This window comes from Enterovibrio sp. FF113, from assembly GCF_041439165.1.
GTDB lineage: Bacteria > Pseudomonadota > Gammaproteobacteria > Enterobacterales > Vibrionaceae > Enterovibrio > Enterovibrio norvegicus_A.
In genome coordinates this window covers 173,015-230,685 of the sequence record NZ_JBGONO010000002.1, presented here as the reverse complement: position 1 = coordinate 230,685, position 57,671 = coordinate 173,015, and the positions used below count along the sequence as shown (strand labels likewise).

49 protein-coding genes and 1 pseudogene (2 of these 50 running past the window's edge) are annotated in these 57,671 nt (G+C 47.7%); 36 read left to right on the top strand and 14 right to left on the bottom strand.

The window, feature by feature from the left end:
• The 4 genes from ACED36_RS02760 to ACED36_RS02745 form a co-directional block, all read left to right on the top strand.
• Window positions 1–1,380 carry the 3' portion of a glutathione synthase gene (locus ACED36_RS02760; RefSeq protein ID WP_371732760.1) on the top strand. The gene continues 72 nt to the left of window position 1, outside the view, so only the last 1,380 of its 1,452 coding nucleotides appear in the window; the start codon falls outside the window, past its left edge; it ends in the stop codon at window positions 1,378–1,380.
• 60 nt (window positions 1,381–1,440) lie between these two features.
• A complete protein-coding gene (gene sigZ, locus ACED36_RS02755) occupies window positions 1,441–1,986 on the top strand; it encodes an RNA polymerase sigma factor SigZ (protein ID WP_371732741.1) in 546 nt (181 codons plus the stop codon).
• Between the two features lie 172 nt (window positions 1,987–2,158).
• The gene (locus ACED36_RS02750; RefSeq protein ID WP_198928362.1) at window positions 2,159–2,296 is read left to right on the top strand and encodes a hypothetical protein; all 138 of its coding nucleotides are present in this window, start codon (window positions 2,159–2,161) and stop codon (window positions 2,294–2,296) included.
• Between the two features lie 246 nt (window positions 2,297–2,542).
• Entirely contained in the window at window positions 2,543–3,079 is a 537-nt protein-coding gene (locus ACED36_RS02745; RefSeq protein ID WP_017003703.1) for a hypothetical protein, read from the top strand.
• Between the two features lie 260 nt (window positions 3,080–3,339).
• Here the strand turns inward: ACED36_RS02745 and ACED36_RS02740 are convergent, their stop codons facing one another.
• The gene (locus ACED36_RS02740; protein ID WP_026024341.1) at window positions 3,340–4,251 is read right to left on the bottom strand and encodes a hypothetical protein; all 912 of its coding nucleotides are present in this window, start codon (window positions 4,249–4,251) and stop codon (window positions 3,340–3,342) included.
• Between the two features lie 354 nt (window positions 4,252–4,605).
• Window positions 4,606–5,514 (bottom strand): LysR family transcriptional regulator, encoded by a 909-nt coding sequence (locus ACED36_RS02735; protein WP_016962497.1) that lies wholly within the window; start codon window positions 5,512–5,514, stop codon window positions 4,606–4,608.
• Window positions 5,515–5,712: 198 nt separating this feature from the next.
• Between ACED36_RS02735 and ACED36_RS02730 the strand changes: the two genes are divergently transcribed.
• Complete coding sequence (locus ACED36_RS02730) at window positions 5,713–6,528, top strand: SDR family NAD(P)-dependent oxidoreductase (RefSeq protein WP_017003700.1); 816 nt, start codon at window positions 5,713–5,715, stop codon at window positions 6,526–6,528.
• A gap of 124 nt (window positions 6,529–6,652) precedes the next feature.
• On the opposite strand, the gene ACED36_RS02725 is transcribed toward ACED36_RS02730, so the two are convergent.
• The 5 genes from ACED36_RS02725 to ACED36_RS02705 form a co-directional block, all read right to left on the bottom strand.
• The gene (locus ACED36_RS02725) at window positions 6,653–8,017 is read right to left on the bottom strand and encodes an amidohydrolase family protein (protein WP_371732740.1); all 1,365 of its coding nucleotides are present in this window, start codon (window positions 8,015–8,017) and stop codon (window positions 6,653–6,655) included.
• Window positions 8,014–9,318 (bottom strand): solute carrier family 23 protein, encoded by a 1,305-nt coding sequence (locus tag ACED36_RS02720; RefSeq protein ID WP_016962494.1) that lies wholly within the window; start codon window positions 9,316–9,318, stop codon window positions 8,014–8,016. The genes ACED36_RS02725 and ACED36_RS02720 overlap by 4 nt, the downstream gene beginning before the upstream one ends.
• A 362-nt stretch (window positions 9,319–9,680) precedes the next feature.
• On the bottom strand, window positions 9,681–10,457 hold the full coding sequence (ompV, locus tag ACED36_RS02715) for an outer membrane protein OmpV (protein WP_017003699.1): 777 nt from the start codon (window positions 10,455–10,457) through the stop codon (window positions 9,681–9,683).
• 93 nt (window positions 10,458–10,550) lie between these two features.
• Window positions 10,551–11,855: an ATP-binding protein gene (locus ACED36_RS02710; RefSeq protein ID WP_371732739.1), complete on the bottom strand. Its 1,305-nt coding sequence runs from the start codon at window positions 11,853–11,855 to the stop codon at window positions 10,551–10,553.
• A gap of 2 nt (window positions 11,856–11,857) precedes the next feature.
• Window positions 11,858–12,598, bottom strand: a complete 741-nt coding sequence (locus tag ACED36_RS02705; RefSeq protein ID WP_017003697.1) for a response regulator — start codon at window positions 12,596–12,598, stop codon at window positions 11,858–11,860.
• A 285-nt stretch (window positions 12,599–12,883) separates the two neighbouring features.
• Here ACED36_RS02705 and ACED36_RS02700 point away from each other — a divergent pair, with 285 nt between their 5' ends.
• Entirely contained in the window at window positions 12,884–13,309 is a 426-nt protein-coding gene (locus ACED36_RS02700; protein ID WP_017007320.1) for a MarR family winged helix-turn-helix transcriptional regulator, read from the top strand.
• A gap of 46 nt (window positions 13,310–13,355) precedes the next feature.
• Window positions 13,356–14,114 carry a trans-aconitate 2-methyltransferase gene (locus ACED36_RS02695; RefSeq protein WP_017003696.1) on the top strand — a complete coding sequence of 253 codons (759 nt, stop codon included), beginning with the start codon at window positions 13,356–13,358 and terminating at the stop codon, window positions 14,112–14,114.
• Window positions 14,115–14,290: 176 nt separating this feature from the next.
• Here the strand turns inward: ACED36_RS02695 and ACED36_RS02690 are convergent, their stop codons facing one another.
• Window positions 14,291–14,962 carry a type 1 glutamine amidotransferase domain-containing protein gene (locus tag ACED36_RS02690; protein WP_017007319.1) on the bottom strand — a complete coding sequence of 224 codons (672 nt, stop codon included), beginning with the start codon at window positions 14,960–14,962 and terminating at the stop codon, window positions 14,291–14,293.
• A gap of 131 nt (window positions 14,963–15,093) precedes the next feature.
• Between ACED36_RS02690 and ACED36_RS02685 the strand changes: the two genes are divergently transcribed.
• On the top strand, window positions 15,094–15,987 hold the full coding sequence (locus tag ACED36_RS02685) for a LysR family transcriptional regulator (protein WP_016958875.1): 894 nt from the start codon (window positions 15,094–15,096) through the stop codon (window positions 15,985–15,987).
• 110 nt (window positions 15,988–16,097) lie between these two features.
• On the opposite strand, the gene ACED36_RS02680 is transcribed toward ACED36_RS02685, so the two are convergent.
• Window positions 16,098–16,910 carry an enoyl-CoA hydratase/isomerase family protein gene (locus tag ACED36_RS02680; RefSeq protein ID WP_016958874.1) on the bottom strand — a complete coding sequence of 271 codons (813 nt, stop codon included), beginning with the start codon at window positions 16,908–16,910 and terminating at the stop codon, window positions 16,098–16,100.
• 148 nt (window positions 16,911–17,058) lie between these two features.
• Between ACED36_RS02680 and ACED36_RS02675 the strand changes: the two genes are divergently transcribed.
• Complete coding sequence (locus ACED36_RS02675; RefSeq protein WP_371732738.1) at window positions 17,059–18,009, top strand: LysR family transcriptional regulator; 951 nt, start codon at window positions 17,059–17,061, stop codon at window positions 18,007–18,009.
• A gap of 75 nt (window positions 18,010–18,084) precedes the next feature.
• On the opposite strand, the gene ACED36_RS02670 is transcribed toward ACED36_RS02675, so the two are convergent.
• On the bottom strand, window positions 18,085–18,990 hold the full coding sequence (locus tag ACED36_RS02670; protein ID WP_016958872.1) for a LysR family transcriptional regulator: 906 nt from the start codon (window positions 18,988–18,990) through the stop codon (window positions 18,085–18,087).
• 113 nt (window positions 18,991–19,103) lie between these two features.
• Here ACED36_RS02670 and ACED36_RS02665 point away from each other — a divergent pair.
• The 3 genes and pseudogenes from ACED36_RS02665 to ACED36_RS02655 all read left to right on the top strand — a co-directional run.
• Window positions 19,104–19,766, top strand: a pseudogene (locus ACED36_RS02665) (outer membrane protein); the annotation flags it as partial.
• Between the two features lie 87 nt (window positions 19,767–19,853).
• Window positions 19,854–20,408: a luciferase family protein gene (locus ACED36_RS02660; protein WP_371732737.1), complete on the top strand. Its 555-nt coding sequence runs from the start codon at window positions 19,854–19,856 to the stop codon at window positions 20,406–20,408.
• 80 nt (window positions 20,409–20,488) lie between these two features.
• Window positions 20,489–21,397, top strand: a complete 909-nt coding sequence (locus ACED36_RS02655; RefSeq protein ID WP_016958869.1) for a hypothetical protein — start codon at window positions 20,489–20,491, stop codon at window positions 21,395–21,397.
• A 116-nt stretch (window positions 21,398–21,513) separates the two neighbouring features.
• On the opposite strand, the gene katB is transcribed toward ACED36_RS02655, so the two are convergent.
• Window positions 21,514–22,974 (bottom strand): catalase KatB, encoded by a 1,461-nt coding sequence (gene katB, locus ACED36_RS02650; protein ID WP_016958868.1) that lies wholly within the window; start codon window positions 22,972–22,974, stop codon window positions 21,514–21,516.
• Window positions 22,975–23,322: 348 nt separating this feature from the next.
• Here katB and ACED36_RS02645 point away from each other — a divergent pair, with 348 nt between their 5' ends.
• The 8 genes from ACED36_RS02645 to ACED36_RS02610 all read left to right on the top strand — a co-directional run bounded on the left by ACED36_RS02645 (window position 23,323) and on the right by ACED36_RS02610 (window position 32,736).
• Complete coding sequence (locus ACED36_RS02645; protein WP_371732736.1) at window positions 23,323–23,691, top strand: winged helix-turn-helix transcriptional regulator; 369 nt, start codon at window positions 23,323–23,325, stop codon at window positions 23,689–23,691.
• 314 nt (window positions 23,692–24,005) lie between these two features.
• Window positions 24,006–24,671, top strand: a complete 666-nt coding sequence (locus tag ACED36_RS02640) for a response regulator transcription factor (protein WP_016958866.1) — start codon at window positions 24,006–24,008, stop codon at window positions 24,669–24,671.
• 2 nt (window positions 24,672–24,673) lie between these two features.
• Window positions 24,674–26,134: a sensor histidine kinase N-terminal domain-containing protein gene (locus ACED36_RS02635; protein WP_371732735.1), complete on the top strand. Its 1,461-nt coding sequence runs from the start codon at window positions 24,674–24,676 to the stop codon at window positions 26,132–26,134.
• Complete coding sequence (locus tag ACED36_RS02630; RefSeq protein WP_017003689.1) at window positions 26,131–27,201, top strand: ABC transporter substrate-binding protein; 1,071 nt, start codon at window positions 26,131–26,133, stop codon at window positions 27,199–27,201. Before ACED36_RS02635 ends, ACED36_RS02630 begins: the two co-directional genes overlap by 4 nt.
• Before the next feature lie 97 nt (window positions 27,202–27,298).
• Window positions 27,299–28,363 carry a 4-oxalomesaconate tautomerase gene (locus ACED36_RS02625; RefSeq protein ID WP_141709926.1) on the top strand — a complete coding sequence of 355 codons (1,065 nt, stop codon included), beginning with the start codon at window positions 27,299–27,301 and terminating at the stop codon, window positions 28,361–28,363.
• Between the two features lie 298 nt (window positions 28,364–28,661).
• Entirely contained in the window at window positions 28,662–29,789 is a 1,128-nt protein-coding gene (locus ACED36_RS02620; protein WP_371732734.1) for a Bug family tripartite tricarboxylate transporter substrate binding protein, read from the top strand.
• Between the two features lie 70 nt (window positions 29,790–29,859).
• On the top strand, window positions 29,860–31,866 hold the full coding sequence (locus tag ACED36_RS02615) for a tripartite tricarboxylate transporter permease (RefSeq protein WP_016958861.1): 2,007 nt from the start codon (window positions 29,860–29,862) through the stop codon (window positions 31,864–31,866).
• A gap of 12 nt (window positions 31,867–31,878) precedes the next feature.
• The gene (locus ACED36_RS02610; protein ID WP_017005333.1) at window positions 31,879–32,736 is read left to right on the top strand and encodes a universal stress protein; all 858 of its coding nucleotides are present in this window, start codon (window positions 31,879–31,881) and stop codon (window positions 32,734–32,736) included.
• Between the two features lie 151 nt (window positions 32,737–32,887).
• On the opposite strand, the gene ACED36_RS02605 is transcribed toward ACED36_RS02610, so the two are convergent.
• From ACED36_RS02605 to ACED36_RS02595, 3 genes are read right to left on the bottom strand one after another with little or no spacing between them, the layout of a single operon-like run.
• Complete coding sequence (locus ACED36_RS02605; RefSeq protein WP_371732733.1) at window positions 32,888–34,378, bottom strand: nucleoside hydrolase; 1,491 nt, start codon at window positions 34,376–34,378, stop codon at window positions 32,888–32,890.
• Window positions 34,347–35,834, bottom strand: a complete 1,488-nt coding sequence (locus tag ACED36_RS02600; RefSeq protein ID WP_371732732.1) for a GGDEF domain-containing protein — start codon at window positions 35,832–35,834, stop codon at window positions 34,347–34,349. The genes ACED36_RS02605 and ACED36_RS02600 overlap by 32 nt, the downstream gene beginning before the upstream one ends.
• 37 nt (window positions 35,835–35,871) lie before the next feature.
• Window positions 35,872–36,384, bottom strand: coding sequence for a hypothetical protein (locus ACED36_RS02595; RefSeq protein ID WP_371732731.1), 513 nt, complete (start codon window positions 36,382–36,384; stop codon window positions 35,872–35,874).
• Between the two features lie 336 nt (window positions 36,385–36,720).
• On the opposite strand from ACED36_RS02595, the gene ACED36_RS02590 reads away from it, so the two are divergent.
• From ACED36_RS02590 to tssM, 16 genes are all read left to right on the top strand, one after another.
• The gene (locus ACED36_RS02590; protein WP_371732730.1) at window positions 36,721–37,500 is read left to right on the top strand and encodes a phospholipase A; all 780 of its coding nucleotides are present in this window, start codon (window positions 36,721–36,723) and stop codon (window positions 37,498–37,500) included.
• 201 nt (window positions 37,501–37,701) lie between these two features.
• The gene (locus ACED36_RS02585; RefSeq protein ID WP_016958855.1) at window positions 37,702–37,986 is read left to right on the top strand and encodes a type VI secretion system PAAR protein; all 285 of its coding nucleotides are present in this window, start codon (window positions 37,702–37,704) and stop codon (window positions 37,984–37,986) included.
• A gap of 950 nt (window positions 37,987–38,936) precedes the next feature.
• Window positions 38,937–39,449 carry a type VI secretion system contractile sheath small subunit gene (tssB, locus tag ACED36_RS02580; protein ID WP_016958854.1) on the top strand — a complete coding sequence of 171 codons (513 nt, stop codon included), beginning with the start codon at window positions 38,937–38,939 and terminating at the stop codon, window positions 39,447–39,449.
• Between the two features lie 29 nt (window positions 39,450–39,478).
• Window positions 39,479–40,954, top strand: coding sequence for a type VI secretion system contractile sheath large subunit (tssC, locus tag ACED36_RS02575; protein ID WP_016958853.1), 1,476 nt, complete (start codon window positions 39,479–39,481; stop codon window positions 40,952–40,954).
• A gap of 3 nt (window positions 40,955–40,957) precedes the next feature.
• The gene (gene tssE / locus ACED36_RS02570; RefSeq protein WP_016958852.1) at window positions 40,958–41,395 is read left to right on the top strand and encodes a type VI secretion system baseplate subunit TssE; all 438 of its coding nucleotides are present in this window, start codon (window positions 40,958–40,960) and stop codon (window positions 41,393–41,395) included.
• Window positions 41,396–43,162 carry a type VI secretion system baseplate subunit TssF gene (gene tssF / locus ACED36_RS02565; protein ID WP_026023904.1) on the top strand — a complete coding sequence of 589 codons (1,767 nt, stop codon included), beginning with the start codon at window positions 41,396–41,398 and terminating at the stop codon, window positions 43,160–43,162. It begins immediately after the preceding gene.
• On the top strand, window positions 43,126–44,169 hold the full coding sequence (gene tssG / locus ACED36_RS02560; protein ID WP_016958850.1) for a type VI secretion system baseplate subunit TssG: 1,044 nt from the start codon (window positions 43,126–43,128) through the stop codon (window positions 44,167–44,169). The genes tssF and tssG overlap by 37 nt, the downstream gene beginning before the upstream one ends.
• Before the next feature lie 8 nt (window positions 44,170–44,177).
• On the top strand, window positions 44,178–45,638 hold the full coding sequence (gene tagH / locus ACED36_RS02555; protein ID WP_016958849.1) for a type VI secretion system-associated FHA domain protein TagH: 1,461 nt from the start codon (window positions 44,178–44,180) through the stop codon (window positions 45,636–45,638).
• A 4-nt stretch (window positions 45,639–45,642) separates the two neighbouring features.
• Window positions 45,643–46,110, top strand: coding sequence for a type VI secretion system lipoprotein TssJ (tssJ, locus tag ACED36_RS02550; RefSeq protein WP_017003677.1), 468 nt, complete (start codon window positions 45,643–45,645; stop codon window positions 46,108–46,110).
• Window positions 46,111–46,112: 2 nt separating this feature from the next.
• Window positions 46,113–47,447 (top strand): type VI secretion system baseplate subunit TssK, encoded by a 1,335-nt coding sequence (tssK, locus tag ACED36_RS02545; protein ID WP_371732729.1) that lies wholly within the window; start codon window positions 46,113–46,115, stop codon window positions 47,445–47,447.
• 18 nt (window positions 47,448–47,465) lie between these two features.
• Entirely contained in the window at window positions 47,466–48,242 is a 777-nt protein-coding gene (gene icmH / locus ACED36_RS02540) for a type IVB secretion system protein IcmH/DotU (protein ID WP_371732759.1), read from the top strand.
• An 11-nt stretch (window positions 48,243–48,253) separates the two neighbouring features.
• Window positions 48,254–50,902: a type VI secretion system ATPase TssH gene (gene tssH, locus ACED36_RS02535; RefSeq protein WP_371732728.1), complete on the top strand. Its 2,649-nt coding sequence runs from the start codon at window positions 48,254–48,256 to the stop codon at window positions 50,900–50,902.
• 3 nt (window positions 50,903–50,905) lie between these two features.
• Window positions 50,906–52,456 carry a sigma-54 interaction domain-containing protein gene (locus ACED36_RS02530; RefSeq protein WP_371732727.1) on the top strand — a complete coding sequence of 517 codons (1,551 nt, stop codon included), beginning with the start codon at window positions 50,906–50,908 and terminating at the stop codon, window positions 52,454–52,456.
• Window positions 52,432–53,160 carry a type VI secretion system-associated protein VasI gene (vasI, locus tag ACED36_RS02525; protein WP_371732726.1) on the top strand — a complete coding sequence of 243 codons (729 nt, stop codon included), beginning with the start codon at window positions 52,432–52,434 and terminating at the stop codon, window positions 53,158–53,160. The genes ACED36_RS02530 and vasI overlap by 25 nt, the downstream gene beginning before the upstream one ends.
• A gap of 9 nt (window positions 53,161–53,169) precedes the next feature.
• The gene (gene tssA, locus ACED36_RS02520) at window positions 53,170–54,585 is read left to right on the top strand and encodes a type VI secretion system protein TssA (RefSeq protein WP_016958842.1); all 1,416 of its coding nucleotides are present in this window, start codon (window positions 53,170–53,172) and stop codon (window positions 54,583–54,585) included.
• A 19-nt stretch (window positions 54,586–54,604) separates the two neighbouring features.
• Window positions 54,605–57,671, top strand: the 5' portion of a protein-coding gene (tssM, locus tag ACED36_RS02515; protein ID WP_017003671.1) for a type VI secretion system membrane subunit TssM. It continues 479 nt past the right edge of the window; only the first 3,067 of its 3,546 coding nucleotides appear in the window; the start codon lies at window positions 54,605–54,607; its stop codon lies beyond the right edge, outside the window.

Sequence of the window (57,671 nt, the reverse complement as noted above, 5' to 3'; positions counted from 1 at the left end):
ATAAAAAATGCGGATGGAACCGCGAGACATTGTCCGTATAGCCTTGCCCCGATGACCATGAAACGTCATGTGTTCGACCACATAATGAATGTGACGCCGATGCTGACCAAATTGATCAGCCAAGTGTCAGAAGACCACGCTTTTCTGCAGTCATCACTTCGCAGCATGGCGAATGCGGATCCGTTCTTTGGCCGTTTGCTGAAAATGCATGCGCAAATTCACGGGACGGAACACGCGCCGTTAATGGCAGAACGCAAGCCGCTCCTTTTGATGCGAACCGATTACATGGATGACCGTGAACAAGGTGCGAAAGTGATCGAATTCAACGGCATTGCAGCGGGAATGGGGCCTTTTGGCCAGCGTGCCAATGAACTGCATGACTACATGCGCCGCCAATGGCCGGATACCTATAACACATGGGTAGAATCGCCAACTGCTGTCCCTGCAGACAATGCCTGTTTAGACCAATTGGCGCACGGTATTGCGATTGCTGCGCAAGAGATTCGATCGCATTTTGGTGGTGAAGGGCAGCGCACATTCTTGATGGTGGTGCAAAAGAACGAAGACAATGTTTATGACCAGCATCTATTGGAAGTGGCATTGCAACAACGTGGTGTTCGCACGGTGCGCCGAACGTTTGACCAATTATCGACGCAATTATCGACTGGCGAAAACCAACGCTTGATCTTGAAAGACATTGGGGCGATTGATGTGGTATATCTCCGCGCCGGTTACCAATACTCAGACTATTTTGCGCCTGAATTGTGCGAAGACGAGTGTTGCGAAACGCTGAGCCAAACCCGCGTGTTTATTGAACAGCACCATGTGGCAGTGAACGCGACCGTAGGGCAACAATTGGCAACCAGCAAAACCATGCAGATGCTCCTCACCATGATGACGGCGCGAGATTTAACCCGCTGGGCATTGAGCGAAGAAGAAGCGTTGTTGGTGAAAAGCGTATTGGCAGACATGCTGCCGATCAGCGCGCAATCCATCGCGTGGTTTAAAGCGGATGCTGATAAACATGCTTGGGTGCTGAAAAACCAAGGCGAAGGCGGTGGTCACTGTGTATTCGGTGACGATATTGTAAATAAGCTCGCCAGCTTAAAGCCGGAAGATTATGATGCGTGGGCACTGATGCAGCGGCTATATCCGCACGAACGAGAGCGCCCGACCATTGCCGTGCGCGATGGGAAGCAAACGCTTGTGGATGATCTTGTCAGTGAAATAGGTCTGTTTACAGCCTACTTCAACGGCGTGCCTGTCACAGAGTACAATGGCTACGCTGGCTACTTAGTGCGAAGTAAACCAGCAAAAGAAAACGAAGGCGGCATTCATAGCGGTAAGGGGATATTAGATTCCATCACGCTTATCGAATAGATTCGGTCGACAATGAAAATCGATAGCCGCGAGTGATCGCGGCGCTTAAAGAGTGAAACGATGACAATTGAAACAGTGTGGGGTGAGTACCAATCGAGTGTGAAAGCTTTTCTTCATTCGAAAGTATCCAGCTCTGATGATGTCGAAGACTTGTTGCAAGACATCTTGCTGAAAACCTATCTTCACCTTAATGAAGTGAAAGACAGGACGAAAGTGAAGTCTTGGCTGTTTCAGGTGGCGAACAATGCCATTATCGATTTTTATCGTCAAAAGGGTCGCTTAAATCAAATTGGTGAAGAAGACCTTTGGTTTGAGAAAGAAAAGGAACAAGTGCGTGCAGATCTTCTCACTTGCCTGCTGCCTTTCATTCAAGCGCTGCCGGAAGAAGACGCAGAAATGCTCACGTCCATTGAGCTTCATGGACAGTCCCAAAAGGCGTATGCCGAAGAAATGGGAATCAACTACTCGACGCTGAAATCACGCCTTAAAAAAAGCCGAGAAAAGATCAATTCGCTATTTCACGAGTGCTGCGAGTTGTCCCTCGATAAGAATGGCAGTGTGATTGATTACGAAGCGCGTCAGAAAGGCGATGTGCGATGCCAATAACGGTTCTAAAAATCCGAGGATTAAAACCGTCTTAGAAAGGCGGTTTTTTGTCCTTATGTCATTGAATTGTCACTAAGCGTGAAGCTAGGTAAATCTCCTTCTTTTTGCAGCGAAAACAACGATACTTGCTGCGTTGTTTGGGTATAAGCAAAAAATAATAAGGATTTACTCAATGAAAAAACTCGCAATTGCTGCACTTGTGCTTTTCGGTCTAACGGGCACTGCGTATGCGTTAGACACGCATTTGACACACGACTGGTCAATGCCAAGCCTCTCATTTTTTGATTGCCACAATGGTGGTCATCACTAACGGCTTTTTGAGCCATTTAATCGCTTTGCCGTAGAGCCACATATTGTGGCTCTTTTTGTGTCCGCTTAATGAAAGCCGCTTTGATTTCTCTTTGCAAAAACAACCATGCCAGTGAGCAAACAGTGACATATGTGAACGCCGATTCCTTGGTTGCAGTTGAACTCTATTTTGAGACATCTCACGTGCTTTCAGTGGTGTTAATGTTCTCTCGGCATTGGATGTAAATAAGAATAAAAAGGAAAGAGTATGAAGAAATTAGCGTTGGCGATAGTGGTAACCGCAACTTTGTCTGGTTGTGCGGATAAAGATTTAGGGCAAGTGGTTAATGATGGTGTTAACGGTGCCATAAATGGGGTTTTAGGCTCTGTAGGGGGCATTGGCAATGGCACCGTGGTGAAAAATGACAAAGGCTTTAGCGTAGAGAAAGAGACGATTTCGATTTTCGACGCAGAAAGGTCAAGTCGAGATTATGGTTCGATAACAGTGACCAAAACAGTAAAAAACCCCAATTCCAGAACGGAAATATTTGTCGAAAGTTGCTCTCAGCCGAGAACGGGTTCTTTGGAATGCAATGGGAATCTCTTTGACGTGTCGCCGGAAGGCTGGCTCGCGGATGATAGTATTTTCATTGCAAGCGAGGGGACTTATCAAACGATTACCGTTGCGGCGGGCAAGTACTATTTTAAAGTGCAATCTAAAGAGACAGGCACAAAGTATTATGCGACCGGCGAGGCCACTATCGCGCCGTACAAAACGAATTATATCTCTATTGTTCTTGAATGATGAGCGAGCGATGAGAGCGCAGTAACAAAACCTCCCATACACACGTAGGGGAGGTTGAATGATGGTTAGAAATTATCGAACTTGCTTGCCTTGTGCCCAGACTTTGTCGATGTCGCAGCGTTGACCCAATGACACGATTTTCTCCAAAATATCGCCAGGGTGTCCATGTCCTGCCAGATTCGTAGGTGACCCAAGGCATATTAAATGTGCCTGTCCACAGATAGCTCCCACTCCTCAGATAGTTCCTATTCATTGACACACTAGAACGGCGCAAATTTGTCTGCTTCATCCGCGGGTATAGTCCACCGCAGCTTGGCATCGACTTGCTCAATGCGTTGGCCAGCTACCGGGATTTGCATTCGGTCACCGTATAGCCAAAGCACCATGTTGCTTCGCGTGCCGCTGGTAATAGGATGAGCCGCATGAGGTATGTTACCTCTGTGGATCATCGCAGTACCCGGTTTGAACGTGATGCGTTTCACCTCGCCCGAGACTCTGTCATAGAAATCAACTTCTGACCCTGCGAACGATTCATCTGGCAGGTTCATATTGATATTCAACGTCGCTGCACTGGCATCAGTATGTGGTTGCAGTGATGTGTCTATTCCTACCTGATACTGAATCGAAAAGCCAAAAGTCTGGCTGTCATAACCCATCACGCCGGGGAACAAAAGCCTTGCGATAGGGCGCATGTAGCGGTCCATGACGTCACGATAAAACGCTTGAAATGCTGGCGCAGCTAAATAGCCCTCAGAACGTGGGTCCAGCATGGCACCGCGGCGATTTAGCGCGATTCCGTAAGGTGGACGCGTGGGAATACCGGCATCAGCCACTGCTTCAAGATATTCACGCAGATCGGCTAGGCGCTCTGGGTGAAAGAACTGCGCCTGGTAGACGCCGGCAGATACTTCTTCCCAGAGATCTTGGACAGCGGCTTCCTTCGTAGGGTCAAGCCATGCTTGCTCAACGGCTTCTCTGAGTTTTGGGTCGAGCAGTGACGTGTCAGGCTTGAAATTAGGTGATTCTTCACTCGCTTCCCATGCGCGCCAAGCCTCGGTGAGCAAAGGGGTATTGGTGTCCCAGAAACGTTTGACCGATGGTGCACGCTGCAACATGGATTCGCGAGAAGGCAATGCTAGCGCGCGAGCCTCAGTGAGGGGATCATAAGTCACGTTGTCGTTGTGAGTGGCCGTGTTTTTCATCTCGCTTCTCCTTTTGCTAAACAGTCGCCGATTGTCGGCTAACAATTGTTGATGGGAGAAGTGTAATTCGCTTCAAAAAGTGAATAAATAAGCCAAATGAGGAATCATTATTTTGATTTGGCAGATAATAAGAAGGCACGATAATAAAAAGGCGATGATAGAGAAAGAGTAGATAGAAGAAGTGGTGGTAGCGTTAGATGTGAGCGTGCATCTGTTCAGCATGCTTGTGTTCAAGTAGATAGCCGTCGAAGTAACTAGCAGGAAGACTAGGGCGGGGCATCGCTGAGTAACTTGAACCGCCCTATTGTTCGCCGTTTACCGGATTTATTGTTCCCACACTGGCGGTTTACCAATTTTCTCAACGAGATAATCAATAAAGACACGAACTTTGGCCGTCAGCACATTGGATTTAGGGTAAACCAGCCACACGGAACTTTGGTCATCAACATGATATTCAGGCAGAACCCTCACCAGAGTACCGTCTTTCAGATCGTTGCGGATATTCCAGATCGAACTCATGCAGATACCGACGCCCGCTTTGGCAGCGATGCGTATGCTGGCACCATCATCACAAACAACTCTTGGTTTGGCACTAGCTGGGGGAAATGTGCATTCTCGCTTGCCGTTGCTGGCGATCAGTTTTCTGGATTTGGCTTTCATAAATACCAGTAGTTGATGCTCAATGAGATCTTCTGGTGCTTGCGGAGTGCCTTTGGCCGCTAAATACTCGGGCGATGCGCAAAGGACTCGGGTATCGCTGGCAAGGCGTCGGCCAATCAGGCTGCTGTCTTCGGCAGCAAGGTTGCGCAATGCCAAATCATAACCCCCTTCAATGAGTTTGACCTGAGTGTCCGAGAGCATCAGTTCCACGTTGATTTTAGGGTAGCGTGCTAGAAATTCTGCAAGGATGGGAACGACATAGTGTTGTGCGAATGTGCTGGAAGCGGCAAATCGCAACGTGCCACTGACATCGGGATTACCGCGACCTAATGCGGCAAAAGCGGCTTCCTGCTGCGCCAAGATTTCTTTGGCGTAAGGGAGAAACTCGGTGCCTTCAATAGATAGGGTTACTTTGCGTGTGGTTCGGTGAAAAAGATCTGCACCGACTTCCATTTCCAGTTTGGACAGCCAAGCACTTGCGACAGAAGGGGCAAGCCCAAGCTGCTGACCTGCAGCGCTGATGTTCAGCGTTTCTGCGGCGAGAACAAATAACTTGATGCTATTGGTGTTCATCCATTATCTCCAAAATCCGAATTCTGATTTTATTTTTCTATCATTTATACACTTTATACAAAGTATTAGGCTCGTTCCATTGATTCGTTGAACACCTGATGTACGAGCGCTTGGGGGATAGAGTGCGAATCCACGTCTGATTGATATACTCGATCAGGAAAAGGCCGCGTACCAAACAATGATTAAAGGAAGAGCATGATGAAAAAGACCCTATTATTGACAGGCGCCACAGATGGCATCGGCTTTGAAACGGCGAAGAAACTGGCAGCCGACGGCCACACGCTGTTGTTGCATGGTCGTAATAGTGCCAAATTGGAGCAGGCCAAGAATGCACTGGCTGATGCTTACCCGAATGCAAAGTTTGATACATATTTGGCTGACCTGTCGGATTTGTCTCAAGTGGTCACGATGGCTGAACAAATTAAAGCGAAGTACTCAAGTATCGATGTGCTGATCAATAATGCTGGCGTATTTAAAGTGCCGACGGCAGTGACCAAAGAGGGTTACGACGTGCGCTTTATGGTTAATACATTGGCACCTTATGTGCTGACCAAAGCGCTGTTGCCATCGATGGACGCAGACAGTCGCGTGGTGAACTTGTCTTCGGCGGCTCAAGCACCTGTGAACTTGGAGGCGCTGAGAGGCAGACAAGAATTGTCTGATAGCGCTGCTTATTCACAGAGCAAATTAGCTATCACCATGTGGAGTTTCTTGTTGGCTCAGACCTTGGGGTCGGATGCACCCGTTCTAATTGCTGTCAATCCGGCGTCATTTCTGGGGAGCAAAATGGTCAAAGAGGCTTACGGCTCAGAAGGTAAAGACTTAAGCATTGGTGCTGATGTGTTAGTTGATGCAGCCCTGAGTGATAAGTTTGCTGAAGCTTCTGGTCGTTACTTTGATAATGACATTGGTGCATTTACACAGCCGCATTCTGATGCGCTAGATTCAAGCAAGAACGAAGCCTTGGTGATGGCAATGGACGAGATGCTTGGCAAACTTGGCATTCACTCTTAAACCACCAAATGTTAAACCACCAAAGGTCAACAGACCCTAGCCATTCAGCTAAATAAAAACCTCCCGATGCGCAAGCAGGGGAGGTTTTAATTTTGGTATCAATACGGTTACTTGGGTATAGACGCTATCGAACTTGTTTGCCTTGTACCCAGACTTTGTCGATATCGCAGCGTTGGCCCAACGACACGATTTTCTCCAAAATATCGCGAGGGGTGTCCATATCTTGCCAAATTCGCAGGTTACCTAAGGCACTCGGTTTGATCACGAGCGCATCAAAATGGAAATCCTTTTCGAACACACCGACTTTTTCATTCAACACACGTCCACCGCCAGCGGTTGCCATCCAGAATGCTTCAACAAAGCTAACACGCGAACCCGTAACGCCACGCTCGGCAGCGACCAAACGTGAATCTACACCGTCTTCGCGAACGCGAGAATGGGTAACTGCGTCAAAACTGGCGCGGAATATCGAAGGCGATGGTGCGCCAGCAATATCACTGCCGAGGCCAATACTCACACCGCTGTCTAGTAACTCGCGTGTATGCATGGCGGCATTGGCAAAGTACATATTCGACAACGGGCAATGGCCAATCCCCGCATCAAATTCTTTCATCACAGCAACGTCGTTGTCGGTCAGAAAAATAGAGTGTGCCAGCACGGTTTTGTTATTCAACAACCCCGCGTCTGCATAAATCTCAATGTCTGACTTGCCATAGTGCTGCAGTGCGTAATCACGTGCCCAGTCGCTTTCAGAGCAATGGGTTTGCATGTGAACGTCGTGGTGCTGAACCAATTTTCCCAATTCACGCAGCAATGTTTCGGTGCAACTTGGCACGAAGCGAGGGGTGATCACTGGCTTCACTAAGCCGTGTTCATTGCCTTTCAGGCCACGCACGTTGTGAATGAATGCTTCCGTGTCAGCGAGTGATTGTTCAACGGATGACTCGCGATAAAACGCAGGGCATTGTTCTGCGTTATCCATGTTGATTCTGCCCACGAACGCACGTTGGCCTTGCTCAAGGCTAATGCTCGCCAACAGTTCTGAGGCTTCACGATGGATAGACGCAAAGTACACCGCGCTGGTGGTTCCGCTCGCCAAAAGTGTGCGGGTCACGTCTTGGTATACCGTGTCAGCAAATGCTAAATCGCTGTAACGGTTTTCCAATGGGAAGGTATAGTTTTGTAGCCAATCGTAAAGCGGCAGGTCTAAGCCTTTGCCAGCTTGTGGCCACTGCGGAGCGTGACAGTGCAAGTCAACCAAACCTGGCATCAGGTACTGGCCTTTCTCAACGGTGATCAGCGTCAGTGACTCGCATAATGCGTTCAGATGAACGCCGTAATCCACATCGTCAGAATGGAAGGTAGCAACAATGTCGCCACGCAAATCAACAAGGATCAAGAAGTCTGGAATAAACGCCAGCTCACCTTTTACAGGGGCATGGAAAGTGTCCGCCAAAATACCAAATTGAATACGGGCCATGTCAATCATGCTTCAGCCTCCAGCGGCGCTTCGTTAGGGAGAACAAAATTCAAGATAACAGCGGCAAGCGCACCAATCGCAATGCCTGAGTTCGCCAAATAGCCCACTAATTCTGGCAGCGCATAAATGATTTCACGAGGCATTAAGACTGCGCCAAGCGCCAGCATGATCGGCAACCCAATCACTAACATATTGCGTTCGGTCAGGTGTATGTTTTGGACGACGCGGAAGCCGTTCATCGCAATCACCACACAAATCACGGCAAAGATGCCAGCAATGACAGCATGTGGCACAGAAGCAATCAGGCTGGTCAGCTTCGGCACAAGGCCAAGAACGAGAAGAATAAAACCGCCAGCGATAATCGCGCGACGAGATGCCACGCCGGTTACCGCAATGATCCCCGCATTGGTCGAATAACCCGTCACAGGGCTTCCGCCCAGTAGAGAACAGATAAATTGACCTGCTGCTTCACCCGTTGCGCCGCGGTTCAAACGGTTGTCATCCAACTCCGTGCCCGTTACCGCAGTGACCGCGCACCAAGTGCCCGTGGTTTCAACCAGCACAATCATGGTGACGAACAGCAGTGTCAGGATGGCGATCGGATCGAATACCAGTTCGCCAAACGGCAACAAGCTTGGAAGCTCTATCCATGCGGCGTGGGATACCGCAGAGAAGTCCGCCATGCCCATTGATGCTGCGACTAGAGTGCCGACGACAATAGCGCCTAATACGGAAGCCAAACGCAGCCAATGAAGTTGCTTGATAAAGCAGCCAAGTAAAATGAACGCGCTTAGGGAGAACATACTCGCCATGGCGATAAGAATATTCTCTGCAGGGTGGTCAGCGGTGTAAATACCATTGAATGCCACCGGCAACAAAGAAATGCCCACCACGATGATCACTGTGCCACCGACGATTGGCGGCACGAAGGTTTTAACCAAACGGCTGAACAGATTCAGAGGGCGACCGAGTAGCGCGACACAAATCGCGACGGGGATCATCGCACCATACACCGCGCCCATGCCCATGGATTTACCAATTGCGGCAATGGCGCCGATAGGAATGTAAGAGGGGCCTTGCATGACGGGTAATTTGAGTAAGAAGCCAGATTGAATGATGGTACACAGACCCGCAACGATAAACGTCATTTGGATGAGAGAAGATGTATCACCAACAGAAAGAGACAGTAAACCCGCAAGGATAATTGGGACGATATAGAGGTCCATCGCCAGCACATGTTGTGCGCCAAGAGACAAAGATTTCGGCAAAGAGATCTTTTCATCGATATTCAAAGGAACAGCAGTTTTCATAGGTTTTAGTACCAAAGTGAGTCTTGAAATCGGCAGGCATACACTTGGCCCTTTGGTGAGCAACCAACGTCAGTAACGCCTTGAAATTGGCGCGCATCTTACTCGCTTTTTGAAGGAAGGCAATCGTTTGCGTATGGGTTTTTATCGATCTCTCCCGATTGCGCGTTTGAGTGGTGGTTTTGTGGGCATTTTAGGAAATTGGACGATAAAGCAGTGGTAGGCACGTTAAGAAAATCCTCGTGGTTGTCGTTCGTCTCTCAACGGCTCAACACCCATAGTGCTATCGGTAAAACAGGTAAGGTGTTCATTGCGTCAGTTTGCGGAAAAATAAGCCTGATGTTGTCGTCAGGCTTTTTCGCGTTTTAGAAGTGATAGGCGATGGTTGCTCCCACCATCCATTGGTTAGCGCTGTCAACAATGGGAGAGTCAGCAACGTCGCTGCCTAAACGTGTGTATTGCGTTGACTGTGTCAGGTTCCAGCTTTCACTGAGAGGATAAATCAGCTTGTATCCCAACTCATAAGCCACACTGCTGTCACCGGTGTAGGCTGGGCGATTGGCTCGCGCTTCGTTTTGATTGACGCCAAAATAGTAGTCGACAAAGTCTTTACTTTGCAGCATCACGCCGGCGAAAGAGACAAAATCAGCATCACCGATGGTGGCAATGTCGAAGTATCTTGCACCAGCTATATATCCTTTGTAGGCACCCGATACATCGTGTTGGAAGTAGGTCGAAATCACGCCTGTCCCGAGTCTAAAATCTACGTTCAAGCCGAGGTCGACACTCAAGTCACGGTCATCCATACCTTTTAGAAAATCTGAGGTGTCATCGTCATACGCTAGCCCAGCGCTGGTCAGGATAACCCCGATGTTTACCTGATCACTGTCTGTACCGTAGACGCGATAGTTCGCGCCATTCAAATCGACATTGAAGTCATCACCGTGGTAGCCAAAATTCAACACAGGAACGACTGAATCATCCTGTTCCTTATAGAGATCGCTGATGCCAGCAACGCCCGCCTCCGCTATCCATGTGTTTTGTTTGGTGTAGATACTACCGTTTAAAATATATGTGTCCCCCGCGGCATGCACGGCAGAGGCTGCGGCAAGCGTTGAGAATAAAACGACAATGTTTTTCATGATTCTGTCCTTAGCTGTACGTGTTGTGAACACCGTACAAAATCAATCAGACTGACAAAAGGATCAGTTTGTCATTAGTTGGTGACTACTTTGTCACTGATTGTCAGAGTCAGGGTTTGGAATGGTAAGAACGAGTTTGGCACCGCCCGTGGAGCCTTCTTCGAAGGTCGCCTGACCGTCATGTTTCTCAACGATTAACTTAACGATGGATAACCCCAACCCGTGCCCCATATTTGCTTTGTTCCTTGACGGGTCAACGCTAAAAAAGGGTTCGAAAACGCGCTCGCGAAACGGCTCTGGGATACCGGGGCCATCATCTTCAACGATGATTTTAATGGTTTGCGCATGTTGAGAACAATGCACTGTCACCCTTGATACTGAGTACCTCATGGCATTGACTAACACGTTTTCTATCGCGCGCTTTAGTAACGTTTTGTCAGCCATAAACACGATGTCAGGGTCAATCATTGCGTCTATTTGACGGTATTGGGCATTCGGGAGGCGCGCTATCAAATGCGTGATAAAGGGGCGGGCCGCAATTTCCTCTTTGTTGAGCGGTGCGTCTTGACGGCCTACCTTAGCGAAATAAAGCAGTGAATCGACTAACTGCTCCATTTCCTCCGTGTCTTCGATAATACTCGCGATTTTTTTCTTTAGCGCAGGTGAGTGGGTCTCTTCATGAATAATTTCGGCTTGCCATTGAATGCGAAAAATCGGTGTCCGAAGGTCATGGGCGACGGCTTGGGTGAGAGAGCGGTTGCTGGTAATGAGTTGGGATATTTTGTCCGCCATTTCATTAAAGCTTTCGTTCATTTTTCCCACTTTGCTGCCGCTGTTAGTCGGTGCTCGCACGTTTAAGTTACCCTTGGCGAATTCCGCTGTCACGTGCTGTAGGGCGCGTGTTCTACGACCGATAAACCAGATCAACCAGCTTGAATAAATTAAGAAACCGGCCGCAATGAAAACGAAAAACAGTGAGTCGCTAAAGTCAATTTTCTGCCTGACCGTTGCTGTCTCATCAGGGGCAATTTGATAGAAAGTGTTTGAGTCAGGAAAGATGAGCCAAAGTGCTCGATCGTTATCATGAAAGGAATAAGGGTGGGGCGGCGAATGTTGTGCGAAATAGTCTCTCACCTCTTTAGGTGCAACATCCACTGGCACCATGTTCAAGGTACTGGCTGTGGATTCGGCATAGTTGGCTAGCAATTGCGCCGTAAACTCGCTGCCTTGTGGCTCAGACAAGGTACTGAGGACACGGTGAACGGCTGCGGCCTGCATGTCCTCCAGTACATTGTCATAATCCGGATTGAGTTGGTAGACCACGTAGTCGAAGGCAAACAGACTGACAATAAAGAGAAAAAACAGTCCGATAAATGATTCGATATAAATGCGCCACATAGTCACACGTTATGTTGAGAGTCTTGCCAGGCATCAGGCACAAAAAGGTAGCCCTTTCCCCTGACGGTAATGATGCGACAGGGTGAGGCAGGGTTGTCTCCTAGTTTTTTACGCAAACTGACCACTTTGTTGTCAACGGTACGATCCAACCCATCATATTCAATGCCTCTTACTGCACGGGTGAGTGTGTCTCTGGATAACACCTTATCCGCTGATTCTGCGAGCAACCATAAAAGATCAAATTCACTGTCTGATAAGGGAATATGCTTCTCTGCCAATGCACACCGTTTACGAGATTTATTGAGTGTTAAACGGCCATAAGCCAAGGTGTTGAATGCGATTGATGGCGAGTGTTCCGTTGTCTTGGGTTGACTGTCAGCCCGACGGATCAACGCGCGCAACCGAGCCAGTAATACTCTCGGCTTTATCGGTTTGGTAACAAAGTCATCCGCGCCGATTTCCAGCGCAGCCACGTGGTCGAAATCATCATCACTGGCTGTCAGCATGAGTACTTTGCCAGAAAATTGCGCACGTATCTGTCGGCAAATTGTCAGGCCGTCGATGTCAGGTAGCATGAGGTCCAACATCACGATGTCGGGTTGCTCCGATAAAATAGCGGCAACTGCAGCCTCTCCTCGATCAAACGCCTTAACGTTGAAGTCTTGTTCCCTGAAATAAGAGGACAGGAGGTGACGAAGCTTATCATCATCCTCAACAATAAAAAGACGGGGAGTAGCTGCCATCTGACGTCCTCAATATTCATGTAAACAATATGATCCACAAACTGTTTTAGCACAGTCTCAGCGATTAAGTGGTTATGAATTTTGAATGAGTAAACCGAAAGTGTAGGCAGGCCTGCGGGCGCTTTGGGCGCGTTCATTGCATTGCTGAATCGATTTGTGGGCGTTTGATTGCGGGTGAGGTAGAAAGCTGGCTAGGTTGTGCCCCATTGTGAGTTAGAGTAAAACTTTGGCATTGCTTACATTAAATTAGTTAGTTAGACTAACTAATTTAATATCGGAGATACTATGGATGCGATTAAGAGCCTGGAACTACTTGAGTTCGAATTATGGCGCCGTTGGCGCTCTAAAATTAGTGACCAAGCAAGCAACGAACTGACAAACAATGAATTAGATTACCTCTACGCACTTAATGGGTTAATAGAAGATGTATCACTTAGTTCTTTAGCTTGCCAGATGAATGTTAGCAACGCCTCTGCTAGCAGTATGGTGAGCAAGTTAGAGTCCAAGGGATACCTTGCAAAAATTAAAAATCACGCCGATGGCAGAGGAGTGAGATTGGTCGCAACAGAAAAAGCGAATGCTCTACGTGAATTAGAGATAAACATATATCAACAAGTTGATAGTGAATTTCGGCATGATTTTTCTGACACGGAATATGAGCAGTTTAATTCGCTATTATCCAAGGCTGTCGATATATTATTGAAAAAATAAAAATAAAAATAAAAATAAAAATAAAAATAAAAATAATGGAAATATAATGAAATTCAACCACCACAATATCTCAACCAACCGTCTTTACGGTGATTTGTCAAAATACTATGACTACGTGATTAGTCGAGATGATTACCAAGGAGAGGCTCATTTTTGGCAGCAACTTATTGAAAAAAAATGCGCTAAAACTTTGCCAATGTTACTGGAATTAGCTTCAGGTCCTGGGCACCTCCTCTCGCACATCGGTTCTCATGTTGAAGCATTTGCCATTGATTTATCCTCAGATATGCTGACAAAGTGTAAGCAGCTTAACCCTAATGTAAACACCATTCAGGGAGATATCAGGGAGTTTTGTCTACAGCAGAAATTTGATTTTATTTTGCTACATGACAGTATCGGTCACCTGTTCCATGCTGATGATATTAGGGCTACGTTTGCAAACGCTTACCAGCACTTAAATTACGGAGGTGTTTTTGCTTTATCTCCTGAATTTGACGGAGATAGTATTAATAAACCTATTGTTAATCATCGCACAACATCACTTCCTGAAACAGACTTGACGGTTATCGACTATATCGAGCGTCATCCTACGGATAAAAATCGACTGAATGTACTGACTTCATACTATGAACAAAAACAAGGAGTAACACACATAGAGTTTGACCGTATGGAATTGGGTTTATTTGGTATTGAGTATTATATGCAACTTATGGAAGAGGTAGGATTTAGTGTTGAACTTTATACGAAACCTGAATCATCGAGCACGGAATGTCGAACAGCAATTATAGGCACTCGATTGTCTTAAGCTAACAAGGTTTTGTCCAAAAACGAGCCAGCGCAGCCTAAAGCTGCGCTGGTGGCATAATCAGTCGTTAAAGCCGCGCACTTCCAAAAGCCAAAAGGAAAACGTCAGTGTTGAGCAAAGCAGTGGTTCGCTCGTCACCGACGTTTAAATCTGTTCTTTTTTGCGTGCGTGTAGCGCTATTTAAGCAGCGCGACCATTGCTTCACCTACACCATGTGCACTGGCAGGGTTTTGGCCTGTCACAAGGCGATCGTCAGTAATCACATGCACACCCCAAGGCTGAATTTTGCTAAATTTCGCCGCTTTGCGCGTCAGCGACTCTTCCAGCAAGAAAGGAATGTCGTTGATGGTGCCAAAATCCACTTCTTCTTCACGGGTAAAGCCTGTCACGGTTTTATCTGCGATCAACGGTTGTCCATTGCTCAGCGTGATAGGAAGCAGAGCAGCAGGGCCGTGGCACACAGAACCAATCACGCCGCCTTTTTCGTAGAGCGTTGCCGCTAGGCTTGCCGTGAGAACATGTTCTGCCAAATCAGAAAGCAGACCGAAGCCACCCGGATAGAAAATGGCATCGTAATCATCGATGTTGATTTGATTCACGGGAATGGTGTTGTTCACGCGAGATTGGAATTCTGCGTCGTTGAAAATGCGCGTGTTCACGTCATCGCCTTCCATGTTTTCACCATAGAAAGGCACAGCGCCACCATTGATAGAGGCGACGTCGTAGCTGAAACCAGCTTGCAGAAAAGCATCCAACGCGTGGGTCATCTCAGGGGCGTAAGTGCCGTTAGCCTGATCCGTTGTGCCAAGCGTGGCGTGATTCGTAGTGATGATAAGAATCTTTTTCATAACGTAGTCCTTTTAATGCGAGTCGACTTGGATGAAGGTAAGCCGTTCGATGCCAGCCATTCTATGCTTTCGCTATATAGGTGATAATCCGCTAAAATAGAAAACCGTCTTTGCTATATGGCAATAATGTAATGAACCTTCACTCACTCAGCTTTGATGGCATTGTCGAATTCGTCACAGTGGCCGATGCTAAAGGATTCAGCGAGGCAGCGCGTCGCTTGAACTGTTCGGTCAGCCATGTTTCTCGTCAAGTGTCTCGATTAGAACAGCGACTAGGAACGGCGCTGTTTGCGCGATCGACACGCTCGGTAAAGCTGACGGAAACGGGGCAGCAATATTATCTGCAATGCCAAGAGCTTGTTAGCGGGCTTGATCAAGCCAATGAGAGGGTGACGGGTACGCAGTTTGATTTGCAAGGTACGCTGCGTATCAGCATGGCGGGATCTTTTGCTGAGCAATTTGTCGCCCCTTCGCTGGTAACATTCGCCAAACAGCACCCTAAGTTGACGGTCGAAGTGGATTTCAGCAGTCGACATGTGAATTTTGTGGAAGACGGAATCGACTTCGCCATCCGTTATGGTCGATTGCAAGATTCAGGGCTGGTGGCGAGAAAGCTCGCTGATCGCAGTCTAATGGCGGTGGCCTCGCCAGATTACCTGTTGAAACACGGCGAACCCAACCACCCCAAAGCGTTGGCAAAGCATTCGTGCTTAATCACCAACAACGACACTTGGCTGTTTGAACACGATGGCAAAGAGATGCCTGTGAAGGTGTCTGGGCGTTTTCGATGCAACAACGCCAATGCCTTGGTGGAGGCGTGTAAAGGTGGATTGGGGATTGGTTACATGCCAAAAAGCAGTTTCCAGCAGGCAATGAATGAGGGCGAACTGGTTCCTGTTCTCGCGCCTTTTTGGACACGAAAAATCACCTCTTGGGTGGTGTATCAAAACCGTAAGTTCTTGCCACTCAAAGCGCGTCTCGCTATCGACCATTTGTTGACGCACTTTGAAGGGTGGCAGGAATAACAGGTTCGACGTTAAGGGGAGCGTTCAATAACCCCTGTTGACCTAGTGATCTTGAATACAGAAACGGCCAACAATAATGCTGACCGTTTCGGCTTGGTGCGATTTATTCGTTATTTCGACAGTTCTTTGGCCGTGTCAACAAAGATGCCTTGAATGTCTTTCGCTTCGCGCTCTGTTTGGCCGCCATGCTTGATGAACGCATCAATGATTGCCTGTGTTTTATTCTCTTTCGCACGCTCCAAGAAATATCGTAACTCCATTTCCGCACCCGCATTTTCATCAATGATGGAAGCGTGAATGATCTCTTTGTACATCACGATATCGCGTACTTCTAATGTGCTGACCACACTCAGTATCATCGCCAAGAAACTATCTAATTCCGCTTTAGGTACATACTGCGTAATGATGTTTAATGCTTCGGCTTGTTGCGCCGAGAAATCATTCCCGAGTAACAATGCTTGCAGGGCTTTGTTTTTGCCCATGCGTCGTGCATATTGCACCGCTCCTTGCCCGCCGGTTGGAATGTTCACATGAATTTCTGGCTGCGCAAACGCTGCGTTTTCAGTGGCGTACGCTAAATCACATGCCATCACAAATTCGTCGCCGCCCCCACGCGCTACACCATCAACCACTGCAATCGAAAGCTGTTTCATCTTTTTGATGTTGGTAATCATGTGGTTGAATTCAATCGACGCTGCTTGACCGCCTTGCGTACCGTTGATGACATGCAGATCCAAATGCGCCAAAAAGAAGGTCTCATGAAGCGATTTAAATACCACGATCTTCGTTTCGCGGTCGTCTTCAAGTGAGAGCACAAACGCGTTGATTTCATTGATTAAGTCAATCGTCAAAACGTTCACTGGCGGATTGTTAATGGTGACTGTCGCTACGCCGTTTTCATGAGTTATCGCAATCGTGTTCATGGGTCTTCCTCATTCGGATAATCGCGCCTTGTCAGCGCTTTGAATAATGTGAATCTCTCAATGTGGAGCCACTATAGATTCGTTTGAGATGACAAAAAATACGCAAATTGGCATATAATTGATGCCAAAAATGCACCAAAGGATTCAAATGGATTTCTCAAGTCGATTATTGTTACTGCTTGAAGTCGTAGAGCTCGGCTCTTTTACCAAGGTCTCCGACCAAAGAAACGTCGACAGATCAGTGATCTCAAAACACATTACCCGATTGGAACGGGAGCTTGGTGTCAGGTTGTTGAACCGAACAACACGCTCGCTTTCCTTAACTGCGGCGGGCAATGAAATGATGAACCAAGCAAAGGCATTACGAGCGTTATTAAATGAGACACATCGGCTTGCGCAAAATTATCACGCTGAACCGAAGGGGCTCTTGCGAGTCAGCAGCACGACATTGTTTGGTCGCCAATTCGTGCAACAAGCCGTGGTGGCTTTTCAGAAACGCTACCCAGAGGTAGATATTGAATTGCGTTTAGATGATCGCGTGGTAGATATCGTCGGTGAAGGGTTCGATATTGGTATTCGTGTCGGCAAGCCGAAAAACTCTCGCCTAGTCATCAGAAAGATAGCTCGCGATAGACTTTTGATTGTCGCTTCTCCGGCGTTTATTGAAACACACGGAACGATCAATACCGTCGAGCAGCTGGAAGCGCTTCCTGCCGCTGTTTACGCCGCCCCTGGTTTGTTACTCGACACATTCGGTTACCGCGATAGCCAACAAGAACACCAGCATTTGAAACTGAATGTCGCGTACAGAGTGAACGATGTGGAGCTAATAAAGAAAGCCGCCGTTGCGGGAAACATGCTCGCCGTTGTTACTGCTCAGATGATTGAAAATGAGGTGCTAGATGGCCGATTAGTTCCCATCATGACGACGCTTCACCTTGATGATTTCGGCAGCTTTTTTGCGGTCTACCCCCATCGTGATGCTCCGATCAAAACCACGTTGTTCATCGATACGTTAAAAACTATCGTGGGCCAAGAAGTGCCTACGTGGGAACGCAATATTCCTAACTTTAGTGCGCTATATGGTGGGTCGAAATAACGCGAACATCTTGCGTATAGAGTGAGCCGACACGGAATTCCCCGTGTAGGCAAAGAGCTGTCTCGACGGGCTAACCTAACACTTCGATGCGACAGCATACGCCTGCTCTTTTTCCGCCAAAAACCGAGCCAGTAATAGCGTCAAATTGGCTCTGCGTGACTTGTCCGGCCAAACGGCGTAACAACCTACAGGGCTGAGTGTCCAATCAGGTAAGAGCTGGACAAGTTCACCCGACACCAAGCCTGATTTGGCGAGGTGAAGCGGTAAAACACTAATCCCGACGTTTTGACGCACAAAGTGGAACAGAGCGTCGATGCTGTCTACCTGCAGGCGAGAGTGGTTAAAAGACATCACTGATTTTTTGTCTGCTGATGAAAACTCAATGTTTTCATTGCGCTGTTTGTAGCTGATCCACTCCCAATCGCTGAGGTCTTCAGGCTTGGTTGGTTTAGGGCGAGACGCCGCATACTTAGCCCCCGCAACAAGAACCCGTTCAAACTCTCCTAACTTGCGTGCAACCATTGAACTGTCATCTAGCCAGCCAATACGGATATTGAGATCAAACCCGCTTTCGACTAACCCCACGAGATGATCGGTGTAAGAAACCGACAAGCTAACACGTGGATATTCACGAATAAAATCAGCAAGAAAAGTGGATATGTGGGAAGAGGACATGTAGGCAGGGAGAGATACATTCAATGCGCCGACTGGTTCTACCGATAAGGCATTAAGCTCATTCAGGCCCATTTCCGCATTGCGCAGCATGTCCACCACTCGCGGATAAAACATACGCCCTTCATTCGTTAGCGAGATTTTTCGCGTGGTGCGATAAAGCAATGTGATCCCCAGATGGTCTTCGAGGTCAGACACGGTTTGGCTGACTCTTGACGGGGCGAGATTGAGATCCCTCGCTGCAGCGCGAAAAGAGCCTTCGTCTACCACCCGCGCAAAAATCGCCATGTGTTTAAGATAATGAATCATTGTTCTGCTCAGCGGAATTATGTCTTCTTATAATGCAGGATAACAGAATCAATGGGATTGCTGTAGATTTCTCCTAAGCCGAAATGGCGTGACTTAACGTAAAGGGAGAGACCATGAGATCGACGCGTACACCGGTACTATTTGCTGCATTCGCCACCACACTTTTTTCCGGCATTGCCAGTGCAGAAGGCCTTTATGCCACAGGATTGCTGGGGAAGAGCTATCAAGCAACAGACTCAGAACCTTATGGGAATAACATCGCACAAGATGCCGATTTTCCGGGTAAGTTCGATGCGGGTGACGGCACGGTCACGACTCTCGGGCTTGGGTACATCATTAACGAGCAATTTCGCGTAGAAACTCGCCTTGGCTATCGTGAAGGCAAGTTTAATAGCCAACGCGTCGGCACTGGCTCACGAGTAGGTGAAGAATATGCGCTTAACGGAAAACTCAAAAGCACCACGCTGACCCTTGAAGGCTTTTATGACGTGAACACAGGCACGGCATTTACGCCATACCTGAAAGCGGGTGTTGGTGTGGCGCGCAACGAATATTCGGCAAAGCTGGGTGGCGCTGGTGTTCAAGGCTTTTTCGATCAACTCGATGGTACGTCAGACGGCTTCTATGACGACTATGCAGATGAAACCTCCACGGAATTCACTTGGAATGTAGGTATCGGTACGAGTTACGCCATTACCGAGAAAATGAGCCTGATTGGCGAATATCAATTTGTCTCATTGGGTGATGCCAGTACGGGCCAAGATGATTTCACGGATGGCTTTCGCATCGACAATGCAACAGCACATGAAGTGCAGCTAGGTTTGCGTTACCGGTTCTAAGTAAATCGTCATCGGAGGCATGTCATGTGTACCAAAAAAAAAATCAGCGCGTTGTTTGCATTGTTCTTGAGCGCTTTGTTCATTGGGACAGCCTTCGCCGCGGAACTTGAACGTCTGCCAGCGCGAACCAGCCCAGTACCAGCTACCACCAATAGCGTGCCACACGTGCAATTGGGCGGGGAATCAAATCCTGCTTTTTTGGCAGAACTCATGACGCGTGTTTCACGGGTTCAAGGTATTGAAATTCGAGACACGATGATTTCCATGCCCGGCGCGAGCGGGTTTTGGGTTTCGGAGCATCTCGAATTGGCCAACCCTCAGGCGATAGTTGGCGGGCGCGAATTCGCGCACATGCACCCCGATGGTAGTTTGCATGCGTCGCTTTCTCCCACAAAAGCCAGCGAAGCAGTGAACGCGGGTTGGGCGACTTATCACCCTTGGGCAAAGAAACGAAAGGGCTGGGAAGGATTTGTCATGATTTACACCCCAACGACCGATGCAGAAGTCAATGTCGTCTATCAACTGGTGCTGGCTTCCTTTGATTACGTGACAGGACAAAAACTCTCGTCCCTCAAATAGAGGGGCTCACCTATCTATTTGTCATTTGTGCAGATTGTCACTTCCACTGATGAATACTGCCTTTTTTCTGGAGCAACCCCATGACAGCGAAAAAAACCACATTCAACATGCCTTTGACTCTAGCCGCGACGCTATGCTTGGGTTTAACAGCCTGCAACAGCACGAGTATCGCGTTGACAGATTCCGACGTCGATTTTTCTAACTGCCGAGAGATTGCAGGAGGTATTGTCGTTTCAAAGGCTGACTTACAAGCGCAGGTGCCAGCGGGGGTCACCGTCAATAGCCTCACCGACATGGGTTTTGTGTTCGAAGGCTCGGACGACAGAGGCATGCTGATTGTGCGTTCGCTTGCGTGCGAAGCCATTCAAGTCACCGATACGAACGGCAACATCCGCACCGACGAAAACGTTGCGTTTGCACATGTCGGTACACCCATCAATGTTGCCAATTTCCCAGCGACTACGTATTCAAACGACAGCGTTAACGGTGCGGATTTCAATATTTATGCGCTGAGTTATCAGACGTCTTCCACTGCGTATTTTGGCGCAATGAAGCGAGCAGGCTTACAAAACATCGCGTTGAACGAAGCCATCGTCAATAATCTGGAAGACACAGACCCTAACGTGTGCAACACGGCTAATTTAATGGTGAACGTACCCGGAAACAGCGAGTATGCGTTTGGTATTTCGGGAGAGGTTGTCGAAGCCACGGCAGATTGCCACGTCGGTGGTACGGATTTCATTGCTAACTGGTGGTCTGTGGATGGCAGCAATCAGGTGACAGCATTGAGTAATACCGTTATGGACCAAACCTTTACCGACACTGCGGGACCCAATGTCATCGTGGTTACCAATGAAGGCACCACAATGAATGCTCTTATTGGCGCAAATAGCAGCGCATTTACCGGCTTTTCGGGCAGTGGATACATTCCGTCTGAAGGCCTTGGCAACACAGACATGGTCGCTGAAGCGTTAGGTGAATTAGACTAACTGATATTTTCGAGTGGGTACAAAATTTACCTCTCACGTACGCGTCAAAGAAAAAGGGACAACGTTTTCGTTGTCCCTTTTTTGTGTTGCTTAGAAAATCTAAAACACGTCGCGTTCTACAAACCCAACGTGTTCGCGATGCGTTGACCGTAGTCTGCATCGGCGTTGCTGAAGTGCTCGGTCATTTTGCGTTGAACATCTTCAGAAGCTTGAGACAGCGAACCGCAGATGGTTTCAATCAGACGCGCTTTTTCATCTTCGCTGAACAAGCGGTATAGGTTACCTGCTTGTGCAAAGTCGTCTTGGTTGTAGCGGCTGTAACGGTCTGCTTCGCCGTCTAAACGCATTGGTGGTTCTTTAAATTCAGTGGCTTCAACCAAATCATCTTGTTGGTTAGGGCCAAAGTTTGGTGACGCATTTTGACCTGTCTGATGACCAGAGTAAGGGCATTGCGTGCCTGCCATCGCGCCAGCACGTTGGTAATGATTTGCCTGTGTGGCATGCGGGCAGTTTACGGGTAGGTGGTTGTAGTTTGCACCTAAACGGTAACGCTGAGCATCCGCGTACGCGAACAGACGCGCTTGCAGCATCTTGTCTGGAGACGCACCAACACCTGGAACCAAGTTGCTTGGCGCTAACGCCACTTGCTCAACTTCAGCGAAGTAGTTCTCTGGTAAACGGTTAAGTTCTAACTCACCGATTTCAATCAATGGGTAGTCGCTGTGCGGCCATACCTTTGTCAGATCGAACGGGTTGATGTGATAGGTGTTCGCATCCGCTTCCGGCATGATTTGAACGTTCACGCTCCAACGCGGGAAGTGACCGTCTTGAATAGCCAAAACCAAATCACGCTGGCTTGAATCTGGGTCAATACCGCGCAGAATCGCTGCTTGATCATTGGTCAAGTTCACTACGCCTTGTTGGCTCTTGAAGTGGAACTTCACCCAAAAGCGCTCACCTTTGTTGTTCCAAAGAGAGTAGGTGTGTGAACCATAGCCGTGCATTTGACGATAGTTCGCAGGAATGCCGCGATCAGACATTAGCACCGTCACTTGGTGCATACATTCTGGGTTTAACGACCAGAATTCCCACATGGCCTGAGCATCTTTCAGGTTGGTATGAGGGTTACGTTTTTGAGTGTGGATGAAATCTGGGAATTTAATACCGTCACGCAGGAAAAACGTTGGCGTGTTGTTGCCGACGATATCGTGGTTACCACGTTGGGTGTAAAAACGAAGGCCAAAACCGCGTGGGTCTCGCTCTGCGTCCGCCGAGCCCATTTCGCCACCCACCGTTGAAAAGCGAACGAACGTTTCTGTTTGTTTGCCTTCGCCGTTGAAATGATCAGCCAGTGTGAATTCAGCCAGATCACGGGTCAGCGTGAATGTACCGTATGCACCAGTGCCTTTGGCGTGAACAATACGCTCTGGAATTCGCTCGCGGTTAAAATGCGCTAGCTTCTCGATAAGATGCCAATCTTGCAACAATACTGGGCCGCGCTCTCCGGCGGTCAGTGAGTTTTGATCATCGGCAACAGGTGCGCCATTCTGGCTGGTGAGGTAACGTGTATTTTCCATTTCTTTCCCTAAACATGTTCATGCTCGATGCACAAACAAGAATCAATATCATTCCAGTATGGAGGGTTATAAACGAATATTGGTTTTTAATATTGATTTAAATCATATTAATAGTGATAGATGTTATCTGGGTGAGTTTTGATTGGGGGATATGTTGGATCTGCGTACAGGTGTTGTATGGGGTTTTAGCGTATGAGCGGACAGGAAAACCTAACAGAGTATTCAAGCTGACGCGATGAAACCTTGGTAACGCTTCCATGTTTCAACCTGGTTCATTATGGTAACCTTGGGTCAGGTGCTAACCTGTGTACTTTAAGTGACCTGTATGTCTGACAAGAGAATTGAATCGTGAACAGCGAAGTGAAAATCGACGTTAAAGGCCGTAAAAGTGTGGTCAACACGTGTACTGAACCCTGTGCCATCGAAAAGGGCATGCGTCTAATTGGTGGAAAATGGAAGGGGACGCTGATTTACCACCTGAAAGACGGACCCGTACGATTTAATGATTTGGCCCGTTTGCTCGGCGGGGCGAGTAAAAAAATGATCGACCAGCGCTTGAAAGAGCTGGAAGCAGAAGACATGGTCGAGCGTAAAGTGATCAGTGATCGCCCCATTGCGGTCAGCTATGAATTGACCGAATTTGGTCGTAGTGCTTTGAAAATACTTGATGATTTGAGAGTGTGGTCCGAGCAGCATCGAATTCAACTTCGAAAATAAAACCTGTTGTCGTCGGTTTGACATGCAGGAACATCACCATCTTTCTATTCTTCTAACGTGTCCCTTTCTGAACAGTTTCTTTCTGAGGTGACGCTGTCGGCGCCTCAATAGCGTATTTTTTCGCTCTTGCCTGTGCGTTCACTGGTATGCGTCTTATTGCATTGTAGTCGCAATGAGATGCATATCCTTTGAGTGGGAACTCACTTTTATTGCTTTTCAAAACCTAAGAACCGTGCACTAGACACGCTTCAATATATTGAAATTAACCGTTCGGCAACCAATACTTAACACTCATTCACTTGGATGGTTGTAGTGTGAGAATTCTCATTGTCGAAGATGACAAGTTGATCAGCGAAGCTATTGAACAGCGGTTTATCAAACAAGGTCATGGTGTAGATTGCGCGTACGATGGCAACATGGCGTATGCCATGGTCAGCCAAACTGAGTTCGATTTGGTGATCCTCGATCTGAATTTGCCCCATCGTTCTGGTGAGCAAATCGCTAAGAAAATTCGCCATGTTTCTGACACGCCTATCTTGGTGTTAACCGCGCGTACTGAAGTACATGATCGCATTCACCTTCTTGATCTTGGTGCTGATGATTACATCACTAAACCGTTTGATTTTGGCGAGCTTGAAGCCCGTTGTCGTGCTGTGGTTCGTCGTCGGCATGGCACGGGAAAGAGTACGCTTCAAGTTGGTGATATTGAATTCGATCAGGCAAGTTGTCGCGTGTTTGTTAAGGGCGAAGAAATCGCGCTGAAGCAACGAGAGTTGCGGTTGCTCGAGATATTTCTCAGCCATACAAACCGGGTGATGAGCAAAGAGGAAATCATCGATCATCTGTATGGTTTTGATGACACGCCGAACCTGAATGCTATTGAAACCTACGTCGCTCGCCTTCGAAAAGCGCTCATAAGCAGCGATGTCGAGATTAAAACCCTTCGTGGGCTCGGTTACATTATCGACATGCAGAGCTAGTCGTGACGACAATAAAACGCCGCATTCCGTTTTTACCGTTTCGACGTTTTCACTGGTCGAGCAAAAGCCTTCGTTTCCAGCTTCTCTCGACGTCATTTGCTTTGCTTCTTGCTGTCAGTATTCTCACCCTTTGGGCGGCAAGTCGATACGCTCATCATACGGCGCAGTTGTCTTATGACCGTTCGCTGTCCAGTTCCGCGGTCCAAATCCTTGATAATGTTCGCTACGTGAATTTGAATTGGAGTGTGGATATTCCAATATCGGCATTCAAAGTGTTGGCGCAATCCCCGCAAGATCGTGTCTTTTATCTGGTTGTCGCCGAGAGTTTTGATGTGGTGACAGGGTATGATGATTTGGCAGAGCACTCTGTTATTCGCCAGAAAATTTTAAGCTATCAAAGCCAGTTAGAGCCTAAAGCTGACTACTTTGATGTGTTGTACAAGGGGGATGATTTTAGATTTTCTTTGGTGAGTAATTCCATTAACACACCGAGTGGTTTGCGAGAAGTTTATGTTCTTGTCGGGCAGACCCTGAATTCCCGCTTATTGCTTGAAAAAGAAATCACGTTTCAGGCACAAAAACTTGTGGCCATGGTGATTATCAGTGCCTTGCTTCTCATCCTTCTTTCTACGTGGAAAATTATTCGCCCTATACGGGATATCAACCGGAAGATAGCCAAGCGTTCGACGGTTGACCTGACCCCAATCGGGCATCAAGGCCCTCAAGAAATTGATCATTTGATCACCACCATTAATCGGTTTATGGGGCAATTAGATACGACACTGGGTAACTTAAAAAACTTTACCAGTGAAGCCGCCCATCAGCTCAAAACGCCTCTGGCGGGTTTGAAGGCACACGCTGAACTTGCTTTGAACAGCAGCAATGATCCTGAGACAAAACAACACCTTGTCACGGTCTTGACGGCGTGTAATCTGCTTGATCGAACCATTAGCCAACTCTTGAATCAGGCGACGATTACTCATCGGCATCGCAGCATGGCGCCGGGCATTATTCATTTCAACGATACGGTCAAAAACATCTGTCGTGATTTGGCGATAAATGCGCTATCGCGTGATATCGAGTTGAGCTATCAAGACTCGGTTGATGTGGTCATTTATGGTGATGATTTCGCACTTGCCCAAATGCTCATTAATCTGATTGAAAATGCGGTCAAATATAGCCCTGATCACAGCAAGATCGACATTCTCATTAATCAGGATGTGGGAAATATCGTTCTGGCTATTGAAGATCATGGACAGGGTATTGCGGCCCAAGATAAACCCCATGTGTTCGAGCGTTTCTATAGAAGCTCCAATAACATCAGCCAAGGTACGGGTTTAGGCATGGCGATCGCTCTCGAAGTAGCGCGAAATTTTAATGCTGAACTCTCGCTGGAAGACACGCAACCTTCGGGTCTTACAGTGAAAGTCGTGTTCCCGTATGGACATTGGAGGAAGCGATGATACGACGATATGTTGTTGGCTTGATAGGGATTGCGTTTTTCACGCTCGGCGCTGTGTCGGCGCAAGAAGGGGATGGCTTTACCCGAAAAGCGATTAGCATTTATGCTGCTGCCTATTTGTCAGAAATGCAGCCACTGTTAGATGATTTTCAACGGCGTCATCCGTCTATTCTAATTGAATACCAAGCCATCAGTAGCAATGATCTTGATAGGCACATACGCGAACATATTGAGCCCAAACCAGACATCACTATTAGTTCTGTTATGGACTTGCAGTTTAGGTTAGTTAACGATGGTTTTGCGCTTCCTCACTCGCCCCCCACCAGCCATATTCCGAATCAGACCAACCATTTACCGACATGGGCGGTATGGCGTGATGAGCTTTATGGATTTAGTTACGAACCTGCGGTGATCGTGCTTAACAAAGCCTTCATGCGAGACAAAGTTGTACCAAAGAATCGTGTCGAGTTATTGAGCTTTATTCGTCGCTACGGCAATGAACTGAATGGAAAAATGGGAACGTTTGATATTCGTCGGGTGGGTATCGGCTATTTGCTTTGGTCATTTGAGCGTATTCAGGCGACTAATTATGGTCAGATTCTGGAGCTGTTCAAAATTCATAATGTACGCACCTTTCCAAGCTCCGCATCCATGTTGACAGCCCTACACGAAAACGAAATCCTTCTCGCTTATAACATCATGGGCTCTTACGCCAAATCGTGGGCAGAAAAGTATGATGACGTCATTATTGTTGCTGCTGAAGATTATACGCCCGTTGTGATTCGCTCGGCGTTTATCAATAAAACGACTGAGAACCCAAATGATGCAAAACTGTTCATGAATTATTTGGTTTCGCTGGCTGGACAACGACTGATGGCAGAGCAAACCAATATGCCGCCAATTCGAACTGATATCGACAGCCCAAAATCGGCCAATGCGATGCGTGAGGTGTTGATTGATCAACTAAAACCCATCCCCTTGGATGTCACCTTGCTGGTGAGCTCTGACCCTAACAAGCGTGAAATCGTGATCACGGAATGGGAAAACGCACTCAAAGAGCTTGAGTAGGCTCATTTCATCGCGACATACGGTGACAGCGTACTGACAGTTTCACCTCATACCCTTTAGCCACATAAATGGAGAAACGTGGCTAAGGAGTTGAATAGTGGAAAGATCAACAAGCATTCCTTGTATGCTGATCAGGGGTGGCACGTCAAAAGGAGCATATTTTCTGGCAAGTGATTTACCAGAAAATGAGCAACAGCGTGACGATGTGTTGATCCACGTGATGGGCTCTGGCGACCCGCAACAAATTAACGGTATTGGTGGCGGTACATCGTTGACTAGCAAAGTGGCCATCGTTTCAAAAAGCGCTTTCGATAATGTCGATCTCGATTATTTGTTTGCACAAGTAGGAGTAGAAGATCGTGTTGTGGATACCAAGCCGTCATGTGGAAATATCCTATCGGGCATTCTGATCTTTGGTGATGAAAAGGGTCTGATTACATTGCAAGACCCGGAAACCACCATCCGAGTCCGTAACATTAATACCAATACGATTATTGAAGTTACCGCTGAAACACCCAATGGAAAAGTGAAGCTGGAAGGCAACATAAAAATTGATGGCGTGCCTGAAACGGGGTCGCCAATTCTACTCAATTTTCTGAATGTCGGAGGTGCCAAAACGGGAAAACTGTTCCCGACTGGGCGTTTTAAAGATGATATTCAAGGCGTCACTGTGAGCTGTATTGATGCGTCTGTGCCCATGGTTCATATTCCCGCGAAGGGGATGGGAAAAACCGGTTATGAAACTAAAACTGAGCTTGATGCCGACGCCGAATTTCTGCAAAAACTGGAATCCATTCGCCGAGAAGCCGGCGAGAGAATGGGGCTAGGGGATGTCAGTAACAGCGTCATTCCCAAAGTATCCCTTGTCGCGCCGCCCGCTAATGGCGGAAACATTACATCGCGTTATTTTGTTCCCCATAATTGTCACGCCAGCCATGCAGTGACAGGTGCTATTTGTGTGGCGGTCTCGACCATGCTACCGGGCACTGTCGCTTATGAAGCCGCACGAAACCTAAAGTCGAACCAGATAGAAATCGAACATCCGGCAGGAAAAATCGCGGTGAGTGTGGTGATTGAAGCTAACGACGAAGAGCCACAGATCAGGCAAGCCGCACTTGTACGAACAGCAAGACCATTGTTTAAAGGCGATGCCTACTACTGATCTTGTGCCTTATCGAATTTTCCCCTTGTTTTCGATATTTCGTCATCACACTGATTCGTCTTGTGAGCGACGTTTAATCACCTTCTGAGGTGGTTTTTTTTGGCCTCAAGCTTCACTTGTCTTGAGCATGAACCATTGAATACGGCCTACTGAATACGCCTAATGTAACGTTTTTGTTATCAATATGTGGTATGTCAGCGTGGTGACAGTTTCACCCAATAGCGTAACCAATGAAACCAACACTAATGAATGATTTTTAGCCGTTATGAAAATGGCATTGGACGCAAACGAAGGTGGAATGATGTTTATTCATAAGCAACCAAACTCAAAAATGGCAACGGTACGTCGCTCGTTCAACGCGGCGATTTTAGGGATGAGCGCATTGGTGGCAATGCCCTCCACGGCGATTGCAGAGGACGTGTCTTTCAAAGGTAAACGTGTTGAATTCACGGTGCCTTATAAAGAGGGAGGCGGCACGGACACATGGGCACGCTTTTATGCGCCGTTGCTCACTGCCGCATTGCCGGGTAATCCGGTTGTTGTCGTCAAGAACATTCCGGGTGGCGGCTCGACAAAAGGTGCTAATCGTTTTGCACAAAAAGCGCGCGCTAACGGACTGAATATTTTCGCGAGTTCTGCGTCTACTCAGTACCCATATCTGCTCAATGACAGTCGTGTGAAGTATGAGTACAACGACTGGAGCATCGTATTGGCCTCTCCGACTGGCGGTGTTATGTATGTTTCACCATCCACTGGGATTAAAAACGTTCAGGATTTACTGGCCAAGAAAGATCAAGTGTCGTTTAAGTATGCAAGCCAAGGCGCTACGTCGATTGATTTGGTCCCCCTTCTTGCTATGAACTTATTGAACTTGGACGTCAAGGCTATCTTTGGCATGAAAGGTCGCGGCGCTGGTCGTTTAGCGTTTGAACGCGGTGAAGTGAATATTGATTCCCAAACCACCTCTTCTTTCATCAAAAAGGTGACACCACTTGTCGATGAAGGGACTGCGATTCCGCTATTCAGCTTTGGCGTATTAGGCGCTGACGGAAAATTACAGCGGGATCCTAACTTCCCAGACCTTCCACACTTCGCGGAAGTTTATGCAATGGCAAACCCTGATGCTGCGACTAACCAAGGTTTTGAGGTTTGGAAAGCATTTTTCGCCGCTGGCTTCGCTGCGCAGAAAATGATCTTTCTTCCAAAAGACGTGTCTGCAGGCATTCTCTCCACATGGCGTAACTCCGCAACGGCGATGGTCAATCAGCCTGATTTTAAACAGAAGTCTGACAACGTGCTGGGTGATTACCCACAGCTCACCGGTGAAAGTGCACAAGCGGCATTGAAAACGGCTTTGTCTCTTAGTGAAGCAGACCGCGAATGGGTTCGCGCTTGGCTAACTGAAAAATATAACACCAAGTTCTAACGCATTTTTTGAAGCTTAGTGCAGGCGAATGCTTGCACTGAACTTCATTTCCTTCCTAAAGGCATTGTCTATGTTCAGCGAATTACTCGATTCCTTGCAGACGATACTCAGTCTGCAACACATCACTTATATGCTTGGCGGCGTCATTTTGGGGCTGGGCATTGGTATATTTCCCGGCTTAGGCGGCATCGCAGGTTTGTCTCTTCTCCTTCCGTTTTTGTATGGGATGGAGCCCGTTTCAGCGCTCGCAATGCTGATTGGATTGGTGGCCGTGATCCCGACTTCTGACACATTTACCTCTGTACTGATGGGGATTCCCGGTTCAAGTGGGTCTCAGGCGACAGTGTTAGACGGGTTCCCGATGGCAAAGCGTGGACAGGCTGCGCGTGCTTTATCGGCGGCGTTCACTTCGTCTCTATTCGGGGGCTTGTTCGGGGCATTGATCTTAACGGTATTTGTTTTGATCGCGCGCCCTGTGATTTTGGCGTTTGGCTCCGCTGAATTGTTTATGCTCACTATTCTTGGCCTCAGTATGGTAGGCGCATTGGCGGGTAAAAGTTTCGTTAAGGGCCTGTCTGCTTGTGGCTTTGGCGTCGTGTTAGGTAGCCTTGGCAGTGCACCTGCTACGGGTGAATATCGCATGGCTTTTGATAATTTCTACCTGATGGATGGTATTCCGCTCGTGGTGGTGGGTTTAGGCATATTTGCCTTGCCAGAAATCATCGACTTACTGCGCCAAAACAAGCCAATCGCCAATGCCAGCAATCTTGGTAGTGGTTGGTCAGAGGGTATTCGGGACTTTGTGAACAACAAATGGCTTGCGCTTCGTTGCAGCGTGATTGGTTGTATCATTGGTGCGTTGCCAGGACTGGGTGGCAGCGTTGTAGACTGGATTGCCTACGGTCATGCAGTACAAACAACAAAGGACAATCCGCAATTTGGCCATGGTGATGTTCGGGGTGTGATTGCACCTGAGTCAGCCAATAATGCCAAAGAAGGGGGCGGGCTAGTACCGACATTGCTGTTTGGTATTCCAGGATCGGGCAGTATGGCGGTTTTTCTTGGCGGCATGGTGCTAGTGGGTCTGGAGCCGGGCCCTGCCATGGTGAGCACCGATCTCGATATCACCTATACCATCGTTTGGTCTCTGGCATTGGCAAATGTATTTGGGGCTGGTGCCTGTATGCTGATTTCGCCAACTGTCGCTCGCCTTACCACTATTCGCTATAGCTTGCTTGCACCGTTCATGGTGATGGTGATTTGCTTTGCTGCGTTTCAAGCAACCCGAGATCTTGGTGATCTGGTTACTTTATTGGCTATCGGCTTCCTTGGTGTATTGATGAAGCGCTTTGACTGGCCGCGTCCTGCTTTTTTGATTGGATTTGTCCTCGCAGGCGGCATGGAAACGTATCTCTATCAAGCGGTTCAATTTGATGGCGCTGGGTTCTTGCTAAGACCGGGCGTTATCATCATTGGCATCATCACGCTCTTATCGTTGTTTTTTATGTATCGAAAACAGAATGCGGTTAAGCAAGATGACTCGTCTTCAGCGTCTTCAACAGAAGCTGAAACCACCCCAGCAAAAGCATGCAATCGCACACCACAGGTCATTTTTGCTGGTGTTGTGAATCTCATCTTTTTGTATGCCATTTATGATGGTTTACAGCAGAGCTTCCTTGGCGGAGTGTTCACCATTATGGTCGGCAGTTTGATGTGGGTGCTCTCCGCTATCGTGCTTTATCAACTTCTCACTAAACCTACCAACGACCCCATTTATTTCGATATGGAGTACGAACAAGGTTACGTATTTGATAAAAGCTCCACCAGCATGATGCATTACCTCTACTGGTTGTTTGTGTTGGTTGCCGGGTGTTATCTGGTGGGTTATGTCATCTCGATCAGTGTATTTTTTGTTTCTTTTTTGGTGGTAAAAGCAAGTGTTAGCCTTTGGCGCGCGTTAGCGTTGACAGCGATAGCCGTGGGATTCTTACTCTTTCTTACGAATGCAATGGTACTGGAACTTCCCGTGGGGCTGCTTCAGGAATATATCGAGCTACCTTGGCCGCTCGGCTACTAACAGGAGGTGAACATGACTATTCGAACGATCATTATGCCCCTAGCATCTAATGAGAATGCGAAAGAGAGGCTGGAAGGAGCGCTCAATGTAGCGAGTTTCTTTCGCGCACATCTTGATGTGCTTCATGCCCACATTGATCCAAAGCAGCTGCTACCGAATGAAATGCAGCTCATTTCAAATGAATTTCACAAACGTATTGACCAAATTGTGGCCGACTATGTCAGTGAAGATCTGGACATGATGCGGGAGTTGTTTGAAGACACTTGCCGAAGTTTGTCTATTTCTCAGGTAAACCGTTATCCAATGAGTCATATCACCTCGGCAAAATGGCATGAAGTGATGGGGTTTCGTGGCGAAGTGGTTGCAGAAAAAGGCAAATTGTCTGATTTAACAATCATTCCTCAGCCAAAGCGAGGTAAGTCCAGCGTAAGTTTTGAGGCGGCGGTTCTGCATAGCGGTAAGCCTGTATTGATCATGCCGAGAACCCAAACGCATTTTTCGCCAAAGCACGTGATGATTGCTTGGAACGGAGATACTCAAGCAACGCGAGCCGTGGCATCTGCAATGCATCTTCTTAGAAGTGCTGAGAAGGTGAGCATCGTCACCAGTGAACGCTCGATAGACATAAGGCCGACTCAAATAGATTTGCAGGAGTATCTGGCCATGCATGAGATAGCATGTGACTGTGAAGTGTTTAAGTCAGGCCGTATGCGAACGCCGACGGCGATTTTATCGACCGCGATCAGGCTCAATGCGGATGCGATAGTTTGTGGTGCGTATGCTCATCAGCGTATTCATCAACAAATGTTTGGTGATGTCACTAAGAGTCTGCTTAAAAAATCCCAAGTCCCTTTGTGGATGATTGGTTAACGTTCTCGTCGCTAAACTAAAAATCCGCTGAATAATCAGCGGATTTTTTTCGAATGGACATGTCTATGGCAAACCAAAGTGAGATCAAAGGCTACTGAGTATCTCAGTGGCTGTTTGTCTATGTATGCTTATCACAGATATACCTTAGAGGTTATACAATGCCTAGCATCTTACCCATTCGACGTCCTTCTTCCATTTCCCACTGAACGCCATAAAGATCAATCCAGTAAAAAAACGTGATCGGAAAACCATCTAACTCAACAGGCTTATAATCTGAAGCTGTATTAATCATGGTGACGCCGTCTTGTTCTTTCAGGAAGTGAAAGACATCATTACAGTTAGCAACTTCCAATGCGATATGTCTCGGGCCTCCCAAATCATATGTTTTAGGCTGAATGGGCAGCTGTGTTTTACCCGTTGGTTGATGGTATCGCATCAGTTCTAAATAGATACCTGCTTGTGGGTGGCGTACAAACTGAACGTCGATTGTGACGGGTTGTTCCTCTAACCCAGCGTCTAGTGCAAAGCTTTTCATAGAGATACCGCGATATGACATGGCTTCTCCGGTTTCGTCGAACGCGCGCTCAAAGCCCAATACTCGCTGATAATAATCAGCAGCAACGTCAACATCTTCTACAATAATGTTGACGTGAGAGAGCCCTAAAACCTGTTGTGCGATGGTCTGCTTGGCCAATCTCGTCAGGACATCGCTTTTCGCTTTTTCGTTAATGTCCACACAATAGGAAACAGGGTAAGCGTTTGCGGGAGAATCAGTGCAAATTAGATAAGGTTTTTGCGTTCCTTTTTCCGTGTCGCTTGGCGCAATCTCAGTGCGTGCAAATAAGGGTTTAGTGGTGAACCATTGCGGATTGACAACGTAAGCAGCGGCGACTAAATCAAATGGATTGAACCCTTTGTGGGAACCGAACACAATTTCCCATTCAGTCCACCAACCTAGAGCATGCCGAGCAAGGAAGTTACCCATGGGTCCCTGTTTTCGTAAACGAGCAAGGTCGTCAAAATCAACCCACATTTTCTTGCATACTTCAAAGGGTACCAATACGACAGAGACGCCACTTTTTAGCACGTAGTTGAACGCGTCAGTATCGAACTCAAAATTGAGGTCACGAAAGGGCTTGAGCTGAAATGTTCCCGAAATGAAATGTTCATCAGTCGATTGCCTTCCTGCCACCGATATGATGCTATCGATTTTTGAAACCAAGTCAGGGCGGGTTTTGATAAGGTCGGCAATATTGGTGAGCGCACCAATAGCGAGGATCGTTAAATTGCCTTGCTCTAGGTTTTCAATAAGAGCGGTTACCGCATCAGATTGCTTATTTTCTTTTTCTGTATTGTTGTCACTGGTATTGTCAGAAGCGACAAAATTGGACGTCGCACCTTTATATACTTTGTAGCTATTGGCGCCAAAGCTGGACACAAAGTGTTGCGCCGTTTGAGTGGACTCCTCGATGTTATCGGTATTTCCACGTGTTGAGCTAATACCGAGTATTTCAACTTCTGGACTATGCATGAGACAGCCCAATGCATAGCCATCATCGACATCTTTATATTGTAAGAATCCATCGCGAAGGCCAATGGTAATGTCGGTATCAATCCATAATCTCAGTTGTTTTTCTATCACTACTTTCTTTCCTTGGAGGTGGTTTTTGGTCTTGCAGGGTGCCAATGGCAATTTGGTTTCGGCCGCTGCGCTTAGCGCGATAAAGCAGTGAATCAGCTTCATCGAAAGCATCTGAAAACGACATTGCAGATGCCGAAGGCGTGATGAGTAATGCGCCAATAGAAAGCGTGACCACTGCACTTTCGGCGGCATGAGGAATAGCGAGATCTTCAACGCTACAGCGCATTCGTTCTGCAACCGTTTCAAGCGCACTAGCATTTTCAATTTGAAGCAGAGCGACAAACTCTTCGCCGCCAATTCTGAAACACAAGTCGTCTTTGCGTAATGCGCTTAAAATGGCGTTTGCGGTGGACTTAATCACGACATCACCGCGTCCATGTCCGAAGGTGTCATTAAATGCTTTGAAATGGTCAATATCACAAACAACAATGCCAAAAAGCTTATTTTCGGCACGCGTTGCTTGGAAAAAAGCGTCGGCATGTTCCGTATAGCTGTGGCGTCCTGCTAGCCCAGTGAGCGCATCAGTATCCGATTGATGCCGCAATATTTTCATTTGTGTTTGGGCTTTGAGGGTTAGCGTGTGAAGACCACGAGCCAGCACGCCAATCTCATCATTGCGGCGAAGTTCCTCGAGATCCGAGATATCGAGGTGTTCGATGTCGTGGTCTATTCGTTTAGCTAGCCTACTTAATGGTGCAACCAACCAATGTGTGACGCCGATAATCAGCAATAGAGAAACACACAATGCCACAAAGGCTTCAATGGCTAAGGTGATAAATATCTGCTGCTTAAGAGTGAACAGATTAGCAGCATCAAACACCGCCCAAACATGACCGCCATTTTTGTTGATCAGTGGCAATTGTACGATCAGAACCTCATCCTCTTGGTGAAGCTGAAACGCTTTTTCAGAATGGCTAGAAGGAGGCCAGCGTGGCGTAAACGATGATGATAGACGCGTACTTTTTTGCAGAGCGTTTAGGTCATCAACTGTTTTGTTGAGTACGAAATTCAGTTTTCTATTTCTCACCTTGTGTTGATTTTCGGGATTATCAAGCGCTGCCATCAGCGTGTTTTTTCGTGCTGAGACGTCGTTGATCTCATCTTGCGTGACATCCGTTCGCCACACTGTCATGTGCTCTCGTGAATAGCGCACACTGACGGAGTTTTCGCTGTAATCTGATTTCCCCTGGATGTCGAGAAACAACAACTCTCCAATATTAAAGAGTGCTTCATTTTGAGAGGGCATCATTAGGTTTGCATAATTTCGGCCTGCGACTGCGGCGGAAAAGTCACGGACCAGAGGCGTCAGCGTACGCTCGGCCCGTTCGTTGGCATAGTTAACTCGGCTTTCCCATTCACTTTGATAGCGCGAGGCGCTCATACCAGCGATAAGCACTAGCACCAACATCAGATGAGAAACAAAGAGAAGCTGATTTATCGTAAATCTTTTTAGCACTCTAAAATCCAAATCAAAGGGGAACGGTTAACTGAAATTACTCATAAAGAGAAGAGACAGGCTCCGTGCAGGTGCCGTTTATACATATGTCTTTGTAAGTATCATGACAACTTTGACAAAAGGCAGGCTCTAAGGAGGAGTGCATGCTGCTGATGTCTTCACCTTTTCGGTTGTAGCTACCATAAAGGGCTAATCCGCCAAAGTGCTCTGTTACCCAGATAATTCCCTGTGCTTCAGACACGGCAATCACTGTCGGCCCGTCGCTATAAGGGCCATGGGTTTTGTATTCTTCAAGTTTCTTGGGATTCACGCGGATAGTGAGAGGCGAGCCTTGACCATCATTGATCCATGAATATGCTCTTACGGATTCTTGCATAAACAAAGAGGCGTCGGGGGGGAGAACGGTATCCGCTGGGAGATTCATGGATTCTTTAACAACGGGCCAGTCTTCCCAGCCGCTTGGGTAACTAGCAATTGAATCTGCGAATACTGAGCTGCTAAACAACAGCGTGAATAAAAAAGTAAAATATCGGCGAGCCGAAAACAACATAAGTAAATTCCATTTTAGTAACAACATTTGGCGTCTTGGGTGACCAAGTCTCATTGATGATAATTGTTACGATGGGGGTGTAACAATAAAATCCTTCAATAATGCGGCGTTGCAACAGGTCTAAGCAAGAATTGCAGACATGACGACAACAGATTTTCAGTCCCCAGCGCCTCTTTGTCACTTCGCGACATCTCCGGCTGACTCATTGTTGATTCAGCAGGTTAATCTCGACATTTAACGGATAATGGCCATCTATACTCTCGTTGATTTCATTGCTCTGTTTTTTCGTGATTGGTTGCGGAGAAAACATTGAATGTCGATTTTCAGGGAGGTTTGATGAACACACTGATTTACCCGCTTGTTATGTCGGCGCTCATCGCGCCCATGATCTTGATATCTCCAACAGCACAAGCATCTGAAAATGTGTTTTCAGCGCACAGAGATAACTACTTGTTGCCGTACTACAAAGAATCCAACGTTAATCAAGCGCGATTTGCTCCGTTGAACCCTAACGATAGCGAAGCAAAGGATACTTTTGTGCAATTTCAGTTCAGTGTGAAGTATCGGATTTTGAGGTTTGAAGATGATGGGCTGTATATGGCTTATACCCAGCGCTCAAACTGGGAGGCTTATGATAGCTCAGCCTATTTTCGCGACAGTAATTACAACCCAGAACTCTTCTATCAAATGAACATCGATCCGTGGCAATTTTCGCTGGGGGCTGAACATGAGTCGAACGGAGCAGGGGGTGACAATGAAGTGAGTTGGAATCGAGCTTATGTTGATATCAAGCGCAACTTTGATTGGGGCTATATCCGATTCAAACCATGGTTTAGGTTTGGCAGCGTGAGCTATAACCCGAATATCACAGATTATCTTGGCTATGGCGAAACAGAACTAGGATGGCGTCCCACTGAGAATCAAGAAGTAAAGGTACTTTTTGGCAACTTATTTGCTAAAGACTTAGATCGCGGATACTACCGGCTGAGTTGGAATGTCCCAATCTATCAAGGGTTGCGCGGATACATGAAAGTCGAAACGGGCTACGGGCTAACCATATCCAATTACAACTTCAAAGAGAGTGCTTATGGCATGGGTGTGGCGTTTAACTTTTAAACGTTAGATCGAGCAAGAAATTGCTCTCTGGGCAAGAATTGGCTCAATGCTGAGCAATTATTTGCTCGAATTAAGTGATCCGATGACGATAAGATTCTGAAAGTAAAACAATTAAAAGATGGATCACTTTTTGCATTATCTAGTTTGCTAATCAACGGTATTTGTTTTCAACACACAGTGTCACTATAAGGATTAATCGTCATGGGAAATGCAGTCGTTTTAGGTAACATCGGCACCGATCATGACGGGTTTCATCCATCACCTGTTACCTCTGCATCGCCAGATGTGAAGGTCGATGGCATCCCTCTTGCTCGACAAGGTGATGCACTTGCACCACACGATAAGCCGAAAAACCCGCCCCATGGAAGAAGTATTGCAGCGGGATCTCCTACCGTATTTGCAAACGGAAAGCCTGTTGCAAGAACAGGTGACGCTGTGGGTTGTGGAGGTGTCGTTATTGGTGGTGGTACGGTAAATATTGGTTAGAGCTATGTCCCCGAAAATGCCCACTGGACAAGCACATTGAAAGTGCTTACATATTTGATAATCACAACATGTTAAGTTTTTGCATGTAAATAGCGGGTCATTGAACAGTACTCGTTTCACATTAGTAAAACGCCTTATATGATTTACTCCTCACTTCAAACTATTCACACCACTCATGATAATCTAATCTTTCATTATTAATGGATGATAAAAGCATTATTAATTAGGTTGTTCTAATTTATTTAAAATTCAAAGTTGTCAGTATATTAATGTGTGATATGTCAGTTTATAAATATTGATTTTATCAAAAATGACACTCCTGTATTGTCTGTGTAAAATATCGACGGGGATCGTGTTTGAATATTTTTCTGTGCAAATTTTTGCTAAATACCTTGTGGTGGGTCGTGAACATGTCTCATGATGTCTCTCAAGGACGAATAAAGAAGTTAATATTACGCTTAGTGTTCTTAATGAATGCTTTATGAAACAAATAAAACTATAAAAATGCTGTCTCCCCTGGCCGTTTCGAACGTTACCATTGAGATTGATAGCGATAAAAATTAAAACGTTGGTTAGCAAAGTTCTACGGTGGTACTAGTAAATACTGATGATGGCGATTTATTTCGATAACCTTGATGTTTTTGTCTTGCATTGATCGTGTGATTCAAGGTTTTTGATTGATTTGTCTCATCTTTTTCCTCCCTCCCCCCTGATGTTCTCTGCTTTAAATGACAATTTTTCCTTAATTTCACGTCTCAAATAACTTGCGTTTGAGTGATGTTTTTCTGGTTCTAATAATTTTCTTAGTTGCATATTTTTATTTTTGAAACAAATGACACATGTTGTGAATGACTTTGATTTTGCTGATTTTCATTAATGAATGTTAGCGCATCGAAATACAGCAACGTCTGAGTTGCATACATCTCTACAATGTAAAGGAGAGTAATAAGATGGCGAAAGAGGGAAGTGTTGCACCTAAAGAACGTATTAATATTAAATACGTTCCTGCAACGGGTGATGCTCAATCGGAGATCGAACTTCCGTTGAAAATGGTCGTTTTAGGAGACTTTAAAGGTCACCCGGAAGACACTTCAATTGAAGAGAGAGAGGCGGTTTCTGTTGATAAAAATAATTTCACAGCGGTTATGCGAGAGAGCGATCTTTCTTTAACCACGTCTGTACCAAATGTCATGACAGAGGAAGAAGGACAAGAACTTCCTGTTGAATTGTCATTCAAGTCTTTGGCCGATTTCTCGCCAGACGCAATTGCCAATCAAGTACCCGAACTTAAAAAGCTTGTTGAGCTTCGTGAAGCGTTGGTCGCATTGAAAGGCCCTCTTGGAAATATTCCTGCTTTTCGTGGTCGCCTTCAGGAGCTTTTGGCCTCTGAAGATTCGCGCGAAAAGCTCCTCGCTGAATTGGATCTGGTAAGCGCTGAAGAACAACCAGCTTCCGATGCTTAACTAACGCAGAAGAGAAAAGGATTTTGTTAATGTCCGTACAAGAGAAAACGCTGGAGAGTTCTGTCAAAGAAAGTGGCAGTCTACTCGACGAAATCATGGCGCAAACCCGACTAGCACCTAGCGAAGAAGGCTATGATATTGCTAAAAAAGGTGTTGCTGCGTTTGTTGAGAATCTGATCGGTTCTGATAAAGAGCAAGAGCCTGTAAACAAAGCGCTCGTCGACCAAATGCTGGTTGAACTAGACAAGAAAATCAGTGCGCAAATGGACGTCGTTCTACACAGCCAGCCTGTGCAGGAAATGGAGTCTGCTTGGCGTGGTTTGAAGCTGCTGGTAGATCGCACAGATTTCCGTGAAAACATCAAAATTGAAGTGCTGCATGCGACTAAGCAAGAGCTGTTAGATGACTTCGAATTTGCACCTGAAACAACCCAGTCTGGCCTTTACAAGCACGTATATTCCGCCGGTTATGGCCAATTTGGTGGTGAGCCAGTGGCAGCATTGGTGGGTAACTATGCGTTTACACCATCAACGCCAGACATGAAATTGCTGCAATACGTTGGTTCAGTTGGCGCCATGGCGCACGCGCCATTCCTGTCTTCCGTTTCTCCAGAGTTTTTCGGCATTGATTCATTCGAAGAACTGCCAAACCTGAAAGACGTAGCCGCTACTTTTGAAAGCCCTCGTTACACCAAGTGGCGTGCGTTGCGTGAATCAGAAGATGCTCGCTATATCGGTCTAACTGCTCCACGTTTCCTGCTTCGTGTTCCTTACGATCCAGTCGAAAACCCAATCACATCATTCAACTATCGTGAAAACGTTAGCGAATCACATGAAAGCTACCTTTGGGGTAACACCGCGTTTGCATTGGCATCTCGTTTGACTGAGAGCTTTGCAAAATACCGTTGGTGTCCGAACATTATTGGTCCTCAAAGTGGCGGTGCAGTGGAAGATTTGCCAGTACACCTGTTTGAATCTTTGGGCGCTCTGCAAGCGAAGATCCCAACAGAAGTGCTAGTGACTGACCGCAAAGAGTATGAATTGGCCGAAGAAGGCTTCATTTCACTCACTATGCGTAAAGGCAGTGATAACGCAGCATTCTTCTCTGCTAACTCGATTCAAAAACCGAAAGTGTTCCCGAACACGAAAGAAGGCAAAGAAGCAGAAACCAACTACAAGTTGGGTACGCAGCTGCCTTACATGATGATCATCAACCGTTTGGCGCACTACATCAAAGTGCTTCAACGTGAGCAGATCGGTTCGTGGAAAGAGCGTCAAGACCTTGAGCGTGAGCTTAACACTTGGGTTCGTCAGTACGTGGCAGATCAGGAAAACCCACCGGCAGAAGTTCGCAGCCGTCGTCCACTTCGCGCAGCGAAAGTAGAAGTGATGGATGTCGAGGGTAATCCAGGTTGGTACCAAGTGTCTTTGTCAGTGCGTCCGCACTTTAAATACATGGGTGCAAACTTCGAGTTGTCATTGGTAGGTCGTTTGGATCAGGCGTAATCGATGGCCATCCCAGATGCAGATGACATCGCGTACGGCGTCAGCTTCTTCCAACGGCTAGAAGCTGATGCGCCGCAACGCTCTGTTACACAAGGCCCTGAAGCTGCCGACGTGCTCGAGTCGTTGAAACACAATGTTTCGAATCTGCTAAACGCGCGCATTGGGGAATCCCTCAGTGCGCCCGATTTAGGCCTGATTGATTTTAATGATGCATCGCTGAGTTCACACGATCTTGCGTTGCAAATACGGCGAGCGATTCGCCGGTGTATCGAAACGTATGAACCCCGTATCCAGAGCATGGACATCAATGTTCTACCAGATAACGGTTCACCGCTTAACTTGCGGTTTCAGATTAATGCGTCGGTCAATTTAGGTGCTATGCACCGTAATGTACAAATTGACCTGCTTTTGGATAGTAATCGAAAATACAGGGTAGTGTAGGTGTCAAGGAATCGATATTTCAGGGATGAGCTTGCTTTCCTCAGAGAGCAGGGACTCGAGTTTACCGAAGTGTATCCGCAGCTCGCCCGTTTTCTCAATAGTCGTAATACCGATCCCGATGTCGAGCGTTTGCTTGAGGGTTTTGCCTTCCTGACGGGAAGACTTCGCCAAAAGGTCGAAGACGAATTTCCGGAACTGACGCACTCCATTATCAATATGCTGTGGCCTAACTATTTGCGTCCGGTACCCAGCATTAGCATTGTTCAATTTTCTCCAGACGAAAAAGCCTTAACGTACGGCCAAACCATTGCGAAGGGAACGCAGTTAGATGCCAACCCTGTTTTTGGCACCGTTTGTCATTTTCGCACCTGTCGTGACGTGAGCATTTATCCACTTCGACGTAACAAAGTCAGCACTGTTCACACGCGTGAAGCGTCTTTGATCGACGTTGATATGAAAATTCTGGGCGATCAGAAGGCAGGACAAATAGGCCTGCAGTCTCTTCGTTTCTTTTTGGGCGGCGAAACTTACAGCGCTGAAATGCTGTACCTGTGGCTCAGTCACTATCTCGAAAAAGTGGAAGTGGTTGCCGGTGACAAAGTGGTTACCTTACCCAAAAGTGCGTTTAGGGCGGTTGGGTTTGATGGTGACGATGCCATTCTTCCGTACCCTAAAAATGTGTATGAAGGGTATCGAATTCTGCAGGAATACCTTTCATTTCCTGAAGCATTTCTCTTCTTTGACGTTAAAGATCTTGGGCGCTACGTACCCGCTGATGTGGAAAGACGTTTCACCCTGCGTTTTAGCTTTTCGAAAACGTTGCCGCCAGATGTGCGCGTGAAAGATGAAACGTTTGAGCTTAACTGTACCCCTGTCATTAACTTGTTCACTCATGATGCCGATCCGATTGATCTGAATGGGAAAAGTGCCGAATACAAAATCACGCCTTCAAGTCGTTACACGGCGCACTACGAAATTTTCAGCGTCGACACGGTGCAAGGGTGGCAAGAAAACAATATTGGTCGTATCCGCGGCCAAATCAGAAACTACACGCCTTTTGAGAGCTTCCAGCACGAGATCGAACGTGCACGTAATCGCAAGGCGCTCTATTACCGAGTACGAGTAAAAGACAGTATTCACAATGATGGTTTTGATCACCATATTTCGTTTGTCCGCAGCGACGAAACGGAATGCACAGATTTTAGCGAAGCCATTTCGTTGTCGTTGACCTGTACTAACCGACAACTCCCGATGGAGTTGGGTAAAGGCGATATTTGTGTGCCAACAGATTCGTCACCAGCCTATGCCAGTTTCAGCAATTTGACCGAACCAACCGCGCCAATGCGTCCGATGTTGGACGGCACATTGTTGTGGACATTGATTTCGAATCTGTCTTTGAACTACCTGTCCTTGCTGTCGAAAGATGCGCTGTCGTCTGTTTTACGCGCCTATGATTTTCGCGCCTTGGTGGACAGGCAAGCTGAGCGTGTTTCCCGTCATCGACTCGATGGCATTGTCGAGATCAATTCTGCGCCCGTTGAAAAACTCATTCGTGGGTTGCCCGTGCGCGGTCTTCGCTCCGAAATTACCTTGTCACAAGCGTGTTTTGGATCAGAAGGCGAGCTCTATATCTTTGGCACTGTGTTGAGCCGATTTTTCTCACTCTACGCCAGCATCAATTCATTTCACGAACTTGTCGTGATTAACGCAGATAACCAGGAAAGGTACACATGGGGACTACAGAACGGTCAACAGCCGCTGATCTAGCGACTTCCGTTGATCCCGATGTGCCTGACGGGATGGGGAGCGACAACGACGCAGGCATGCTGCCCAAAAATGTCCGTGGTTATAACTTTTATCAGTTGGTCGAGCTGCTGCATAACATCAGCGATCTTGACCCAGAAGACGAAGCATCAACATCAAGCAAACTGCTTTTTGGTGCAAACCCTGGGTTGGGTTTCGCAGCCAGTGATGTCACTGCACTTGATGCCGTAGCGGGGGATCGCTTGCGTCTCGAAACCACTTTTTTTGGCATGAGCGGCGCGCAGTCACCGCTCCCAGGATTCTTTCTTGAAGACATTCTGACAGAAAGCGAAGAGACCGGATTAAGAAAGCCTTTTTTGGACTTCTTTAACCACCGCTTACTCACACTGATCTATCAAATTTGGCGAAAGTACCGTTACTACATTCGCTTTCGTGAAGACGCGTCAGATGGCTTTTCGGCGCAGTTGTTTGCGTTAGTCGGATTGGCGGATGAGAACCTTCGCGGAGACACGCCGATCAACTGGTGCAAGATGCTCTCTTATGCCGGCGTATTGGCGGGAAGAAGCCGTTCACCGCAAGTGGTTTCTGGGATTATTTCCCACTGCTTTGATCTTGAAGATGTCTCGATTCGCCAATGGGAATTGCGCCATGTTGATATCCCAGAAGATCAAAAAATGCGCTTAGGGGCGGCGAATGCCTCCATCGGTGTGGATTCGGTCATTGGCAGTAAAGTCGGAGACAGAAGCGGGAAATTCGTTATTTGTATTAACGGCTTAACCCAAGCACGGTTTCGTGATTTTTTGCCATCAGGTAAAGAATATCTGCCGCTGATCACCTTAGTTGAATTTGTTTTGCGTGAGCAGATGGCATTCGACTTAGAACTCGGTATTAAGCCAGATGAAGCGCCACCCATGCAATTAAATCACGCCAAACCTGCATCACTGGGTTGGTCATCGTTTACGGGCGTGGCGGACAAGCCCCGCATTGTGCGTATCCAAATCAGGCAATAGAGGGACCTATGTCACAACAGTATTCCGACAGTGAAATTGAACGCCCAGAGCCCGCACAGCAGGCGACGTTGGTCGTGACCAATACGCAACATCTTGAAGCAGGTTTGTCGGCCACACACACGTTTTCACAAGCGGGCGGGTCGATGGGCGCAAGCCCTGCGGATGATTGGCACCTTCGAGACCGTGAAGGGCGGGTATTTTCACACCACGCGGAGATTGTCGAAACGGACGGCAAGTTGTGTCTGCTTGATGTGCGTGGTGCGAGCTACATGAATGGCGCAACCATACCTGTTGGCGCGGGAAAGTCGGCGCGTTTAAACGACAACGACATGGTGTTGATTGGTCCCTATCAAATACGTATTCACCTGACCAAAGCGGGTGAAGGTATCACCACGGGTCAGCATGGTTTGGAGAACGTGTTTCTTCATCAACATCGTGCCGAAGACATTGGCTCCGATGCCAAAGATACAGATGGCGACATGGGTGAAGATGACGTGGTTGACGATCCGCTTGCAGCGTTGGACGCCATACAGATAGCCAATGACGCTGGGATTGACCCTTTGAGCGATCAGAAAGAAAAGCCGACAGCGAATCAAGAACGTGAAGACTATTTGCTGGCGCGGGACACGGAATGGCATGGCAGCGAAAAGACCGTCCATGCCGACAGCGAATACGAAATGAGTTCAGCAATAACCCTGAAAAAGACTTTAACCAACGAGGATTCCCTTATGGATGACAAAACTCTTGAGCGCCTAGAACGAGAAGTCGGGCGAGACTACGCAAAGCAGGATGCTACCGACAACGTTTATAGCGAACAAGCGTTTACTGGTTATTCCAGCGGTGAATACGGTGAAGGTATATCACCGGATGACACCAACCACTTAGTGGTTGGCCCTCTGATGCGTGGCCTAGGCACGCAAGCAGGTAACACCAACAACATGGCAGAGATGCAAGCCTTGTCAGAAGAGCTTGGTGCATCGCTTCAATCTGCCATTCGTGGTTTGTTAGACCTGCATGGTCAAGTGCAAGAAAGCCGTTACGGCATGATGAGCAAAAACCTCCAGCCAATTGAAGATAACCCATTGCGTTTAGGGCTGTCTTATGAAGATACGGTGGACACCATGTTCGACCGCGATCGCAGCGCTGTGCATTTGTCTGCGCCGTCAGCTATCAGCGAAAGTTTAACCAATGTCGGCCACCACAACGAAGCGGTGCAGATTGCCACCGTTGAAGCGCTCGGCCAAATTCTGCGTGCATTTTCACCTGAAGTGCTTATGCGTCGATTTAACGCGTATCGCCGTCCTGGTCAAGTGACGCCCGAGTCTGCGGATGCGTATGCATGGAACATGTACAAGAGTTACTACAACGAACTGACCTCGGACAGGCAAAAAGGGTTCGAGAAGCTTTTTTGGGAAGTATTCGATCAAGCCTATGACCGCAAACTTCGAGAGAAGCAGCAGGAGGTCTAACGTGATGTTACGTCTGATTGCATGTCTGCTCCTATTGCAACTAGCTGGTTGCGCGGGATCAGATCTACCCCAAGATCAGCCCACCACAGTGACATACAGCTTGGTGGCGACTGGGAACGTAAACCCCAATATCAGTGGCGATGCAACGCCTGTAGAAGTGCAGGTGTTTGAGCTAGAAGATGACTCGATGTTTTTGTCGTCGGGTTATGAGCAGTTGGCTGATGAAGCTAAAACTGCGCTTAAAAGCAACTATATCGACCATCGAGACTACTCGCTGGTTCCGGGGCAATTTAAGTTCATCGATGAGTTTGAGATTGAGGAAGACACTCGCTACATATCAACCATGGTGCGGTTTTCCGACCCAGATGTCAGCGAATGGAAGAAAGTGATCAAAATCATCCCAGTAGGCAGGAAGTATCACTTGCTTATCTACATCGACAAGAACGAAGTCATACTCGATAAAGTGGAATAAAGATGTCAGCGAGAAACCGTGTTGTATGGAACGAAGGGCTGTTTATTAAGCCTCAGCATTTTCAGCAGCAACAACGCAATATTGAATATGTGCTGGACGAAAGGATTTCGGCGGTCAGTCGCTATCTTTACGGCATTTCGGAAATGACGTTAAACGCCGAATACTTAAGTTTTGGGCGCATCGCGTTAGACAGTGCATCAGGCATTATGCCCGATGGTACCGTGTTCCGAATTCCTCAAGAAGACATACAGCCAGAAGCGTTGGAAGTCGCCGACAGTTCATTGGCGAACCAGATTGTCTATTTGGCGATCCCACTGCGAAGCGATGCGATCACTGAAGTCTCGTGGCCGGAAGGTGCGGGCTCTGGGCGTTATGTGTCTACGAGCCAAGAAGTGCGAGATATCCACACCTATCAAGGCGACATGGCGCCGATTGATGTCAGCCCTGTCAGCCTGAGACTAATGCTTGAGAAAGAAGATCGCAGTGCGTATGCATCAATCGCTATCGCCCGGATTCTAGAAAAGCGACCCGATGGCAGCGTGTTGTTGGACGAGACTTTTCTTCCTTGCCATATCAATGTCAGTGGGGTTTCTGCGTTGCACCGTTTTATCGGTGAAATGGCAGGCCTAATGCGCGAACGGGCCAAGAACATTTCTCAACGTATCGGTGCACCTAGCCAAGGTGGTGTGGCAGACGTGTCTGACTTCATGTTGTTGCAATCACTTAACCGAATGCAACCGCAGCTTCAGCATCTTTCTCGTTTACGTAGCCTGCATCCAGAGCGTCTTTACGAAGCGTTATCATCCATGTGTGGTGAGTTGGCGACCTTTACGGACGAAAGCCGCATGGCGCCAGAGTTCGGCAGCTATCAGCATGATATGCCGGTGTCATCATTCCGTCCGGTCATGACCCGTTTACGCCAATCACTGAGCATTGTTCTCGAACCGAGAGCCGTGTCTATTCAGCTGCATCAGCGCAAATACGGCCTCATGGTTGCTCCGCTTCAAGATCCTTCGCTGGTTCGTGATGCCGACTTCATATTGGCAGTACGTGCACGCATGCCGATGGAAGAGCTTCGCAAGCTGTTTGTACAACAAACCAAGGTGGCCTCGGTGGAGAAAATCCGCGAGCTTATTTCGCTTCAACTGCCCGGCATTCCGATCTCGCCGTTGCCTGTTGCTCCGCGTCAATTGCCTTATCACGCCGGTTATACCTATTACCAATTGGACAAAACCAGCGCGGCTTGGGCCATGTTGAACAACGCTAGCGGATTCGCTTTCCATGTTGCAGGAAACTTCCCAGATATTGACCTGCAATTCTGGGCAATAAGGAGCTAAGTCATGGCTGAAATGTATATAGATACGCCTGATCGCGAACGCCATTACGACCATCTACTGTTCGATGAAGCGGCGAATATTGATGCCGATCAGGACTACTGGTTCAAACTGCGTGGCGACAATATCAACCCCTTGATTGATGCCGCTACGCCGTTGCTGGGTATGGCACTACGCGTGCGAAAATTGTCCGAATGCCACAACGTGGATGCTATCTACAAACAAGCAGTGGAAGAAGTTAAAGCCATCGAAGTGGAGCTCACGGAAAAGAATTATGACCATGCCGTGATCCTCGCGTATCGCTACGTACTTTGTTCTTTTGTCGACGAAGCCATCATGAGCACCCCTTGGGGGGCAGACAGTGTTTGGGCTGAACATTCTTTGCTGACCCGTTTTCATAACGAAACCTGGGGTGGCGAAAAAGTGTTCACCATTCTGTCTCGTTTGGAAAGTGAACCTGCGCGCTATAAGTCGCTTTTAGAGTTCATTTTCCTGTGCCTGACTTTGGGCTTTGAAGGGCGTTACAAAGTGATGGAAAAGGGCAGAGAAGAATACGAAAAAGTGATCACCAAACTGCACCAGCTACTGCGTCAATTGGATGATCAAGAACCGCTTTCACTGACCAGTGCCTCAGACAACGTGGTTTCAACCAAATATCGTTTAAGCAAACAAATGCCGGTTTGGACGATTTTCGCGGGCTTTGCCACGTTATTGGTCGTGGTATTTATCGGTTACTCGCTCGCACTGAACAGCAAAACGTCCGGCGTACTTGCACAACTTAGTCAACTTCTTCAATAACAGGTGAACCCGTGATTCGAATTGAACTTCACACGCTCATTGGCAAACTTAACCAGCAATCAAAATTGGCACTGGAGCAAGCGGGTGCGCTAAGCATTGAGCGACAGAACCCTGAAGTAACCACTGAGCATCTGCTATTTACCCTGCTGGAAAATCCGCTTTCTGATGTGCGCATTTTGTTGAAAAGTGCAGAGGTTGATCACACACACATTCGTCAGCTGACGGGTGATGCTTTGAGCCGTGAGATTGCTCCGGAAAACACGCCATCATTCTCGCCACTTTTAGTGGAATTGCTGCAAGACGCTTGGATGCTTGGTTCAACTGAAATGGGGCACACTGAGATTCGCTCGGGCATTATTTTTCTTGCCGCTTTGATGCGCCCAGATCGTTATTTGCCGTTCAATGTGATCCGTCAACTGGAATCGGTTAACCGCGAAACCGTGAAAAAGCACTTTGCACGTATTACCGAATCATCATCGGAAACAGCGGTGAAGACATCCTCAAAATCGGGTGGTGCACCCATTCCAGCCGAGGCTGAAACCGCATTAGCGCGTTTTTGTACCAACTTCTCTGCCATGGCAAAGCAAGGTGAACTTGACCCTGTGCTGTGTCGTGATGACGAAATCAATCTGATGATCGACATTCTTTGTCGCCGCAGAAAAAACAACCCGATCGTCGTGGGTGATGCAGGTGTGGGTAAAAGCGCCGTTGTTGAAGGGTTAGCGCAGCGTATCGTTGATGGCAATGTGCCTGAATCGCTACTCGGCATTGATCTCATGTCCTTGGATTTGGGTTTACTGCAAGCGGGTGCCTCTGTAAAAGGCGAGTTTGAAAAGCGCCTCAAAGCCATTATTGACGAGGTGAAAACCTCTCCTATCCCAATCATTTTGTTTATTGATGAAGCGCATACCTTGATTGGCGCAGGTGCACAGGAAGGAGGCGGTGATGCTGCCAACCTGCTAAAGCCTGCACTAGCGCGTGGTGAGCTGCGTACGGTCGCAGCGACCACATGGAAAGAGTACAAAAAATATTTCGAGAAAGACCCTGCACTGAGTCGTCGCTTCCAACTGGTGAAGCTTGATGAGCCAACCAGCGCACAAGCCGTGGACATTATGCGCGGTTTACATGGTGTGTATGAGAAAGCCCACAAAGTATTGATCAGTGATGATGCTTTGGTTGCTGCTGCGGAACTTTCGGATCGCTATGTGTCGGGTCGCCAACTACCAGACAAAGCCATTGATGTGCTGGATACCGCCTGTGCGCGTATCGCGATTAACTTAAGCTCTCCCCCGCGCCGTTTGGCTGAGCTCGAAACCAAGACGGTTCAGCGTCAGCGCCAAATTGACATGATCACTCGTGAGGCGCAATTAGGCTATGAAGTTGATAACGAACTCTTAGCTTCTTTGGAAGCCGATGAGGTGCGCGATCTTAAAGAGCAAGATAGCCTGAATGAAGCGTGGCAAACACAAAAGACGCTGGTGCATGAAATCATAGAAAAGCGTCAGCAAATTCTCGCGGTACCAGTGACGGTGCAAGATCAGGACGAAGCCTCAATAGAAGAAGCGGAAGTTGCACTGAGCGATGACGAAATTGAAGAAACTCGCACCTCGCTCAAAGCACTTTATCGTGAACTTGAGGCCATTCCGCACAATGAACGTTTGGTTCATCCACATGTTGACGCACAGCAAGTCGCAGAAGTCATCGGTGATTGGACGGGCGTACCTGTTGATCAAATGAATACCGATGAACTTAGCCGCATTACCCATCTTCCCGATCTGCTAGGCGCACAAATCAAAGGGCAAGATGTGGCGTTGAAATGTATTCATCGCCATTTGCTGACTGCGCGCGCAGATCTGCGTCGTCCAGGTCGCCCGAAAGGTGCGTTCTTGCTGGTGGGCCCGAGTGGTGTCGGTAAAACAGAAACCGTCGTGCAACTGGCAGAGCTTCTGTATGGCGGCAAACAGTTTCTTACCACAATCAACATGTCGGAATACCAAGAGAAACATACGGTGTCTCGACTAATCGGTTCACCTCCGGGTTATGTCGGGTATGGCGAAGGGGGCATCTTGACCGAAGCTATTCGTAAAATGCCGTATTCGATTGTGCTGTTGGATGAAGTGGAAAAAGCCCATCCAGAAGTGCTTAACCTTTTTTATCAAGCGTTTGATAAAGGCGAATTAGCCGATGGCGAAGGGCGCGTAATTGATTGTCAAAACGTCGTGTTCTTCCTGACTTCCAACTTGGGTTACCAGACCATTGTTGATTTTGCAGAACAACCCGAAGCGCTTGAACAGCAACTTTACCCAGAATTGGCTGCCTTCTTTAAACCGGCGTTGCTGGCGCGAATGGAAGTGGTGCCGTATCTGCCGCTGACTGGCGATACCTTACAAGCCATTATCAAAGGCAAGCTACAGCGTTTAGTGAAAGTCTTTGAGCAGCGCTATAAAGCAGAAACGGATATCGATGATGCCTTGATCGGCGAAATTCAGCGTCGTGCAACCCGCGCCGAAAATGGGGCGAGAATGCTTGAAGCCATCATTGAAGGCCAACTGCTGCCACCCGTTTCCTTAGCTTTACTTAATAAGCTTGCAGCCCGTGAGTCCGTTCAACGCGTTCGTTTAACCGCTGAAGACGGTGAATTCGTCAGCGAGGTGATCTAGACGATGGTTGATTGGCTTTCCATCGCAGCGTCCATTTCCACGATGCGGGAAAAAGGCCAGCTTACGGCCACTTTCTCGCAGCAGGTGGAGGCCGCGTTGGGTGTTTCACATGTATGGGTCATGTTTCCTTGTGAACAGGGAAGAAAGCTCTGTGTGCAAGAAAACGAAAGCCGTTATCAGTGGGAAGTGGATGATTTTTCGCATCCCTTCGCCCACGTCTTTCAATCTGCGTCTGCGATGCTGCTTGATCCGTCAAAGCTGAATTACTGGTTAGAAAACCGCACATTTGTCGATCTAATGTCGCACAGAAGTCGCGGGGAAAGTGTGTTGGTTATGCCGTTACCGCCTGGAGTGAAGCGCATTAACGCGCTGTTGGTCATGATGGGTCCTGCGACAATATTGAGCAGTTTGTTGGCCGATCCCCAATGGACGCGCATTTGTGAAATATTCATCAATCAATGCCAGATGATTACGGACCTTGGTGATGAGCATCGTCAAATCTATGCACTGAGTTCGTCGATTGCCGCCATTCGCCGTGATGAAAAACAGCGTGAGAGAGCCTTTGAACTGAAACGTGTCCTGATTGGCGAAAGTCAGCCGATGGAAGAAATGCGAAACAAGGTTGTGACCGCAGCACAATCGTCGCTGAACGTCCTTATTTGCGGTGAAACGGGAACAGGTAAAGAGCTAGTGGCTCGCGCCGTTCACGAGTTATCAGATCGCAAAGGCAAACCTTTCGTTGCTATCAATTGTGCCGCCATTCCAGAAAATTTGCTGGAAAGCGAGTTGTTTGGTCACCAAAAAGGCGCGTTCTCGGGCGCTGACCGTAACAAAACTGGCCTGATTGCTGATGCAGGCGGTGGCACGCTGTTTCTTGATGAAATTGGCGATATGCCGTTGACCTTGCAGGCAAAATTGCTGCGAGTTTTGGAGTCACGCAGCTATCGCCCAGTGGGTGGTTCCAAAGAAGTGGAGGTGGATTTTCGCCTTGTTGCTGCCACACACGTTGCGATGCAGCAGAAGACAGAAAACGACGAATTTCGTCGAGACCTATTCTATCGCCTCAATCAATTCCCTATTTTTGTCCCTGCGTTGGTTGAACGTAAAGACGATATTCCAGAGCTTTGTCGCCACTTTATTCATACCTATAACGAGATGGCGAATGTAGACATTGTGGGTATGCGTTATGCCGCGCTTGATCTGCTTAATCGTCATGACTTTCCCGGTAATGTGCGAGAGCTTCGTAATTTGGTGGAATATGCCTGCGCGATAACAGTGAACGGTGAAGAAATATCAGCCGATAGCTTTAGCGGGCGTGTATTTCAGCAACGTAGCCCAATGTTAGCCAGCAATGACGAAGTCGAAACGGACAGTTATATCGGCGTTGATATCACGAATATTGATGACCTTAAATTGGCGGTTCAACACTTTGAAATCAGTGTTATTCGCTCACGCCTCACTAGTTTTGATGGCGACCGAACCAAAGCCGCAGAAAGCCTTGGATTGCCAAAAAGGACCTTGGCCCATAAATGCTTGAAAATGGAGATAAGTTAACCATGCGTCGAGCCATTCACTTCCCCATGGGCTGCTTACTGCTCACTTGTTTGCTTTCACCGTTTTCGGTGTTAGCTAATGAGCACGACACGGGTGAACCTCAAGTCACGGATGTTCTTGAGCAGGCAAAAGTGTGTGTCGACATTGTTGGCCGGTTGGACCGGCTAGCTTGTTTTGACAATGTGTTTGATACCCCGTTGATGAAAGTGCCGGAAACAACGTTCAAAGCGTTGAAGCCTGAAGCGTGGCTACGAGCTACAGCCAGCGAGAGTCAGCGTGATGACGATAGCACTGGATTTGTCCTTCGCTATGTCAATTCAAAAGAACCGAAAGCGGGTATGTGGATGACAGCGACGGCTTTACCGGATCGCGGTCAAAAAACCGCTGATATGCCCATTTTGATGTTTAGTTGTATCGATAGCATCAGCCGTGTGGAATTAGTACTACCTGAAGTAACGGCGGCAGGAAAAGCCTTGGTAACGACATCGGCAAATTCTGGATTTACCCAGCGCTGGCTCAGCGATGACTCGGGGAGCATCATGCGAGCGGGTCGAGGCCTGCCTGCGATTGATGTCATGAAAGCGTTGATGTCAGGCCCTCGTGCTGTGGTGCGTTCTGATTTGGATGAAATTGGCAATTTGACGTTCGATACGGCTGAACTTAAAGAGACGATTGGCCCAATGCGTCAAACGTGTCGTTGGTAGGGAATGCTTATGGATATGCAAACGTATCGTCAGCGAGTGACGCAACCTATCCAGGGCGCAAACCCTGTTGGAGAGCGTCTGTTGGAAGACGCCTTGTTGGATTTTGTCGAAGGACAAATGATGAAAGTCGGTTCGTTATCCCATACGGAAGTGCAATGGGCAGAAGCGGAACAAAGTGCGTTCAAATTGATGGAAGGCACCACCAAGGATCTCAAGCTTTTGACGCATCTGTTGCAGTGTCTTCAGCATCAAGCGTCGCCGGAGCGTTTTACCTTGTCGATTTTCGTATTGGCGGATTTCATTAAAGGGTACTGGGATACTTGTCATCCGGCTCCTGGTCCTCGCGGCGTGCTGCCTCGCCGCAAGTTCTACTCGCAGATCATTCAACGCACAGAAAAATCGGCAGACAAAATTGATGCCTCGATGTTCGATGAAGATCAAAAAGTGCAACTCGCCAAAGCGCTCGCTGAACTTGAGGAAGCAGCCACAGAACATGATTTACCGACGGACGGTGTCAATGACATTGGTGCGGTGGTTAAACGCAAACTCACTAACAATGAGCGAGTAGTACAAGCTACGGCTAGTGCTTCTGAAGGGGCGAGTGCAACGACCTCTTCGTCAGCAACTGCCGCAAGTGCAGGCAAGTTAGAAATTGATGGCAGCTCCGATCGCGCAGTGAAGCAAACACTGCTCAAAGTGTCTGAATTCGTATCAGAACTGGATGGTGGTGGTATTGCGCTTTCGTTGCGATTACGCCGTTTCGCCGTGTGGTTTTCGATCACGTCAGTACCAGAAGCTGAAGCCAATGGGGAAACCCAATTGATGCCAGTATCACTCGATCGTATTTCAGAATATGAAGAGCAGCTAAATCGGGGGGCAGACCACGCGCTATGGCGCAAAGTGGAACAAAGTCTAACCGTGGCACCGTATTGGATTGACGGCCATTTTTTGAGTTATCGCATTGCGGTCAAGCTCGGTAACACCGAATGGGCAGACACCATTGCCAATGAAACCCGAGCCTTCATTCGTCGTCTTCCTCAGGTTACCGAACTGAGGTTTAAAGGCGGTGCGCCGTTTGTGAACGATGAAACTCGCCGCTGGCTCGATGAAGGTGAAACCTCAAGCACTGGCTCGGCAGGGACGTCTGATTGGGATGCGAAACGCAAAGAAGCCTTTACCTTAGCAGATGAAGGCGGCTTATCCGTCGCGCTTGCCATGCTCAACGATGGTTTGGCGGAATCGAACGAACCGAGAGATCAATTTTACTGGCGCATGCTATCTGCTGATGTCATGCGTCGTCATCAACTGTCTGCCATGGCAGAACAGCAGTATCAAATTTTGTTAGAACAGACGACCAGAACGTCGTTGGTTGACTGGGAGCCGTCATTGATTCAACGGCTCGAAAATATAGCGAAAGCACAATAAAATCAGGGATCGAAACATTATGTTCAGCAAGTTAAAATCGCTTCTACAGAAAATGCTGCCCGCTATGAAAGCGGGACTACCCATATTATTGGTGGCTATTTTTGTGTTGCTCAACGTTGCCATTTGGTGGGCTGGCCCATGGCTCACGATCAACGACTCTCAACCGCTTGCCTCGATCACTGCGCGTGCGATTACCAGTGTTATCTTCTCTCTAGCATGGCTTGCGCTTTGGGGATTCTTACAGTGGCGAAAACTGAAAGGCTACCACGCTGACCAAGCGCGCGAGCGTCAGCTCGAAGACGATCCGATTAAGCGTTTTGAAGAGCGTCAGGAATCGGAACTTAACCAAGTCATGACGTCGCTGCAAAAAAGCCTTAATAAGCGCAATTACCTTTATGCATTGCCATGGTATTTGGTGCTTGGCCCAGAGAACGCGGGCAAAACCAGCTTGATCAATCGCTCTGGACAGAACTTTGTGTTCTCGTCGGTCATGCGGGCTTCAGGTAAGAAAAGTGAAAATCCCTTTTCCTTTGATTGGTGGATTGGCGATGACTCAGTGCTTATTGACCCTGATGGCGAATTGCTCACGCAACGCGCCACCAGTAACGACGGTGAAGGTGAGCTTGAACGCCGCCTTTGGTTGCACTTTATCAAGTGGCTAGAAAAAACGCGCAGTCGCCGTCCTTTGAACGGTGTGGTGATTGCATTAGATGTAGCAAATCTTGCCACTTCTACCACCAGTGAGCGTCGCGCTTATGCCAACCTGCTGAGAACCCGTTTGCGCGAGCTGATGGAAACCTTGTCAACGCGTTTGCCTGTTTATGTGTCGCTAACCAAACTTGATTTGTTGCATGGTTTTGAACCGTTCTTCCGTCATTGCAGCAAGGCAGAACGCGAAGAAGTGTTGGGTTTTACCTTTACGCTCGATTCTGTCGATGACCTGGATAGCTGGCTCAATGAGTTCGACAAAGACTTTGGTGCCTTTGTCGAACGCATCAACGGCATGCTGCCGAGTATTTTGATGCAAACCTATGATGGTGAAGATCGCACCGCGATTTACAGCTTCAGCCGACAAATGGCTGGTATGCATGATGTATTGAAGCAATTTCTGCACGATGCGTTCGGCAGTGATCAATTCTCAACGTCTGCGCTAGTGCGCGGTGTGTATTTCACCTCGGTGTACCAACAGGGCGTACCGACGAATGCCTTTATTGATTCCGCATCGCGTCGATACGGCATTTCTCATGCTGTAAATAGCGCACAAAATGCCAATAATTCGACCACCTACTTTACGCAACGTTTGTTCAGTAAAGTGATTTACCCTGAAGCGGGATTAGCCTCAGATAACTTCCGTGTAGCAAAAACCAAACGTCGCGTGATGATGCTGTCTGTCGTTGCTTGCTCGATTGCTTCGGTGTTGCTGATTGGCTCATGGCATCAGTATTACCTGAAAAATGTAGAGCAGGCGGATGCGGTACTCACCAAGGTAAACGAATACGAGCACAACTATTCGTCTGACGTCGTGATTGATAACGGCGTCGATATTCTTGCGCCGCTTGATACCATTCGACAAGCCACGCTGGAATTCGGTTTCTTCCGTGATAAGCCGCAGCATTTCTCTGACCTGGGGTTATATCAAGGCCATGTGATTGGTCCTGAAGTAGAACGTACTTACCTGAGCCTTCTTGAGAACCGCTATTTGCCCGCCTTACTGAAAACAGCGGCGGCTGAAATTGCAGGCGCACAAGATGATGAGCAGATGCTGACGTCATTACGCGTGTTCCGCATGATGACAGATGATGACGGCCGTTATAAAAACATGGTGCAGAACTACTTTGCGGCAGAATGGCAAGAGCAGTATCCGGGCGATCGTCAAACCCAAGAACGCTTAATGCAGCACTTAGATTACGCCATGGAGCATACTGATCTGGAAGGCGATCGTAATGCGGGGCAAGAAGACGCAGAAGCGATTCTTTCGCCGTATGATGACCTAATTGCCAATACGCAGAGACAACTGAGTCGCATGCCGATTGAGCAGCGTGTTTATCGTAACCTTAAGCAAGCATCGACATCAGTACTCGGCGCACCCGTTGATCTGGCGACGGCTATCGGACCGGTGTTTGATGTGGTGTTTACTCAGCGTACAGAAGAGAGCCGCGATTTAGAAATTCCGCGCGTGTTGACCAAGAAAGGCTTCAACAGCTATTTCATTCCAGAATCAGATTCTGTGTCTGAACTTGCATTGGTTGATAGCTGGGTTCTAGGTCAAACCGAATCGATTGATTTCTCTGATGAAGACAAACGCGTGCTTCGTGAAAAGATTCGCAGCCAATATATCGCGGATTATTCCGATAGCTGGCGTCGTGCAATGAACGACATCGACATCAAATACTTCCCCGATATTCACAATGCCGTACTTGTGTTGGAAAGCATCACGGGCAACAACCAACCCTTGCATCGCCTGCTTGAAGAAATCACAGACAACACGGATTTGTTCCCACAGCTACCAGAAAACGATGCAGCACGTGATGAGCTGACTAAATCGCCGCGTTACCGTGTTGCCGCATTGGTTGATAACCAGTTTTCTGAGCTGAATGGTTTAGCGACTACAGAACCCGGTAAGCCTATTTACCTTGATGAAGTGGTGGACGCCGTTTCTCAATTGACCGCTTACATGAAATCTATCAACGATTCACCCGACGTGGGTAAAGCGGCGCTAGAAGCCACAAAAGCGCGTTTGACGTTGAATAGCTCTGATCCAATTTACGTGTTGGAGCGCATCTCGACAGGCATGCCACAGCCTTATGACACCATGCTGAAAAAACTGGCGGATGAGAGCTGGTATGTGATTCGTCAAGAAGCCATTCGTTACCTTGAAGTGCGCTGGGCAACAGATGTTTACAACGAATTTCGAACCAAGCTAGCGTCGCGTTATCCATTTAACCCCGCTTCAACCAAAGATGTGGCGCTGGAAGATTTTGAAGCCTTCTTTGCACCGAACGGAATCCTGACCGATTTCTATGAGAACAATCTGAAAATGTTCCTAGAAGATGCCGGTAATTTCGATACCGCAGAAGGTGAGAAAA

Coding starts and splice junctions, on each gene's coding strand:
- sigZ (WP_371732741.1), top strand. CDS start 1,441: ATGACAATTGAAACAGTGTGGGGTGAGTACCAATCGAGTGTGAAAGCT.
- ACED36_RS02750 (WP_198928362.1), top strand. CDS start 2,159: ATGAAAAAACTCGCAATTGCTGCACTTGTGCTTTTCGGTCTAACGGGC.
- ACED36_RS02745 (WP_017003703.1), top strand. CDS start 2,543: ATGAAGAAATTAGCGTTGGCGATAGTGGTAACCGCAACTTTGTCTGGT.
- ACED36_RS02735 (WP_016962497.1), bottom strand. CDS start 5,514: ATGAACACCAATAGCATCAAGTTATTTGTTCTCGCCGCAGAAACGCTG.
- ACED36_RS02730 (WP_017003700.1), top strand. CDS start 5,713: ATGAAAAAGACCCTATTATTGACAGGCGCCACAGATGGCATCGGCTTT.
- ACED36_RS02725 (WP_371732740.1), bottom strand. CDS start 8,017: ATGATTGACATGGCCCGTATTCAATTTGGTATTTTGGCGGACACTTTC.
- ACED36_RS02720 (WP_016962494.1), bottom strand. CDS start 9,318: ATGAAAACTGCTGTTCCTTTGAATATCGATGAAAAGATCTCTTTGCCG.
- ompV (WP_017003699.1), bottom strand. CDS start 10,457: ATGAAAAACATTGTCGTTTTATTCTCAACGCTTGCCGCAGCCTCTGCC.
- ACED36_RS02710 (WP_371732739.1), bottom strand. CDS start 11,855: ATGTGGCGCATTTATATCGAATCATTTATCGGACTGTTTTTTCTCTTT.
- ACED36_RS02705 (WP_017003697.1), bottom strand. CDS start 12,598: ATGGCAGCTACTCCCCGTCTTTTTATTGTTGAGGATGATGATAAGCTT.
- ACED36_RS02700 (WP_017007320.1), top strand. CDS start 12,884: ATGGATGCGATTAAGAGCCTGGAACTACTTGAGTTCGAATTATGGCGC.
- ACED36_RS02695 (WP_017003696.1), top strand. CDS start 13,356: ATGAAATTCAACCACCACAATATCTCAACCAACCGTCTTTACGGTGAT.
- ACED36_RS02690 (WP_017007319.1), bottom strand. CDS start 14,962: ATGAAAAAGATTCTTATCATCACTACGAATCACGCCACGCTTGGCACA.
- ACED36_RS02685 (WP_016958875.1), top strand. CDS start 15,094: ATGAACCTTCACTCACTCAGCTTTGATGGCATTGTCGAATTCGTCACA.
- ACED36_RS02680 (WP_016958874.1), bottom strand. CDS start 16,910: ATGAACACGATTGCGATAACTCATGAAAACGGCGTAGCGACAGTCACC.
- ACED36_RS02675 (WP_371732738.1), top strand. CDS start 17,059: ATGGATTTCTCAAGTCGATTATTGTTACTGCTTGAAGTCGTAGAGCTC.
- ACED36_RS02670 (WP_016958872.1), bottom strand. CDS start 18,990: ATGATTCATTATCTTAAACACATGGCGATTTTTGCGCGGGTGGTAGAC.
- ACED36_RS02660 (WP_371732737.1), top strand. CDS start 19,854: ATGTGTACCAAAAAAAAAATCAGCGCGTTGTTTGCATTGTTCTTGAGC.
- ACED36_RS02655 (WP_016958869.1), top strand. CDS start 20,489: ATGACAGCGAAAAAAACCACATTCAACATGCCTTTGACTCTAGCCGCG.
- katB (WP_016958868.1), bottom strand. CDS start 22,974: ATGGAAAATACACGTTACCTCACCAGCCAGAATGGCGCACCTGTTGCC.
- ACED36_RS02630 (WP_017003689.1), top strand. CDS start 26,131: ATGATACGACGATATGTTGTTGGCTTGATAGGGATTGCGTTTTTCACG.
- ACED36_RS02620 (WP_371732734.1), top strand. CDS start 28,662: ATGATGTTTATTCATAAGCAACCAAACTCAAAAATGGCAACGGTACGT.
- ACED36_RS02615 (WP_016958861.1), top strand. CDS start 29,860: ATGTTCAGCGAATTACTCGATTCCTTGCAGACGATACTCAGTCTGCAA.
- ACED36_RS02610 (WP_017005333.1), top strand. CDS start 31,879: ATGACTATTCGAACGATCATTATGCCCCTAGCATCTAATGAGAATGCG.
- ACED36_RS02595 (WP_371732731.1), bottom strand. CDS start 36,384: ATGTTGTTTTCGGCTCGCCGATATTTTACTTTTTTATTCACGCTGTTG.
- ACED36_RS02590 (WP_371732730.1), top strand. CDS start 36,721: ATGAACACACTGATTTACCCGCTTGTTATGTCGGCGCTCATCGCGCCC.
- ACED36_RS02585 (WP_016958855.1), top strand. CDS start 37,702: ATGGGAAATGCAGTCGTTTTAGGTAACATCGGCACCGATCATGACGGG.
- tssB (WP_016958854.1), top strand. CDS start 38,937: ATGGCGAAAGAGGGAAGTGTTGCACCTAAAGAACGTATTAATATTAAA.
- tssC (WP_016958853.1), top strand. CDS start 39,479: ATGTCCGTACAAGAGAAAACGCTGGAGAGTTCTGTCAAAGAAAGTGGC.
- tssE (WP_016958852.1), top strand. CDS start 40,958: ATGGCCATCCCAGATGCAGATGACATCGCGTACGGCGTCAGCTTCTTC.
- tssG (WP_016958850.1), top strand. CDS start 43,126: ATGGGGACTACAGAACGGTCAACAGCCGCTGATCTAGCGACTTCCGTT.
- tagH (WP_016958849.1), top strand. CDS start 44,178: ATGTCACAACAGTATTCCGACAGTGAAATTGAACGCCCAGAGCCCGCA.
- tssJ (WP_017003677.1), top strand. CDS start 45,643: ATGTTACGTCTGATTGCATGTCTGCTCCTATTGCAACTAGCTGGTTGC.
- tssK (WP_371732729.1), top strand. CDS start 46,113: ATGTCAGCGAGAAACCGTGTTGTATGGAACGAAGGGCTGTTTATTAAG.
- ACED36_RS02530 (WP_371732727.1), top strand. CDS start 50,906: ATGGTTGATTGGCTTTCCATCGCAGCGTCCATTTCCACGATGCGGGAA.
- vasI (WP_371732726.1), top strand. CDS start 52,432: ATGCTTGAAAATGGAGATAAGTTAACCATGCGTCGAGCCATTCACTTC.
- tssA (WP_016958842.1), top strand. CDS start 53,170: ATGGATATGCAAACGTATCGTCAGCGAGTGACGCAACCTATCCAGGGC.